The sequence below is a fragment of the Paenibacillus sp. J23TS9 genome (assembly GCF_018403225.1).
Lineage (GTDB): Bacteria > Bacillota > Bacilli > Paenibacillales > Paenibacillaceae > Paenibacillus_AQ.
In genome coordinates this window covers 461,372-519,042 of sequence record NZ_BOSG01000003.1, presented here as the reverse complement: position 1 = coordinate 519,042, position 57,671 = coordinate 461,372, and the positions used below count along the sequence as shown (strand labels likewise).

The window sequence follows — 57,671 nt, the reverse complement described above, 5'->3', positions numbered from 1 at the left end:
TCCGCAAACAGTTCCGGCTTGATCGTGACGTTAACACAGATAGGTTATGTAGTCGGCTTGTTATTTATCGTACCTATGGGAGATATCGTTGAAAACCGAAAATTGGTTGTCGCATCTTTACTTCTCACAGGTGTTGCACTTGCAATCACGGCAATGTCGAAACAAGCTGTGCCATTCTTGGCGGCTTCGTTTATCATCGGCATAGGGTCGGTCGCCGCACAGGTTCTCGTGCCTTTTGCGTCATACCTTGCATCCGATTCTTCACGCGGTCGCGTTGTCGGCAATGTCATGAGCGGTTTGTTGCTTGGCATCATGCTCTCGCGTCCGTTGTCGAGCCTGGTGGCCGACTTCCTGGGTTGGCATGCCGTATTCGCCTTGTCTGCTGCAGCGGTTATTATTTTGGCGATCGTACTGTCCAAGGTGCTGCCTGCAAGAAAGCCCATGACAGACACACGCTATACCGCTCTGCTCGGTTCGATGTGGCACCTGCTGCGCACAACCCCGATCTTACGCCGCCGGGCTGCCTATCACGCATGTGTGTTTGCAACTTTCAGCTTATTTTGGACTACAGTTCCTTTACTGTTATCCGGCCCGATCTTTCATTTTTCACAGATGAACATTGCATTGTTCGCGCTTGTCGGAGTCACGGGCGCAATAGCCGCGCCTTTGGCCGGACGGCTGGCAGACCGCGGCTGGACTAAACCCGCAACAGGGATTGCACTCGCCACTGTCATCAGTTCGATGCTGCTGCCCCTTTTGATCCGTACGGGTTCAATTACCGGAATAGTCGTTCTCGTCGTTTCAGCTATTTTATTGGACGCCGGCGTATCCGCAAATCTTGTGCTTGGACAACGTGCGCTCTTCTCGCTGAGTCCGGAAATTCGCAGTCGGCTGAATGGGCTTTTTATGGCTATCTTCTTTTTTGGCGGTGCCATCGGATCCGCAATTGGGGGATGGACATATGCTACAGGAGGATGGAGTGCCGTGTTATGGATTGGAATGGTTTTCCCGATCGCAGCCATCCTTTATTTTGCGACAGAGAAGAAGTAATTCTATTCCACTTAGCAATAGGGAGATGCCTGGCCGTGCTACAACGCAGACAGCGTCTGGTCAAAAATACCATCCCGAGAATTTAACATTCCGGGATGGTTTATCGGAATCTTTTGAAGTTCTTTAGAAAACCGTACGACCAACGGTAATGACCGGCTAAATTAAGGATTAAAATATATCGTTTCAGATAATTTAATAAATGAACATGTTAAATTGGCAGAAATAATTCACTTCGTTGCTGCACACCTTTGGACCATACGGCTTTGATGGACAAGGTATCGGAGATATTGGTTGTCGGATCGCCATTTACCAGTACAAGGTCAGCGCGTGAACCTGCGGCAATCCGGCCGCGATCGTTAAGACCAAAGCAACGGGCCGGTTTCGAAGTAGCGGATCGAAGCGCTTCTATCGGAGTGAACCCGGCCATAACCAGCAATTGCATTTCATGATGAACGCTGGCACCATGTGCAAGGCCTCCGAGATTTGGAACGGGAACAGGGGAGACATCCGTACCGACCAGAATATCCACTCCGGCTCGGTGGAGATCCATCACGTTTTTAAAGCTATTCTCCATATTGCCTTGCGGGAAAGTATTGAAACTGGAGTTCAAAATATCGATCCATTCAGGACTTAATTTGGAATATACACGCGGGTCATTCGCCAAATCCGATGCCGGATTCCCAAGTATGGACGAGTTCAATACCAAACATGGTGTCACGAACGCGCCTGAATTGGCTATGGATTCAACCAATTTGGGCGTGTGTTCGGGCCTGTCGATAAACAAGTGGCCCAACCCGTCCACTCCAATATCTATGGCGGTTTGCGAAGTATGAGCAGTCAAGACGTGGGCTATGACGATTTTATGGAACTTATGAGCTTCTTCCACGGCTGCTTTTAGAATCTCGTCGCTTAAAACAGGCAGACCAGGAGCAGCCATGACCGTCCCTTCTTCAATCATGATTTTGATAAAGTCGGCACCATTCTCTACTTGGGTATGCACATGCTTGATCGCTTCCTCCACTGTCGTCACTTGGGGTACTTCTTCGTGATCGTGAGCGTAAGCGGCTAGCATAGCTTCCCGGTCTTCCTCTGATAACTTCTCCAGTTCCTTTAATACGAAATCAGGAATTTCATCCCCATCCGGAAGAAGTTCATCCGGATGACCGCCTGGAGCGGTGATCGCTGTACCGGTAGAACGGACATCGGCGATATCATTCACATTTTTTAACTGGATTGCCCGCCCTCTTTCCGTAAAATCACCGTTCATTTCGAGTTCTGTCGTAACACCGAACTTTAAAGCATCCCGTAACCCACCAATCGAAGTGTGAACATGCGCATCAATCAAGCCCGGCAATAAAGTCGCATCCTTCGCATCAATGATCATTGCATTTGCTGGAAGATCACCACCTACCGCAATAATGGTTTCCCCTTTGATGACAACATTTCTTGAATCGATAACTTTTTCCCCATCGAAAATACGTACATTGGTAATCGCCGTAACTGTTTCTAACGGAGAGCTTTGAGCTGCATTCTTCATTTTGTTATTCCTCCTTGGAGTTGTACTGGATCACTTCGGAGTATAACTGTTAGGAAACTAACTGTCAATAAACTAATATTTAATTGACATGCAAACTAGATCTCTGTATAGTTTATTTACTTACAGTTAGTTTCCTAATAATTTGGGGAGGTACGAACATGGAGTCTCGCAAGGATACCCCTTATCTGGATTTGTTTCAGATTATCGGCCTTAAGTTAAAGAAAAAAGCGGATGAGAGCATAAAAGAGTTAGGGTTAAATGCCCAGCAAGGGAAAATAATAAGTTATATCTACGAGAACCAAGAAACTGATTTAATTCAGAGGGATCTTGCCGATCGGTTTCATTTGCGCGGAGCCAGCATTACAAGTATGCTTCAAGGCCTTGAGCAAAGAGGGTTCATCGAGCGAAAAATCCCAGCCAATAATGAACGGCAAAAAAATATTTATGTTCTACCAAAGGCCGTTGAATTAATTGAAGACTTTAATGACTCCTTCCAAAGGGTGGAGGACGAAATCGTTCAATTCCTCACCGAAGAGGAGAAGCAAACCTTAAAGGAATTGTTGTTCAAAATTAATGAACGCTTATAATGGCATATGAATTTACCCCGCATGCTTGAAACCCCATTGGCTGCCATCCCAGAAGTTCCTGAGTTGCAACGCTTGATCTCGGGATATCGAGCGCTGCAAGTGTGCAGATCTGCTGTGAGTGCCCCGGCGAAGTTCGAGAAGTCGTGATTGAATGCCAGATGAATGGCGCCATCCGCAGCAGCCGCATCACTACGAAGGCTGTTATAATTACCCCGCGATGGGACCATCCTCATATTAAGGCAGATAGGAGAGAGTTACGAATGGGAAATACGGATAAGTTTGAAATGATAGCTAATATATATGACACTCCTGAAAGAATCCAAATTGCAAAGGTATCTTCAGATGCCATTCGTGAATATTTAGTTGACGCTAAAAGTAAGAATGCTATTGATTTTGGGTGTGGAACTGGTCTTGTTGGAATGAACTTGTTAAACGAGTTTAATTCCGTGCTTTTTCTGGACACCTCACAAAACATGATTAATCAAATAGAGCAAAAAATTTCTGGTTTTAATATTCAGAATGCAGGTACATTATGCTTTGATTTGGAAAAGGAAGGCTTATCGGATTTACATGCTGATTATATTTTCATGGCCCAGGTTCTGCTTCATATTCCTGATGTTGAACTGATCTTATCAAGATTATTTGATGTTTTAAATGTTGAAGGACATTTACTCATCGTCGATTTTGATAAAAATGAAAAAGTGATTTCAGATATCGTGCATAACGGATTTGATCAATTAAAGCTAACCGAAGTTATGACTAAAATAGGGTACAGGAATATTCAATCCAAAACTTTTAATCATGAAAGTAAAATATTCATGGGACAGGATGCATCTATGTTTATTCTTGATTCTCAAAAATAAAGCCGACGTTTCCTTTAGATGTCGGCTTTTTTTCAGCCCCGGTTACAACAGAGGACCTTCCTTGTTAACTATGGTTTGCTTTCTTTTCAACCATGGCCTTTTTTTTCATGGGCATAAATAAGGTGATAACAAACGCGACAACCGATAGAATCATCATAAAGTAATAGGCATCACTTGCTCCTAAAATGGACGTAAGAGATTTAAGGAGCTCACTAGTCGTAGAAGGATTGTTCTGCATCACTGTAGCTGCATGGCTTGTTGCCTGCACGGTATAAATCGTAATGACGACAGCAGTACCAATGGCTCCGGCAATTTGGCGAACGGTATTATTTACTGCCGTACCATGCGTACCGAGTTGTTTGGGCAGCGCATTGAGTCCGGCCGTATTGAGCGGCATGGTGATGAAGCTGAGTCCAATCCGCAGGCAAATGGTACGAATCATCAAATACATATACATTGTCGATGCAGATAAATCGGTTACCGCCCACATAGATGGAATAATAAACAGTAAACCGATGATGAACAGCGGCTTCGCACCGAAACGGTCGTATAATTTACCGGTAACGGGCGACATCAACGCATTGACAAGCGCACCCGGCAATAAGAGCAGTCCAGCATCAAACGCTGTAAAACCACGGCCATTCTGTAGATAAATGGGCAGCAGGATCATATCTGCGTACATCATCATCGTAATTAATACGTTAATAATCGACGTTAGCGTAAAGACTTTATTTTTGAAGACAGACAGGTTGAGCAGCGGATCATCGGACTTGACTTGGCGAATGCAGAATATGGCGGTCACAACGATCCCGATTCCTAAGGACAGAATGACTATAGCATCATCCCAGCCCTTACTGCCGGCGCTGCTGAATCCGTATAAAATCAAGCCAAATCCGGCGGTTGATAACAGAACGCTTACGACATCCAGCTTCGACTTCGACGTTTCGGATACATTTACTAAATACTTGAATGCTAGTGCTATGACAATGATGACAAGTGGGATGAGACCGATAAATAACCAGCGCCAGGAGTGGTATGCGACGATAAATCCCGAGAGCGTCGGTCCGATGGCAGGAGCGAAAATCATTGCCAGTCCAAGCAGTCCCATCGCGCTGCCGCGTTTTTCGACGGGGAAGATGGCAAGCACAACACTCATCATGAGCGGCATGACGATTCCTGCACCGGCAGCTTGGATCATCCGTCCTAATAAGAGTACAACAAAGCTTGGCGCCGCCGCACAAACGATCGAACCAATGAATAAAAACAACATGGCACTTATAAATAACTGACGCGTTGTAAAGCGTTTCATTAAATAGGCTGTAATCGGAATCAGTATCCCGTTGACCAGCATAAACCCCGTTGAAATCCATTGTACGGTTGCTGCCGTGACATCAAATACATCCATCAGATTACTCAAGGCGACATTTAATAGTGTCTGATTGAGCGTCGATAAGAAACAACCCAAGATTAAAATGGTGAGTAAGATCCCTTTATTTATTTTCTTTATGTCTTCCTGCATTGTTGCCGTCCTCTCCTCATTGCTTTTTCGACAGAGTGTCAATAAAATATATCATATCAACATTTATGAATGATTCCTATTTGCAATTCTGCTGAAAGTGTCGACTAATTGACAGAAGGGGGAAATTAGTTGATGAAGTGTCAAAAATACGATAATCGAGGGATGAAATGCCTGAACATAAAAGAGTCGATCCACGAGCCATTCGCTCAAAAAAGATGCTGAAACATGCCGTTTTTTCATTACTGGCTGATAATGTGGAAGTTTCTCAATTGACCGTCCAAAAAATTGCCAACCGAGCAGAACTAAACCGTGCAACGTTTTATTTGCATTATGAGGATATTAACGATTTGCTGCGCCAGATCGTGCATGAGATCTTTGACGACCTGTCCATGAAAGTTGAACCGCTATTACAAGTGAAGAGCAGAAACGAACAGGAGCAGCTGGTTATATTTTTAAATTATTTTTATGAATACCGAAAGGTTTTCGCTGTATTGGTTGAGCATCCGGGCTTCAAAAAACACTTGTCCAACCTGTTGAAAAAAACGATCGAAATACGCAGGGAAGCACGAAATATTAACTCCGCAAAGAGCGTTGCCTCGGTTGATATCGTTGCTTCATCACTTCTGGGGGTTATCATGTGGTGGATCAAAGAGGGAACGGAGCATAGCGCGGAATATATAGCGGATCAGGTTACCTTGATGTATAAAAGAAAATATTTGTGACCAAAGGCGTATGCAGCAGCGAGTCTTTAGTGATTTTGGATGAACTCGATGAGGGAGCTTATCAATAAGTGAGGACAAGTTTTTTCGGCGGCTGTGTAAAGTTCGTTTAAGATATTCATTGCCTATATGCCACGTAATTCTAATGTTATTCTTACCCTATATCAGATGCGCTCTGATGACTCCAAATTTTAGAAAGAGAAGGGAGATAACACAATGGGTAAGGATTATATCATAAAATCGATACTTTCTGAAAAAGTTTCTATGACGCCGAATGGTTTTGTCGCAGATCAATTAAACCCGGAACAGTTCCTAGAATGCCACGAATTATTTTTTGACAGAATCCTTGAAATTCATTCTTCCGATATAACATCTGTAGAAGGATATGGTGAGTTTAACGAGGAATGTAAAACAGAATATGGGACCTGTAAGGAATTTCTGGTCGATACATTCGCAGAAGATAAAGAGGGATATTGGTATCATTGGAAAGAGATGTTTGAGACAACGATTCTCGATCAATCATTTTTCGAAGCATACTTGCAGGAAATGAAGGACCGAATCCCGTATTGTGAGGGTAAGCGTTATTTGGTGTATAACAATACGTTCTTCATCAATATGATTACGGATGGAAAGACGACTGTCGGGTTCCCTGACTGGAGCAGATCCGGCATCTGCGATTTTTTGCTCGATTTTGCCATTATGGACCTGAACAAGCCGTACCTACATATTCCGGAATTGTTGTTCGAGTATTGCAGTAAGCGGGGCATCGTCATACCGGATTTTAAAGAACGATTCTTATGTATGGCTTATTATAAAGGAATTGATACCCTGCGTTGGCATGCATCCATTGATGACACGGAATCCTGCATGTCCATCATGAAATCCATCAGCGGACTGAAAGATCGAATTTACGCCTTATAGACGGTGAAATTATGAAATATGAAAATGCGAGCGATATATTACCTGTCGAACTGCTGAAAGAAATCCAAAGATACGCTGCAGGGAAACTACTTTATATTCCCTCCGGGGAGGAAAAGAGGGCTTGGGGCGAAACATCCGGTTACCGGGAACAGCTGCAGAAGCGCAATCGAATGATTCGCAATAAATATGCCCATGGTACCACGGTTTCGGAACTTGCGGACGAGTACTTTCTATCTCTGGATTCCATTAAGAAAATTATCTATTCCAAACATAACGGCGAGAGCTTAACGTATGCTCCAACGCTAGAATCGGCTGTACACTACACCAATGCCGGAATGATTGAAGAGTGGATCCAATGCTATCTGCTGCTTACCCGGAAAGATGCTCCGACAGTACAAGATGTGATTCATGAAGACTTTCTCTATCTGGGGATCGTGAAGTTCCCTCTGCGTCTCATTCAGCTTGAGGAATGCGATATCGGGGAGGGTGGCGGAGACGAAAGTGAAGATGATATATCCGTGTCTCCGCCGCTTCTTCTCGAATATGAGGAAGGGAAGTTTTATTGCACCGGGCAGCGGGAGTTCATGGTTTCCTTAAAAAAACGCAAAATCAATGCCTTTCCGGCCATCATTGTTCTGAAGGGAAATACCGGGTATAAAAGATTCATGAAATACTATGGGAATAAGTTTATTTATATTGATAAAGTCTGAATATAAAACGGGCCACCCGCGAAGGGTGGCCCTAAACTTGTCGTTATACATATCGCGCTGCACTCAAGCGAGTCTCGTCTTGAAATCCTGATAACCGAACTCGCGCACGATGCGGCAGTTGCCGTCTTTGTCCTGCACGGCGATGGCCGGTAGCGGCATACCGTTGAAGGTATTGGTTTTGACCATGGAGTAGATCGCCATATCTTCGAATACCAATCGATCGCCGTTCTTTAAGGGCTGATCGAAGGAATAGTCACCGATGACATCGCCCGTAAGGCAGGTCGGACCGCCAAGCCGATAGGTGTACGGCTTCTCGCCGGCTTCGCCCGAGCCGACCAGCGGCGGACGATACGGCATTTCCAGCACATCCGGCATATGACAGGTCGCTGATGTGTCCACGATCGCAATCTCGATGCCGTTCTTATGGATATCCAGCACGGAGGTGACCATATAGCCCGCATTGAGCGCGATGGCTTCCCCGGGCTCAAGGTAGACTTCCAAGCCGTATTTATCCTGCATTCGCGAAATGCAAGCTTCGAGTCTTGGGATATCATAGTCGTCTCTTGTGATATGATGGCCGCCACCGAAATTGATCCATTCCATCTGCGGCAGCCATGGCCCGAACTTGTCTTCGACCGCATTCAGCGTGGTCTCCAAATCGTCCGAGTTCTGTTGGCACAGGGTATGGAAGTGCAGTCCCGAAACGCCCTCAAGCAGTTCCGGTCGGAAATCCTCCCGCTTCACGCCGAATCTGGATCCCGGTGAACAGGGATCATAGATTTCATGTCCCTCTTGCGTCGAGCATTCCGGATTGAGGCGAAGGCCAACTTTTCTACCCGCAGCAAGAGCTTTTGCTTTATACTTTTCCAGCTGGGAAAAGGAATTGAAGATGATATGGTCGCAAATGGATATAATTTCGTCGATTTCATCCTCGCGATAGGCAGGGGCAAAGACATGATTTTCTTTGCCCATTTCTTCGTGCCCCAGCCGCGCTTCGAATAAACCGCTCGCGGTTGTGCCGCTTAAGTATTGCCCGATAAGGGGATACATGGCGGTCATCGAAAAAGCCTTTTGCGCCAGCACAATCTTGGCTCCCGTACGCTGCATGACGCCATTCAAAATTTTCAGGTTTTTTTCGATGAGTGCTTCATCGACGACGAAACAAGGTGTCGGTAATTCCCCGAATCGCATATTAGCGAACGAGCTCCGGCTGTTTAGCTTCCTCAGGCAATGCGTCAACCAGCACCGGATTGAAGTCTTCTACCCATGGAAGTCCCCATTTGTTCAGCTCTTCCATGAATGGATCGGGATTGAATTCCTCGACATTGTATACGCCCGGTTTATTCCATTTGCCGGTCATAACCAGCGCTGCGCCGATCATGGCAGGAACGCCAGTTGTATAGGAGATGGCTTGGGAGCCCACTTCTTTATAGCACTCTTGATGATCACAAATATTGTAGACATAGTACGTCTTGTCTTGGCCGTCTTTCTTTCCTTTAAAGATACAGCCGATGTTCGTCTTGCCCACCGTGCGAGGTCCCAGGGAAGCCGGGTCCGGGAGTACGGCCTTCAGGAATTGTAGCGGAATGATTTGTTTGCCTTCGTATTCGATCGGTTCGATGGAAGTCATTCCTACGTTTTCAAGCGCCTTTAAGTGCATGAGATAGCTTTGACCGAAGGTCATGAAGAAACGGATGCGTTTCAGTCCAGGCATATTTTGCGCAAGGGATTCAAGCTCTTCATGGTAGAGCAGATACATATCCTTTTGGCCAACTTCAGCGAAGTTATATTCACGCTTGATTTCCATCGGCTTTGTTTCGATCCATTGCCCGTTTTCCCAGTAGCGCCCATTAGCGGACACTTCACGGATATTGATTTCCGGGTTGAAGTTGGTTGCGAAAGGATAGCCGTGATCCCCGCCGTTGCAATCCAAAATGTCGATATATTCGATTTCGTCAAAATAGTGTTTCAGCGCATAAGCGGAGAATACGCCCGTAACGCCTGGATCGAATCCGCTGCCCAAAAGAGCTGTGATTCCTGCTTTTTCAAAGCGTTCGCGGTAATCCCATTGCCATTTGTATTCGAATTTCGCCGTATCTTCCGGCTCATAGTTTGCCGTATCCATATAGTGCGTTTTGGTGGCCAGGCAAGCATCCATGATCGTCAAATCCTGGTAAGGCAGAGCCAGGTTCATGACGATATCCGGTTTGACTTCGTTAATCAGTGCAATCAGCTCATCTACGTTGTTCGCATCGACCTGTGCGGTTGTGATTTTGGTTTTGCCGCCGTCCAATTTTGCTTTCAGCTCATCGCATTTGGATTTCGTACGGCTGGCGATGCAGATTTCTTCGAATACCTCGCTGTTTTGAACGCATTTATGAATAGCTACAGATGCTACGCCGCCGGCGCCGATGACTAGTGCTTTTCCCATTTTTTTCGATCTCCTATTCAAAGTGAATTTTTTTAAATGTAAAAACGGCAACAAAAAAAGCAAGCGAAACACGCATCATGCGCATCACACTTGCTTTGATATAGTCAAATAATAAGATCGTCCCCATAAGCATGACCGGACAAACCTCTTGCGTGCTCGTCAGTCAGCCATAAAACTCAAGAGTTATATGGAAGGCGCTTCATATTCAAATATATCATGTTAGGATCAGAGTCTATATAGCAAATAATTACTTTTACCACTCTTATTGACCGTTTCACAAGTTGTGTGCATATGCACTGGTTGTAAAGTAACCAACTTATAAAATTTGAGCTTTTAACTCAATCAATAAGGCAACGAAAGTTGCCAATCGGCATTTGACCCGGCTGTCCGTATGGCCTTAACTTCCTCATAGAAGTGGTCAAAGATTATCTGCTTGGAAAGATCCTACATATATTGAATATTCGCTTTCCAAAAATCATGCTTCTCCATAATAGCAGGATAGGGGTTATTGAACAAGAGAAATTTTAAAGTAAACGCATAATGGCGGAAATATTCTGGGAATCTCCTATTGAAACCGAAAGGGAAGCTGTAAGAATCAAGTTCACTGCGACTTTTTGATTTGGTTCTGATTTCATTGGATGAATGCTGTTTTATGATATATTCAAGTAAAGAAGCCTATTCCCTAAGAGAAGCTATTAAAAAGGAAGTGTGAACAATGAATTTGGACATGGTCATGCAAGAGCTTGAGGCTCTCGGCAAGGAACGCACCAAGAAGATGTACCAATCCAACGGCGCGCGCGAACCTCTTTTTGGCGTAGCCACAGGCGGGATGAAGCCCATCTTCAGAAAAATAAAACGCAACCAACCCTTGGCTGAGGAGCTTTATGCCACGGGGAATTACGATGCGATGTACTTTGCGGGAGTGATCGCCGATCCGAAGGCAATGTCTGAGGCGGATTTTGAACGGTGGATGGATGGAGCCTATTTTTATATGCTATCGGATTATGTGGTAGCCGTAACGTTGGCGGAAACGGATATTGCGCAGGAGGTTTCCGATAAATGGATTGCAAGCGGTATGGAGCTGAAGATGTCGGCGGGCTGGAGCTGTTACTGCTGGCTGCTGGGAAATCGTCCGGACCGCGAATTTTCCGAAGGGAAAATAACCGGTATGCTGGAGCTTGTGAAGAATACGATTCATGATGCTCCTGAACGTACGAAATATGCCATGAACAATTTTATATATACGGTGGCGGTATCCTATCTGCCGCTCCATGATAAGGCGGTCGAGATTGCGAGAGAAGTCGGACCGGTGGAAGTTGGCCGCGGTGCCAAAAGTAAGTTTCTGGACGCTTCCGCTAACATTCAAAAGGCGATCGATAGAGGGCAGCTCGGCTTCAAACGGAAATATGTAAGGTGTTAACGGGAGTAAATGTCCGAAATCCGGTAGCGCAAAAAAATTCCGTTTGAGCTTCATAATTTCACTTGCACCTTACGTAACGTCATGTTTTACAATGAAGTTACCGGTACATATAAAATGAACTTAAGTTTAAGCTTGCTTCTTTAGTTCAATTTATATAGCTAGCGCCAAAGAGTGGAGATGGTTCATGAATAGACATTGGAAGGTCGGGGATCTTGCTAAGCTGACGGGGCTTACGGTACGAACCCTGCGCTATTACGATCAAATCGGTTTGTTATCTCCTTCCGGTCAGACGGAGTCGGGCCACAGGCTATATAGCGAATCTAATTTGTCACGCCTGCACCAGATTTTATCGCTTAAGGAGTTGGGCTTATCTCTCGAGGAGATTAAGTCGGCCTTATCGGACGGGCAAATCAGTCCGCTTGAGATTGTGGGCCTGCAGATCAACCAAATCCAAGAGCAGATGAAACTGCAGCAGAAACTATTGGAGCAGCTTAGGCATGTCTCCAAGCTGATGCAGGGTCAGGCGGAATTAACGGTTGAAGATTTCACGAGCCTTCTGCAAGCGATGAAGATGGAATTCGAGAAGCCCGTCATTGAGCGGCAAACGAGTTGGGAGCGACATTTGGACCTGCTGGGAGACTTTCTTGCCGAGGAGAACGGAATTTCCACACATAAGGAGGAAAATCAATGAACGAACGATTCGTCAAGCATGGGACCTTCGTGGTCGAGAGGACTTATGCCGCTTCGCCGGAGCGGGTTTATCACGCATGGGCAGATCCAATGGCCAAAGCCAAGTGGTTTTCGAAGCCGGACATCTTCGATTTTCAGGTTGGCGGACGAGAATACAGCAGCGGCGGGCCGCCGGAAGGGCCGGTCTTTACCTTCGACGCAGTCTACCAGGAGCTTGTCCCGGAGCAGCGCATTGTCTATACGTACACCCTGGACTCGGACGGTACGCGCATCTCCGTCTCGATTACATCGGTCGAGCTTATCAAGGTGGAGGGCGGCACGAAGCTGATTTTCACGGAGCAAGGTGCGTTCTTTGATGGGCACGATACGCCTGAAATACGGGAACACGGTACAAACATCATGTTGGACGCACTGGGCAAGGTATTGGAAGGGGAGGCGTGAACATGACCACAGGTGAAAATGAACTTGTTGCTACGCGAGAGTACGATGTCCCGCGGGAGCTCGTATTTCGGGCCTGGACAACCCCCGATTTGTTAGCCAGGTGGTGGGGGCCGAAAGGCTTCACCCATACGTTTCACGAATGCGATATGAGACCGGGAGGCACGTGGAAGTTCACCATGCACGGACCGGATGGCGCGGATTATCCTAACCATAACGTCTTTGTTGAGTTTGTGCCGCCGGAGCGGGTCGTGATTGATCATATCAACGTTCATGAATTTCGTGTAACGGCTACCTTTGAGGAGGTCGAGGGGCGCACAAGGGTTACTTTCCGTCAACGTTTCAAGATAAAAGAGGAATTTGAACAAGCTAAGTCGATCTGCATCGAAGCTAATGAACAGCAGCTAGACCGGCTTGGCAAGGTACTGGCGGAATTGGCCTAAGCTATATCGCTTTTGCCGAAAGAACTGCCACTTATGTGATGCTACTAAAATGGTCGCCGTTCACGTTCCGTGCCTGGGAATCGGACGGCGATTTTTATTGTAGTAACGGGAGGACGGTGGCGGAGATCTGACATCCTATCGCATAAGCAATGGCTGCCAATTTAGTGTGATACACTCATCTATTCAGATGGCAACCCTGAGGAGCTGACATAAAAATGCGAGTAGATCGATTACTCTCCATGTTACTAATGATCTCAAAAAAAGGTATGGTTACAGGCAAAGAGCTTGCGGAGCATTTTGAGGTATCATTGCGAACCATCTACAGAGATATAGAAAAGTTGGGCGAAGCAGGTATTCCGATCGCATCCATGGGTGGTAAAGGTGGAGGCTTTTACGTTATGGAAAACTATAATGTAGACAACCTTTTTTTGAAAAAGGATGAAGCTTCTACGTTTATGGCGATCATGAATAATCTAAGCTTTCTATTTGGAAAAAGCACAAATTTTAATGATATGGTTTTGAAAATCGAGAATACATATAGACGAGAAATAAATACGGATAAGCTCAGCATTAATATGTCCCATTTCAGTATGGAAAATGAACTGAAGGAATACCTGTTTCTGATGAACAATGCCATCGAAGAAAATAAGCTGTTGGTATTTGATTATAGTAACAGAAGAATGGATTATTCCGAAAGAATAGTGGAGCCGGTTCAAATCACATTTTCTACCGGTCAATGGTATCTGGTTGCGTTTTGCAGGTACAGAAGCGACTACAGAAGGTTCAAGCTTGTTCGGATCAGCCATTTGAAGATGGGTGACGGCTTCGAGAAAAGGGATATATCAAAGGAAGAGCTCGAGAAGATTTTTGAAGAAAGCTATCATAGGCGAAGCATTCAGGTCACTCTAAAATTCACCAATCGAATGGGTGAGCAGCTAACCGAGTATTTTCAAAAAGAGAATATTCAAAAAACAGAAGATAACGAGTACGTTGTTATAGATCATTTTCCGTATGAGGACGGATTGCTCAAATATATTTTAAGCTTTGGCAAGGAATGCGAGATTGTAGAGCCCCGTTATTTGAGGGATGAATTCAAAGAATATATAAAAGAATTATGGCTTACATATCATGACTGACATAATGGTGTCAGTCATTTTGCTTTATTGTAAGGTGTATAGCTGATTAAAAGATAAAAACAAAAATTTACAAGGGAGAGAAACATGTTCAAGAGGAGTGGCACAATAATGCATATCATTGAAGCCTTCCATACCTGTCATGCTCGCAAGTTGTTTGGCAAGCACTCGCTAAAAGGTACACCAAGTGTAATATTCATAGCGGGATTAGGCGATTGTTCGGAGTCATGGAATGTGGTGCAAAACCGGGTATCGCAGATAACATCAACCTTTTCATATGATAGGGCGGGCGTGGGTAGAAGCGAAGTTGCCTCCGTTCCACGAACATGCCTTGACTTGGTGCAGGAGCTTTCCGAATTGTTATCGGTGATTCCTGTGAAACCGCCCTATATTCTTGTGGGACATTCTTTTGGAGGATTGGTTGCCAGGTTATTTGCAAGTTGTTACCCGGGGCTGGTATCGGGTATCATCCTGGTTGATGCTGCACACGAATATAAAGAGCTCGCCTATGAAAAGATTCTGCCTGAGAAGCTGATCCCGAAAAATAGAGCCTATCTCGAGAATCCGATGTTGAATAGTGAGCAGATTGATAAATTACAGAGCTATAAGGAAGTCGTTGATCATTCATGGCAAAGCAGCATCCCTCTATCAATCATTACAAGAGGGCTGCCGGATCACAATGATGAGGAATGGCCACATCAAGAAATACTGCAAATTGAGCAATGGCTGCAAGCCGATTTTCAGCGACTGTCAACGGTAAGCAAGATCAGGATTGCCGGGAGAAGCGGGCATTATATTCATCATGATGAACCGGAAATGGTCATAGAGGAGATAATGAGTATGTTGAAGGGGATGGGATCGTGAGTAATACAAGGATGAAACTCATGTTAGACCTGCAAAGAATTGAGAAAGAGCATTACCGGCTTCGTGAAGGGGAGCAGCTGCAGGATTTCATGACTCTGATGCTGCAATATATCGGGGATTCAGACCCGGCATTGCGGGATGAGCTGATCTATCCTACATTCTATGAATGGATTCATGAAGAGGAGAGGCTTACGGAAACGGAATTACGCAGTCTTCTGGCTGTCCTGACCGATGAGCAGCATTTGTTTTATCATATGGGTATCGAGGATGACCAATCTGTCTTTACGAGGACGTTCTCTATCCTGCCGATAGCCTTGATTGTGCGGCGCCACAGGAAGCAGCCTTTTCTGGCTTATGCTGAATTTCAGCATCTCAAGCATTCACTGCTCCGCTATTATAAGGAGGAAAAGGATCTGCGCGGCTATCTGCCCAAAGGAGGATGGGCTCATAGTGCGGCACACGGTGCGGATGCCTTGGTGGAGCTCGTTCAGTGCCCGGAGAGCGATCCAGCCGTACAGCAAGAGGTACTTACTGCTGTTCAGGGGATGCTATATAACGGAATACATATTTTTAACGAGGAGGAGGATGAGCGGATCGTCAGTATCGTGGATACTATGATTGACAAAGGTCTGCTTCAGCAGCAGGAGATCGCCGACTGGATACGTGGATTGACACAATGCGCCGATTGGCCGAGAAGCCGTGGTCAATCGATCGCCCGTGTGAATAGCAAGAACTTTCTCCGTTGCCTATATTTCAGAAGAGGACTGGATAGCCGCGGCAATGATCTAACCGCTGTCCTGCTTACAGCAGAGGTTAAATTGAACAGGTTCTCGATAAGAAATTGCTGACCTTCACCAGAATTTGGGGCCCCTGCGTATAGCAAGAGCCCCTTCACCATATTGGCGAAGAGGCCCGAATTCAAAAAAGAGGTTGTACCGTTAGGGCAAATAAAAGCTGGTTATGCTCGGCTTTTCATTTGCTTTTCATGCGGATTCGTTGCTGTTAGTTTGTATAGTTATCAAAATATCCTTGAATATAGATAATAGGCGTACCCTTATCTCCGCTTCCAGAAGTTAAATCTGATAGGGAGCCGATAAGATCCGTTAATCTTCTAGGTGTAGTACCTTGTGCTTCCATAGCTCCTACGAGATCGGTTTCTTTCTCTCTAATATATTGAGATATAGCTTGCTTGAGTTCCTCGCCTTTTAAATCAGCGAAGTTATTATCCGCAAGATACTTTAATTTTACTTCATTGGGTGTACCATCGAGTCCTGATGTGTAGGCTGGCGATACAACCGGATCAGCAAGCTCCCAAATTTTACCCACAGGATCTTTGAATGCTCCGTCCCCATAAATCATCACTTCAACATGCTTGCCCGTTTTTTCGGTGAGCGTATGCTGTATTTTATCCACGATAGGTTGGCAATTACGCGGGAAAAGCTTCACACGGTCTTCTGTGGACTTATTTGATCCTAAGAGGCCATAGGTTTCATTATATCCGCTACCCTCAATAGGTGCTGCCAAGATGTCATCGAGGCTATATATTTTATCTCCGCCATTGGCTTTTAAGATTTTCTTCGTTCTGAATCTCGTATGAATATCGCATGTTAACACATTTTTGGTGTACTCCAGGATGGTCTTTGGATTATTCGAGAAAATGACTTCGCATTCCACGCCATATTCTTCTATTAACGATTTATAGTAATCGATATAATCGATACCGGTGAAGGTATGTTTCTTATATCCAAAATGCTCACGGAATTGCTGCTCTGACAAAACATCCGTCCAAGGATTTACTCCCTTTTCATCGAGCATGTCAAGATCTACTAAGTGATTTCCTACTTCATCAGATGGATAGCTAAGCATGAGAACAATTTTTTTAGCCCCTTTTGCAATGCCGCGAAGACAGACTGCAAAGCGGTTGCGACTTAAGATCGGAAAAATAACCCCCACGGTTTCTTCTCCAAATTTGGAGCTCACATCTTTCGCGATATGATCGATCGTTGCATAGTTACCTTGAGCGCGGGCAACGATGGATTCCGTTACGGTGATGATATCTTTATCTTGAATGCTGAAGCCTTCCACTTCGGAAGCTCTTAGCACACTATCCACGACGATTTCCTCTATGCTATCCCCTTGATTTATGATTGGGCAACGGAGGCCTCTAACGACTGTTCCTACCACTCTTTCCAAGTATAATCGCTCCTTAGGATTACTAAAGTGAATTGCATGAATTGGCGGTTCTATTTGTAATATACAGCTATTTAATGGTATAAGTGAAATTAATATATCGAATACCTGATATAAGAGGTGCTTATATAGTGAGCAAATTAGATTTATATAAAGTGTTTTGTATGGTAGCCAAGCGTAAAAGCTTTTCCAAAGCAGCTCATGATCTTTACATGACGCAACCAGCCGTTAGCCAAGCCATCATGCAATTAGAAAGGGAGTTAGATACGCGTCTGTTCACAAGAACTTCAAAAGGAGTATTTTTAACCAATGAAGGCCGTCTTTTATTTGAATACGCCAATTCGGCAATGAATTTAATTCACGTTGGAGAAGAAAAGATGCTGGAATTAAAAAATTTAACGACAGGTGAGTTGAAAATAGGTGTCGGCGATACCATCTCCAGGTATTTTTTACTTCCTTATTTAGAGGCCTTTTATAACAGATATTCCAATATTAAGTTCAAGATTGTGAATGGTACAACACTCGAGATTTGCGCCCTTATCAAATCGGGTGGGGTGGATATTGGCATTTGTAATTTCCCGCTGGATGATCCTGCATTGGAACGAAGGCCGTGCATTGATATTCAAGATATTTTTGTTTACGGGGAGAAATTCAAGAGCATATTATCTGAACCTGTTAGCCTTGCTACGATAGCAAAACTGCCATTAATCTTTCTTGAATCGAAATCGAATTCCAGAAAGTATGTCGAAGATTATATGCTGTCTAAAGGAATTCAGATTTCGCCGGATTTTGAATTAGGATCACATCATTTGCTATTGGAGTTTGCAAAAATAAATTTAGGAGTAGCTTGTGTGACGAAAGAGTTCTCTCAAGAGTATTTGGATAAAGGATTATTGCATGAAGTTCAATTAACCCAGGAAATACCCAAGAGAAGTATTGGAGTATGTTTTTTAAAAAGCGTATCTCTATCGCCAGCATCGACAAAATTTGTTGAGATTATTGAAAAAAAGTTATTGAAATAAATTAGGTTAGCCCTCCTATATAAAGAATGAAAGGTGATTCTACAAAATGATGATATATAATCGTCTTGCCATAATGATGCCCCCATTTCCCTAGCTAAGCTTATATTCTTTTAGTTCTGTGATATAAGCTCATAGGAGGGCGAAAATAAATGAAGAAATATGCAGCACCATCTTTACTATTAATGATTGTTCTGGTGGCTTTTCCTCAAATTAGTGAGACAATCTACACCCCGTCATTACCGGATATTTCTGCCGCGCTTGGTGTCTCAAATAGTTCCGTACAGTTAACGTTAAGCATATATTTTATAGGATTTGCATTGGGCGTTTTCTGCTGGGGTTGGTTTTCTGATTGTATAGGACGAAGGCCTGCCATGCTAGGTGGGCTTATTGTATACGGTATCGGAAGCTTGATGTGTGTTTACTCTGAATCGATTAGTTTGCTCCTCATCAGCCGTTTCATACAAGCATTTGGAGCAGCAACAGGATCGATCATTACACAAACGATTCTTCGTGAAAGTGTATCAGGAAATAAACGGCATGCTATGTTTGCCCAAATATCCGCTGTAATTTCCTTTACGCCCGCGGTAGGCCCACTTATTGGAGGGTGGGTTGACCAAGCGCTAGGCTTTAGAGCTGTTTTCTTTACGCTTGTGATGATGAGCATTTTGTTGTTTATGTATGCCTTTTTAAAACTGCCGGAAACAACGGATGTTTCCTCAAGGAAAAAGGTTACTATTCTACCTATTATTAGAAGAATGCTTTTATCACCACGTGTACTGGTGTTTGGTTTACTAATCGGCGGCATAAACGGGATTATATTCAGCTACTATGCTGAAGCTCCCTTTATGTTCATTGAGCACTTTCATATATCGCCGGGAGTCTATGGTTTTCTGGGTATTATTGTGGCCGTGGCATCGATTGTTGGTGCAATGATTTCTAAAAGATTATTGCCCGTCTTTGCAACAGAAAAGATAATTCATATTGGTTGTCTAGTGATGACAATCGGGGCATTACTATTAACATTCGCAAGTAGCCTTGTTAATTTGCCGAATGTCATCGTCATCGTATGTATTTTAATAACCATGTTTATCATGTTAATGGGGGCTGGCATTGCTTTACCTAACTGTCTGAGTCTTGCTCTTGTCCATTTTCATGATGTTGTGGGAACAGCAGGTGCGATATTCAGCTTAGGATATTATTTGCTAGTTAGCTTAACGACATGGGGAATGAGCGCTCTTCATAATGGCTCCTTGGTGACGATGCCTATATACTTCTTAGTCATAAGTGGCGGAATGTGGTTGCTAGGTAAAAAGTTTATTGTGGAGGAATAACTTATTTGAAGAAGTAATTTGTTTGAAAGTGCTTTTTTATTGTGCCTAAAAGGAGAAATGACGCGGGGCTGTTGTCATTGAATTTGTCTATACACCAGAGTATCCCTCAATATGGTCTTCTTTTGCAATTATTTCTAATTTTCAATCCTCACATTCTAAAAAGTTGAAAGGAGGAAGAAAGTCAGAGATAGGAAACCATGTCTGCGCCTGCTGGCCACCAAGGTCAGGGCGCAATCTCGAGCAATGCCAAGAAAAACGAAAAACGGCCTCTTCACGATCGATGCGAACAGAGGCCATTTTTTATTGACCTGATTTTTTCAAAAAAAGAAGCCCCGAAACTGGCGGGCTTCTTTTCCTGCGATACTAACTCCTCCCATCAAGTTTACTTGTTCCAATCTTCCGGAGAGGTGTTTACTTTGTATGCGACGGAGATATTGCTATCCTGATCTCCTAGTATATTCAAACGTAATTCAACATTTAATTCATCATCTACTTTCCAAGAATCAAAATACTCATAGGACGATTTCTTCGGTAAATCCTCATAACCTGGAATTTTTGAAATTCTGTCCGACACGCCAGGATTTGTCGTTGGATCACCAAAAGCCTTACTCAAATTAGTATATAGCTTTTTAGTAAGATCATATGCGCCTTGATTTTGATCCTTAAATCCTTTTGCATACATAAAACCATACAATTTGTCATTATTTAAATCAAACATAAGCGTAAGGGTAAGCGGTTCGCCGTATAGACTATGCTGCTTTTTGAAAGCATATATTCCAGCCTTTCCATTGAACTGCTCAATATCCTTTCCTTCCTCAAGCTTTAAGTTCTTAAATACGACTTCCTTTGTTTGCCCAATATTATTTTTTAACTCGTTTATCTCCTTAGCATTTGCTTGATTTTGTGAGTTACACGCTACAAAACTAAAGGCCACCACAACAACAAACAGCAGAAATCCGAATTTTCTTATTATAGTAACACACTTCCTCTCGTCCTCTCGTCAACTTGGATGTAATTATAAGAAAAATCAGAAGGTAATCAACCTCGACGCTCACTCAAAGGCTGAAAGCCAATGTTGATAGCCGAAGGAGCTTATCGAGGCTGATTACCAAAATTATTACTTAGAACTTAACGGTGTATCCATTATTAGATGAACCATCAGCAGTAAATTCAAATGTTATGGAATTTCCTGCAGAAGGAGAACCTGAAAGGAGAAGTACCTTCCCGGATTCAAAATATTTAGTGTTGGAATACATTGTGCTTGCGTTAGGGTTGGACTGACTTACTTTAACTGAGTGTGATGCGCTTCTATTCTGGTATTTGAAGCCTGGGTTAGAATATACAGCGCCATCGCAGATGTAATCAACAGAAATGAAACTTATATTATTAGCAGTGCCTTTAGTATAAGTGAAGTAAGCGCCCCATGGGCTATAGTAGGTATAAATTCCATCGCTATACGTATCATAAACAGCGGTTGCTCTTATTGTGAGTCTTTTATCCCAAGAGTCTGGCGGAAATTCAATTGTAGTTCCCGCAAAAGGTTGTACTTCACCCGAACCGGATTGCACTCCTTTTGAATTAACCGGCACATCCACAACAGACAATGAGCCATCCTTTTCATCTGCATAGGTAACGAGGACATCTTTATGAACTTCGCCATTTTCTACATTGGTGACACTAAGGACAGTGTGATATGGAGAATCCTGAGTAAGGGAATTGCCACTTTGGGTAAGAGGCAAAATTTCAATAATTGAATTATTATCTACAGGTACATCGTTTGCTTTGAAATAATCAATAACAGACTGCCCAACAAGCGATCCCTTCGTTTGGACTAAAGCACCTTTAGACGCCAGTAATGATGTATCAATTTCCTCAATTTTCTCAGCGCTTGCAGCAGCACTTGAAAATAGTCCGACAAATACGCTCATCACAGCAGCGAGTAGAATGAGGTCCACATGTGAACTTCCCCCTATGGCATCATCCCTTCCGACTTCAGAAGATATATGCAATTAAGGTCTTGATGTCTATACAAATATAACGTTTTCATTTCCATTTTCGTAACGATTTGGAATAAAAATATTTTTTCGGATTTCCAACTCCAGCTTCTAGAGGCCTGCAGAAGCATATTGTATAAAATGGTCCCTCAGAGGGCTTCCTTCACAGACATATGTACAAAATATTTCATTTGGTGAACATGTCCGGCCGTCCGATCCTCAAATTTGGCCATTTTTCGGCCCTGGAAGCCGATTAGCCTGCCGTGGAACAATCGATATTTTTAGACTATTTTGCTACTGTATAATCCGCCAGAGTGATCTGGCGGATTTATTTTTCGCCGGCAGACTCGTTAAGGAGAACTCTATTACAAGTAACGGATAAGCTGCCTCTTATTGATAAGTCATAAAATTTTACAATTTTATCAAGTTTGTCATATGACAGAATTCATGACAATGCTCACTACTAAACCGGATCGGAATTCATTAGAATTTGTATTAGAATGTCTATCGACAAACATTGAGACAGAGTTGAGACTGTGAACACAGCAAAATCCGATATAATCGGAACTGTAAATGCCGCTACCTTCAAAAGTCATCTTGCAACGCAAGCATTCGTAGCGTAAATGAATATCTTGGAGTGAATATAAACGGATGATATATGCATTAAGAGGATGTTCGGAGATGGACGATCGGCTAAAATACGCTCCTTGTGGATATGTATCCATTACGAATGAAGGCATGATTCGGGACGTGAATCAGACTTTTCTGGATTTAATGGGTTATGCACATGTGGATATGGTCCAGACACATATTGAATCGCTCATGTCTGCAGAAACCAGGCTTGTTTTCCAGTCCAACTTTTATCCACAGATCCATTTGACGGGTCAAGTAGAGGAGCTGCTTATCAGTTTAATGGACAGTAATGAGCAGCAGATCCCGTTTATATTGAATGGACGAAGGTTTAAGAATGATGGAGTGGAAATGATCGATTGCGTGCTCATACATAGGAAAAAAAGCATGGATGATGTGCAGGAGCTTTTATCTGCGAAGAAGCATATGGATTACTGGCAGATGGATCAGGCCCTGGTGAAGCTGGAACAAATACATAAGGAAATTGAACGGAAACAAGCTGAGCTTATGGAGATCAATGCTACTTTAGTAGAACTATCGATGACGGATAAACTGACCGGACTGCGGAACCGGCGTTATTTTCAAGAGAAGCTGGATGAGCAGATGAACCTTTACAATGAAACGCAGCAACCGTTCTCTCTTATTGTCATTGATATTGATTATTTTAAGCAGGTGAATGACAATTGGGGCCATCTAACGGGGGATGACGTACTCGAATCTCTGGGGAAAATCCTGTCCTCTCATGCCCGTAACGGGGATGTAGTAGCGCGGCTTGGCGGGGAAGAATTCGTACTGATTTTACCCCATGCAGATGGAACCCAATCCAAGAAAGCTGCGGAACGTTTGCGGCTCGCGATTGCCGCCTCTGACTGGAAGGCGGGCAATATTACCGTAAGTATTGGAATAGCCACAATTACCCCGGATGATACGGATATGACCCTCCTGCAGAAAGCCGATCAGGCGATGTATGCTTCTAAAGAAAACGGAAGAAATCAGGTTACGCATGTCATGGATTTGCGCTAGGGCACTTGCGTCGCCCCAAAAGCTGCCGTCGATGATGCTTTCTTGTCAATAAAGGTTGGCCAGTGAAGGACTACTGAGCCAATTTTTTTTGTGTGTTCAGCGACAAATATCGTTATTCTGGCCCGTTCCTACATCTTATTTTTAACCGCTTTTTCGAAAGAGATAAAAAGACCTTTCCTATTGACAACCGGAAAAATAAAAGATAAAGTAACCCTTATATGAGATTGATAATCATTATCATTATAAGGGGATTAAACATTGAATATGAACAAAAAGCTACTCTTCCCATTACTGCTGCTGATGATCGTAATCAGCGCGTGCGGAAACCAAGCTGTTAACGACAATAAGGCCGCCTCCACCTCTAGTGAGGGCCAAGCGACCAACTCTGCAACGAACTCCGGCACTGCGTCCGAAGCGAGTGCCGGAACAAAGACGTATCAATCTGAGTCCGGCCCTGTGGAGGTTCCGGCTAATCCGAAACGAATCGTCGCACTGACGAATGCGCCGAATGTGCTTTCGCTTGACGGTATGCTGGTGGGTGTTGACGAATGGACGAACAAGAACCCGTTGTTCAAGGACAAGCTGTCGGGCGTTAAGGTCGTATCGCCAGAGGATCTCGAGAAGATTATTGAGCTGGATCCCGATCTCATCATTACAGGCAGCGAGAGCAAAAATATAGACAAGCTCAAAGAGATCGCACCAACCGTCGCGTATACATGGGGAAAGCTGGACTACCTGAATCAGCAGCTGGAAATCGGAAAGCTGTTGAACAAGGAGAAGGAGACCCAGGCTTGGATTGATGACTTTAAGCAGCGGACTGCTGAAGTAGGTAAGGAGATCAAGGCAAAATACGGAGACAACATGACCGTGTCGGTTCTCGAGGGGGACGCCAAGAGCTTCTATGTACTCGGCAATAACTGGGCGCGTGGAACTGAAGTGCTGTATCAGGCGATGGGGCTGAACATGCCGGAGAAGGTCAAAGCCGACGCCTTGGGTCCTGGCTATTATACGCTATCACCTGAGGTGATAGGCGATTACGTCGGTGATTTCCTTGTGCTAAGCAGAAGCGCTCAGGGTGATAATTCGTTCATGAAAACGGCAACGTGGAACAATATCCCGGCCGTCAAAAATAAGCATGTCATCGAGGTTGACTCGGAATCGTCCAGTTACAGCGATCCGACGACGCTCGAGTACTTGCTCGGCGTTTTCAAGAAAGGCTTTCTCGGATAGGTCGGCGGCAAAACATTTCATAAAGAGCAGCGGGATTTCCGCGCAGTATGAAGGAAAGGAACTCAGCGTTATTAGAACGCATGGGTTCCTTTTTTTGGGCTGCCGCTAAAAGCGGCGTTTATGAAAACCATACCTAACTCCAATAGCATATCATCATTGCCATGTTATCAGCTTTGAAATGGTATTTAACAATCATTTAATACTCAATAAAATAGTGATATACTAGGATAAGGTTATAATTCATCTAGAAAAGGTGTGTGACCAGGTCGTACTTTGACTTGTATGGTAGCGCCTACATCTTTTCTTCAAATATTAGCGTGTAAGGACGGTAAACATGAGTAACAGACAAACCGAAACAGACGTTATTTTAATTGGTGCCGGAATCATGAGTGCGACTTTGGGAACAATGCTGAAAGAATTAGTACCTGACTGGAAGATTAATGTGTTTGAGAAGCTGGCAAGCCCAGGCGTCGAGAGCTCCAACGAATGGAATAATGCAGGAACGGGGCATGCTGCGCTGTGCGAGCTTAACTACACAACCGAAAAACCTGACGGATCCATCGATATTAGCAAAGCGATAAGCGTGAATGAACAGTTTCAAGATTCAATGCAATTTTGGTCTTATCTTGTGAACAGCAATCTGATTCGTAATCCGCAAGACTTTATCATGCCATTGTCTCATATGAGTTTGGTGCAAGGGGAAAGCGATGTCTCGTTTTTGAAAAAGCGTTTTGAAACGATGTCGAGCAATCCTCTGTTTCAAGGGATGGAATTTTCCGATAACCCGGACAAATTGAAGGAATGGATTCCGCTGATTATGAAGGACCGTACTTCAAATGAACCTATAGCGGCAACTAAAATGGACTCTGGAACGGACGTGAACTTTGGCGCTTTAACGCGCATGCTGTTCAATCACTTAACAAGTAAAGACGTCGATGTCCATTACAAACATAGTGTGGATGATATAAAACGCACTACCGATGGCGCGTGGGAATTGAAAATACGGAACGTCGACAGTGGCAAGGTTGAACGCCATACGGCTAAATTCGTCTTTATCGGCGGAGGAGGAGGAAGTCTTCCGTTGCTTCAAAAAACGGGTATTCCGGAAGGAAAACATATCGGAGGCTTCCCGATCAGCGGGCTATTTATGGTCTGCAATAATCCGGAAGTTGTCGCGCAGCATCATGCCAAAGTATATGGCAAAGCCAAGGTTGGTGCGCCTCCAATGTCGGTTCCGCATCTGGACACCCGATTTATCGATAATAAAAAATCGCTTCTTTTTGGACCGTTCGCAGGCTTCTCGCCAAAGTTCTTAAAAACAGGTTCCTTATTTGATTTGATAGGTTCCGTAAAACCGAATAATGTTCTGACGATGCTTGCGGCAGGAGCTAAAAATCTTTCGCTGACCAAATATCTGATCCAGCAAGTGATGTTATCGAAAGAAAAGCGCATGGAAGAGCTGCGGGAGTTTATCCCGAATGCCAAAAGCGAGGATTGGGATATGCTTGTTGCCGGTCAACGTGTGCAAGTGATCAAGGATACGGTTGCGGGCGGTAAAGGAACGCTTCAATTCGGTACGGAAGTGGTGACTAGCGCGGATGGATCCATAGCCGCATTGCTCGGTGCTTCTCCGGGTGCTTCTACTGCGGTTTCCGTCATGCTGGAGATCATCGAAAAATGCTTCCCGCAGCATCTAAAGGCGTGGGAACCGAAACTAAAGGAAATGATCCCTTCCTATGGCGTGAGACTATTAAACAATCCGGAGCTTATCCAAGAAATTCATACTTCAACAATGCGCACGCTCGGTCTCAACAGTAAACTGCAGCCCTCTAAGTAGACAAGTCTAGAATAAAATGAATGAAGCGGTGGATTTACCGCAAGTAAAACGGATAGAGGAAATCCCCGCTGTATACGGATATATTTAATAACAGGAATGGAAATCCGGCTTCTTGGTCCGGGTTTTATTCCTGTTTCTTTATGTGGGCTTGTATGATGAAGGACAAGCAAATATGTCACATGACAAATTCATGACAGCAGTCACTATTTATATGAAAATAGTAAATGTACAATGAAAATAATGCTGTAACAGCGGGATACGATACGTCATTGATATGAGAAAAACATTCACGGGGGGTTCATATGTATTTTGCCAAGCGAATAGGTATATTATTTCTATCATTATCCATTATAGCGGGGCTGGTGTTTATAAAGCCAATCGGTGTAGTAAATGCTGACACTTCCACGCCCCTGACGGCCACCATAGTGATCTCCAACTCGTCGCTGACCTTGGGTCAGACCTCAACGGTGACAATCACGTTTTCGGAAGCGGTGAGCGGTTTCACGCTCGCCGATCTGACGGTTTCGAACGGAACGCTGAGCAGCCTCAGTTCATCCAATGAGGTCACGTGGACGGCGACGTTCACGCCGATTGATAACATCTATGCGGCGAGTAATGTGATCACGCTAAACATGACGGGCGTGGTGAATGCCGCAGGCATTGCAGGGAATGGCTTTACTGTTTCCGGTAATTATTCTATCGATACGCTCCATACGGTTGCACCCATTGTTGTCAGCGTAGTGGTTCCGGCAAATGGAACATATGGTATGGGCCAAAGCCTGGATTTCACGGTGCAGATGAGCGAGCCTGTAACCGTGATTGGAACTCCGCAGATCGCATTGGTTATCGGGACAACGACTGTTCAGGCTGTATATGATAGCGGTTCGGGGACAAACACGTTGGTATTCAGATATACGGTGCAAGCCGGGCAAGAGGATACGAACGGGATCAGCATCCGTTCTATGACGTTGAATGGCGGTTCGATCAAGGACGCGTTCAATAATAATGCAGTATTAACGCTAAATGGCGTAGGCAGTACAGCGGGAATATTGGTGAGCACAACCACTCCGGCGATTCTAAATGTGAACGTACCATCGGCCGGTACTTATAAATCCGGCGATTCCTTGGATTTTACGATAACCATGAGTAAGAATATTACGGTTTCCGGAACGCCGCAGCTCATGCTGGATATCGGTGGAGTGAAGCGTGTGGCCCCCTTGAATGGCGGGACATTGTCCAATACCAACATGCTGCAGTTCCGCTACAATGTGCAATCCGGCGATCATGACTACGACGGTATTACCATCGAAGCCTTGACGCTGAATGGCGGTTCGATCAAGGACGGGCTCGGTAATGATGCGGACTTGACGCTTCGCAACGCAGGCAGTACAGCGGGAGTACTCATTGATACAACACTCCCAACATTCACAGGCTACGTTTTAGGCAAGGGTAATGCCTATATCGACGTGACGTTTAGCGAAGGCGTATTTGCAGATAATCACGGTGCTGGCGCATTGGCTCCAGGCAATTTGCGCCTGAATTTCGACAGAAATGGCGGAAGCGCAACTGGCGCTGCCATTCATTCGTTGAAGAGAACAGATGGAGGGAGCTTGACGGGCGGCGAGACCGTCATTCGAGTCATGCTTGATATCGTAGGGATCCCGAACGGTCAAGAGTCCATTGAAGTCGTGCCGGCGGATGGAGCATCCATTTATAATGTGGCAGGTAACGCCGTAGAAAGCACTCAGTCGACCGGAAAGATAAGGCTTCTTGATATGCGGGCGCCAGTGATCATACCGCCGACAGTTGATCCGCAGCCAGAGCCAGGGCCGCAGCCAACACAACCGACACAACCGGCATCGTCGCAGGTACCATCCGGCTCTCAAGAGGAAGGTATCGCCCTACTCGTGAACGGAATGCTGCAGAAAAATATATTTACAGTAACAACCCAAACGGTAAATGGAGTCAAAACGACGGTTATGAAAATGGATGAGGCGAAGATCAATGCGCTGCTACAGCAGGCAGATTCAGGATATGTGCTTATAAATCGGGTGACCAACCACTCCGGTCATGTCATCAGCGAGCTGAGCGCGCAGTTAGCCATGAGTTTGGAGGCCAAGGGAGCGGTACTTGAAGTGCAAACGGAGAATGCCGTTTATAGACTTCCTGTCCAGCAGATCCGTGTTCAGTCTCTGTCGAATTTATTCGGCCCCGGCGTTGCTCTGCAAGACATTCGAATCCGGGTTGAAATCACTAATGTACCTGCCAATCAAGTCAGATTCATACCTGAACAAGACAGCGGCATTCCGTTGGTCTCTCCTGCGGTGGATTTTAAAATTATAGCGGAGCATAACGGCAAAGAAGTTATGATTGAGAAGTTCAATGCTTATGTAGAGCGAATGATCGCGATACCAGCCGGAACGGATCCGGGCCAAATCACAACCGGCGTGCTGATAATGACCGATGGCACAATGAAGCAAGTCCCGACGAAGGTCGTTCAAGTCGATGGTAAATGGTTTGCTGCCATGAACAGTATGACGAACAGTACTTATGTGCTCATCCATAACAGCAAGACATTTGACGATATTGCCTCCCATTGGGCACGGAAAAGCATTGAAGACCTGGCATCGCGCCTAGTTATTAACGGTGTGAACGAGAACAGCTATGTACTGGATGAGGCCATTACACGCGCCGAATTTACAGCGATTGTCACACATGCGCTTGGGCTGCGGCTTGCCGATCATGAAATGCACTTCATTGATGTCAATTCCGGGAATTGGTTCTCCAACGCCGTTCAGGTTGCCGTATCTTACGGGTTAATCCAGGGTTATGGGGATGAGTCATTCAAACCAGACCAAAGCATTACACGTGAGGAAGCTATGGTCATGATTTCAAAAGCGATGAATATGACGATGCACAACGCTACACTGAGTATAGAGCAGCAAAATGAATTGCTAGCGCCATTTCGTGATCAAGCGAAATTTAGCCTGTGGGCGCGAAATGGAGCAGCACTGAACATCCAATATGGAATCATACAGGGTAATCAGCAGCAGGCCCATCCAGGTCAAAACATCACCAGAGCGGAAACGGCCGCGATCGTTGAGCGTTTGCTTAAAACATTAAAATTGATATAGTCAGAGAAGGGAGGGGCTGCGAATGCTCCTCCTTTTTCATACCGTGGTCTCGGCGCTGTCTGATATAGATAACAGGTCAAACCTCAATCGAGCAGGCTGCAATGGCAACACAAAAAGAAGCTGCCGCAGCAGCTTCTTAAGCGTGAACACAATCTCTACTTATTTGGACTCGGTGAGTCGGCCTACAAGCAGCCAGTACATTACAAGCGCAAGCAGTGTAATCAGGCAAAGGATAAACAACACCGTTCCAAATGATACAGCCTCCATCAAAGACGCCGTATAAGCAATACCAATAGAAACGGCCACATTCAGCACCAAATTGTAAAACCCAATCGCCGTTCCCGATTTTTCCACAGGAATTGTGCTTATGCATGAATCCAGCATAGGGGCGTACATGAAGGCAAATGAACCTGAGAATAGCAGCATCGAGAGAACATATACAATAACCGAGCTGTCTCCGATAAGGGCGGGCAAAGCCAGGCTGCACGCAATGATGAACATCGCAATGGAGACCGCTTGCTTATTGGTCAGTACCTTGGCGATTTTGCCGGACAGCGCGCCAACCAGCACCGCCGTTACATACCCGGGAATCAGCAGCAGCGAGATCGTGTCCAGCTGAAGCCCGTACATTTTCTGAAGAACGAACGGGAAAATGAAAATATAGCCCAGTTGAACCGAATAAATCACGAAGGCAATCACAAGAACGGCTACAAACCGCTTGTTTTTAAAAAAGGAGATGCCAATGAACGACTTCGTACTCTTGCTGATGTAGCCAAGGAATAACGCTGCGGCAATCGCGAAGATTACAATAAAGATCCAATTGAAATCCGTCAAATACAGCATGACCGACGCCGCAATCGCTGCGATGAGGAGCAGGCCGATGAAATCCACATGGCTCTTGCGCGATTGTTCCTTCGGTAAATATTTTAGAATGAAAGGAAGCAGGATCAAGGAGAGCAGCGGGATCAAGAATAACATCGCCCAACTTAAATACGTAGAGACGTATCCTCCCGTTATGGAACCGATAACAAGGGAAAGCGAGTAGCTGCTCGTACTGAATCCCAGAAACTTTTTCTGCTCCTCCTTGGGCAGATGCTTCGTCACATAAATCACGTATAACGTTTCAGCCGAGGCGAGCCCCGCCGTCTGAATCATACGCGCAATCAGAACGAAGAGATAAGAGTGCTGAAATACAAACCCGATGATTGAACCTATACAGATTAAGATAATCCCCGCACTCAGCAGCTTTCGGATACTGATGGAGTCGGCCAAAGAGGCATAGACCACAGCGCCGATACCAATCACAAGTCCCGCTAAGGAGGCCTGCAAGCTGACTGCGGCTGTCGAGATGCCCAGATCATTGGCGATTGCTACTGAAACCAATTTAAAAGAGTTATCAATGATCAAAGCAAACACGAAAAAGAGCAGAATTACGGGCACGGCTCTTTTCGCCTGAAAGGATGAGGTCATATTCTGTGGTTGTTCACTTATCGTAGCCATTTACCATTTTCCTTTCGTACATCCCAAGTATTAAGCAAGCTCGAGTGCAATTTCCATCATTTTAGTGAACGCCGTCTGTCTTTCTTCAGGGGTTGTGGATTCCTGTCTGAAAATATGATCGCTGATCGTCAAGATACACAATGCGTTAACGCCCGCATGGGCCGCATTCATATACAGGCCAGCCGATTCCATTTCTGCACATAGAATTCCCATTTCACTCCATTTCTTCAGCGCCGTTGGATCGGCGTTATAGAAAATGTCACTGGAGAGGACATTGCCGACATGAACCTTCTGCCCCTGCGCATCTGCAATCTTCTTGGCTTTTTCCAACAGCTCGAACGATGCCGTAATCGAATAGTGGCCCGGAAGATTGTACTGATGTCCATAATTGGAATCGGTTGCAGAACCCATTGCAAAAACAATGTCATACAGGTTCAAATGATCTTGAATGGCCCCTGCGGAACCGATTCGAATAAGATTCTTCACGCCGAAAACATGGATCAGCTCCCATGAGTACAGACTCATGCTTGGCGTTCCCATTCCAGTCCCCATCACGGATATTTTTCTTCCCTTGAACGTGCCCGTGTAGCCCAGCATGCCGCGCACGTTATTGAACTGAACGACATCTTCCAAATAATTATCTGCAATAAATTTCGCTCTTAGCGGATCCCCCGGCAAAAGAATCGTTTCGGCGATTTCGACGCCTCCAGGTTTAATATGCGGCGTTTCTTTATGCATAGATGTATTCAACTCAAATCTCCCTCTCTTTTACAAATTGGTATAGTTGTATAATAAGTTGTCTAATTAGTACATAATTAAAATACCACACGTCTCATGCCTTATCAACCTATCTTTTTTGGAAAAGCTTGCCGCATACTCTCTCCCATTTGGGCTCATATGAAAAAAAGGCAGCCGGCCTCCTTTAAGGAGACCCACTGCCCTGCAAGTACATAACGTCTTATATAAGTGATATCGGTTCGTAGATTCTGTCGATATCGGTATGGCTACTTCGTCGCATTGATCTTAATCCGGCTAAATTCTTTAGGAATATAATATTTGTTGTATACAATAGGATACTGTTCATTCACATATAGACTTTCCAGCAGCAAATCGCATACCTCGCCGCCATCAAGTTCAAATTTCTGAGACGTGGAATTCATCACCGTGGAATGTTTGACCTCCACCGTTGCCGAGTTCGCGAGCTCATATACCTTATTCTCAAGCATGTCCAGCAGCTGCTCTTCATTTTGGAGGTCCAGGTTCAATTCAGATGCAGCCTCAATGGCCATAAAGGTAAACGCGAAAGCCACCGCTTGTCCCTTACTCTTATACCAGCGTTCAATGGCTACTACGGCGGTCGCTCTTCTGTTCAGGACTTCCTTGGTGTAGTCACTCTCCAAATCCAGTCTGAACTGGATATCGACGTGGTCAATGTCCTCCGTATGGCACTTATACACCGGATTTCCGATTTTCTCGAGACCCACGCTTCTCTGCTCGATTCGAGACCCGGTAACAAAGTTTCCCTTGCCATGAAAGCTCTTCACGAGCCCGTCATCCTGCAATAGAGCCAGTGCTTGCCTTAACGTCATTCTGCTCACATCGAACATTTTGGCAAGTTCGGGCTCCGTTGGCAATTGGCTTTTGGCGGGAAAGGTACCATTCATGATTCTTTTGAAAAGTTCATCGTATACGGTAAGGTATAACGGCTTTTTTTCTTTGGCTGTATGTTCCGGCTTTATTTCCATCTGTTCACGCACCTATATTCTCTTAATTCATCAGTTAAGCATATTATACCACGCACCGTAAGCGTTAGCCCGGGATACTGCTGCCGGTGCATCCGAGGAGCCTCCTTTTGCGTCGTTGTCCATCATATTAGCCCGTCGCAAAATGGGAAATAGGCCTGTAAGGAAGAGGGTGCCGCAGCCCTCTTTTTTTCGTTGCGACGCTTGGCCATCAGAATTCATTCTATTTAAAATTCTCCGTTGCATAAGAATAAATATTCTGCTAGTATTTAGACGTTAAATATTTAGATATCTAAATTTTAGGTATACTACTCATACCATGAGTGTCGAAAGGAGCCTGGAAAAAATGGCAAAAATGAACGACAAGGTAGCGCTGATCACTGGAGGCGCTTCTGGAATAGGATTGTCCACTGCCAATTTATTGGCGAAAGAAGGGGCTAAAGTAGTCATTGCTGATTTTAACGCCGATGGGGCAAAAGAAGCGGCAGAGCATATTAAAGCCCAAGGCGGAGATGCGGTGGGCGTATTTCTTGATGCCGGAGATGGAGCTTCGATTCAGGAAGCGGTTGAATTTACGGTGCAGCACTATGGGAAAATCACGACCTTGTTCAACAATGTGGGCTTGACGAATCTGAAGAAGGATTTGGATGTCGTTAACGTGGATCTGGATGAGTGGGATCGGCTGTTGAATGTGAACCTTAAGAGCGTGTTATTGGGCTGCAGATTCGCTATTCCTCACATGATTCAAGCAGGTGGAGGCGCGATCGTTAATACGGCTTCCATGGCTGGTTTTGCCAGCGATGCGATTCGGGTTGCATACGGTGCCTCGAAGGCTGGAGTCGTTAATCTGACGAAGTATATCGCCACCCAGTATGGCAAACATAACATTCGCTGTAATGCGGTCGCACCGGGATTGATTTTGACGCCGGCAGCTAAGAATAACATGTCTCCGGAGCTGCTCGAGACGTTCGCGAAATATAACGCGCTGCCTTATCACGGTGAACCGGATGATATTGGACATACCGTCCTGTTTCTGACTTCCGATGCATCCAAGTTTATTACCGGACAGACCATCCAGGTCGAGGGCGGGCATTACATTGCGAATCCTACCGTTCCGGATTTCGAGCAAATGATGAAAATGGCACAGAGTTAATAGCAGCTATAGACTGCAACGGATATTAGAGAGTAGGGGAACGATAAACATGATGAGCCACAACAAGAAGAAAATTCACTATGCTTGGTGGATTTTGCTGGGGCTTTGCCTGATGGTCGGTTTGGGAAAGGCCGGTTTAAATAACTCCGCCGGGCTTTTTTTGAGACAAGTTTCGAATGATCTGGGCGTGGGGATGGGCAGCTTATCCCTATATTTTAGCGTCTCGGCCATTGTTACCATGATCTTTTTGCCCATTGGCGGCAAATTGATGGCGAAGTACGATACCCGGCTAATTTTGATCATTGCTATCATTTTGCAGGCCGGAGCATTTGCTTTATTCGGTTTGATGCATTCCGTATGGGGCTGGTATATCCTCGCTATTCCGCTGGCAGTGGGCGGCGTGTTCATTACCGTTATCGCGGGACCTGTACTCATCAATCAGTGGTTCAAAAAAAGCAAAGGTCTGGCGCTTGGAATCATGGGTGCGGCAGGCGGCGTGCTTGGCGCCATTACTCAACCGGTAGTTGGCAAACTGATCGCGGGTCAAGGCTGGAGAGCTTCTTATATGATTGTCGGGATTACGATCATCGTTATCGTTGTTCCCATCGTGCTGCTCCTGATCAGGAAATCACCTCAAGAAAAGAAAACGCTTCCTTACGGAGCGGAAGTACTGGACGGTACAAACGGAACTGCAAATAGTGCGTCAGCGGATGAAAAAGGGGTAACTTTAGCTGCTGCCAAAAAATCCTCTGCATTCTATGCGCTTATTGCTTTTTTCTTCCTGATTACATCTGCAGCCAGCTTTTCGATGCACATTCCAACGTATCTGATGAACAAGGGGTTCGATGTCACCTTTGCAGGTAATGTTATGGCAACCAATATGATCGGCGTGCTGATCGGCTCACTCGTCATCGGATATGCGAGCGATAAAATCGGCACCCGAAATACAGCGATTGCTGCCATGTTCCTCGGCTTGCTGTCGATCGGGCTGTTATTGTTCTCGCCATCAAGCACAGTTGTCATATCGTTGGCTGTTGGGCTTTTCGGCCTTGTTTCTGCCTCCATCGGAACATTGGGCCCGGCTCTTACATCGAGCTTGTTCGGCAATAAGGAATATAGTCAGATCTATTCCAATGCCTCCATGGGGCTCGCGATATCATCGATCGTTGCCTTGCCGGCCTATGGATATGTCTTCGATTATACCGGAAGTTACACCCCTGTTTTATATGCCATCGGCATCATGATGATCATTAACATCGGCTGCATAGGCATGGCTTTCAGAGGAAAGAAGAAGCTGGAGCGGGCGGGTTTGTGGAATTAATCCAATTTCGTTAGAGGCATAATGGTTCAATCAAATTACGTTAGGAGCATGGGATATGGGGAAATTGTCTAATAAAGTAGCTATCGTTACCGGTGGGGCTTCGGGTATCGGTGAATGCATGGTTGATCTGTTCGCACAAGAAGGCGCCATTGTGATTGCGGCTGACATTAATGAGGCAGCGCTTGAGAAAGCAAGCCAAAAAGAGAATGTCCACGGTATGAAATTGAATGTCGCCTCGGATGAGGATTGGCAGGCACTGGCGAAAGAGGTAAACGATCGATTTGGTAAAATTGATATCCTTGTCAACAATGCGGGCATCTCTTCCGAGAAGCCATACGAGCAAATTAATGTGGAGGACTGGCAGAAAATGCTGTCCATTAATGGCTTCGGCCCATTCGCGGGCATCAAGCATGTCGCTCCTTATATGGCAGCCCAAAAGAAAGGCTCCATCATCAATATCTCTTCGTACACGGCCATGATCGGCCAAGGCTTTAACCACTACTCGGCATCCAAAGGCGCTGTACGTGCATTGTCTAAAGCAGCGGCTACAACGTTTGGACGTCAAGGCGTTCGGGTAAATGCGCTTTTCCCAGGGATCATCGAGACGCCAATGACTCAAGCTTTAAGTACCTCGAAGGACCTGCTGGGCCAATTGATTCAGGCAACACCTTTGCAGCGTTTAGGACAACCTGATGATATTGCCAAAGCGGCATTGTTCCTGGCTTCTGATGATTCTTCGTACATTACAGGATCTGAGCTGGTGATTGATGGTGGATACTCAGCCCAATAGCGTGTAAGATGATGACAGCCCTTCATATTCATTAGGGGCTGTCGTTTATTTTTACAAGGAGGATCAAATGGAAGAGCAGACCATTTTTGAACTCATACAAAGTATGGAGAATTTTACGAACAAGCTGATCGTTCAGTGGAACAAAACATTCAATGAGGACCTTGGTGTCTCTCATGTTCTTGTGCTCGGCCACCTGAAGCAAAACGGAAGAAGCCGGCCCTCGGATATTGCGAAAACATTAGGGCTTTCCCCGGCTACGCTCAGTTATTTATCGGATAAGCTTGTCGCGAAGGAATTGGCCGTCAGAAATGTGGACGAGTCGGATCGGCGGATTATCTATTTGGAGATTACCGACAAAGGTGTCGAAGTTCTAAGACGAGCGACACTGGAGGGGCAGAGGCTGAAAAGGGGTTTGTTTGAAAAGTTAACCGAGCAGGATCGGGCGCAGATGGCAGCCATTTTCAAAAAGCTGGATAGTGAAGCTTAGATTCGTTATATGGAATATCATGTATTGGATACATAGAGCGCGTACCTAATCGGTAGCGCTCTTGCTTTTTTAGATAAAAAGCTTGCTGTTAGATTGACACCATTGATGTTGATTTCCGTCCATCGTTATTTATAGTAAGAGTATAATAAATGGGAAGAGGTATACCCTAAAAGGCATCTGTAATCAATTCTATTTGATGTATGCATAGAATTCCAAAACTAATGAAGAGAAGGTTATGCGATGGCAAAGAGAGATGAATGTTTGGAATCCGGTTGGAACTTTGATCATAGCTATACCCGTTTGCCGCAATTATTTTTTAGCCGTATGAACCCGGCCCCTGTAAGATCTCCGCAGCTAGTTATTTTCAATGAGAAGCTGGCGGCATCCTTAGCGTTAAACGCTGCAGCATTGCAAAGTGAAGAAGGCGTAGCGGAGCTTGCTGGAAACAGGGTTCCTGAAGGTGCTTTACCTATTGCTCAGGCATATGCAGGGCATCAATTTGGGCATTTCAATATGTTAGGGGATGGGCGGGCCGTATTACTTGGTGAGCATATTACTCCCCAAGGTGAGCGTGTGGACATACAACTTAAGGGTTCAGGCCCAACACCTTATTCCCGCCGAGGTGATGGTCGGGCGGCGCTTGGTCCGATGCTGCGCGAATACATCATTAGCGAAGCCATGCATGCGCTGGGTATTCCTACGACCCGCAGCTTAGCGGTGGTATCGACGGGTGAATCCGTGATCCGTGAAAAAGACTTGCAAGGCGCTATTCTTACTCGCGTGGCTGCAAGTCATTTGCGCGTAGGTACTTTCGAATATGCTTCCCAATTGGGGAATGTTGAGAATGTTCGGACTCTTGCGGATTATACGTTACAACGACATTATCCAGATATAGAAGATGATGAGAATCGTTATCTTCATTTACTTCAGGAGGTCATCAAACGTCAGGCTGTGCTGATTGCCAAATGGCAGCTGGTTGGCTTTATTCATGGGGTCATGAATACCGATAATATGGCGATTAGCGGGGAAACGATTGATTATGGCCCTTGCGCATTTATGGATACCTATGACCCTGCAACAGTGTTTAGCTCCATTGATCGGGAAGGTCGCTATGCCTATGGGAATCAGCCGTATATTGGTGGCTGGAATCTCGCACGATTTGCGGAAGCCATATTGCCGTTGCTTCATGACAATCAATCGGAAGCCATCGAGCTGGCTCAGAGTGCGTTATCAGAATATACTACGTTGTATTTTGATTCTTGGACTGCGGGAATGAGAGCGAAGCTTGGAATATTTAACGAGGAGCAGCAGGATGAGACCCTTATCAAGGATCTCCTCAGTATGATGCATAAGTATCAAGCCGACTATACGAATACTTTCCTGGCCTTAACCTTTAATACGGTGGATGATCTGGTTCTGTCTGGCACACCGGAGTTTACAGAGTGGTATATGGTATGGCAGGAGAGGCTAGACAGGCAGCAGGAATCCAAAGAATCAGCACATGAGTTGATGCGTAGCAGCAACCCTGCGATTATTCCCCGAAATCATCGGGTAGAAGAGGCGCTGGAAGCGGCGGAGAACAATGGAGATTATAGTGTAATGGAGCAGCTGCTTGAAGCGCTTTCCAGTCCCTATGCACATTCACCAGAACAGGCTATTTACGCTGCTCTACCTGTAGACTCTACCCGTCCATACCGAACCTTTTGCGGGACATGATATAGAAATACAGGTATTATTGGAGAGGGCCGTGCTGGAAATGGTATAATTTCTAAAAGGCTTAGAACTGGGAGGCATGAATGTGAGAGAAGATCTTTTGGCACAGCTGGATGAGTGGCATGAAGAGGATAAATTCGAAGAAATCGTAGATGCCATTATGGATATTCCTGCAGAGGATAGAGATGATGTACTGATTAGTCATTTAGGCAGAGCGATGAATAATCTCGAACGTTACGAAGAGGCGATTGAACAGTTCTTAACCATTGCAGAAGAGGGTAAAGAAGATCCGCTTTGGCACTACCGTATGGGACTTGCCCATTACTATCTGGACCAATATGATGATGCCTTAAGGGAATTCGAGATCGCAGATCAATTGGATCCCGGAGATGAGGATACGTTGGAGTTCCTGGATTCCATTCGGAGTAAAATGGCTGAAGAACAAGAACCGTTAGAAGATTCCGATGCCGAGCCTATTGCGCAGCCTATAATCATGCCGGTTCCCGATTTGGATACCAATATCGATTTCGCAAACTTTTGGGATGATAGCGAGCAAGCAGCCGAGCAATATGTTTCGGATCCGCCTACAGAGGATCTGATTGCTTCCGTGGAAGAAGAACTGGTCTTTAAGCTGCCGGCCTTCTATATTCATATGATGAAGCTACATAACGGGGGCATTCCTCAAAACAAAAGCTTTCCTATAGGAGGAGCAGCATCTGGAGCACAAGAACATATCCTGATTTCCGGTATTCTGGGAATTGGACGTAAGAAGCAGCACTCGTTATGCGGGGATTCCGGCAGCCGGTTTGTGATTGAACATGGAGGTTACCCTGAAGTTGGCGTGGTGATTTGTGATTGTCCTTCTGAGTCCGGAGTGGTGATGCTGGATTACCGTTCATCGGGAAATGATGGAGAACCAGAGGTTATTTATGTGGATAAAGAGAGTAATTATAAAATAACCAGACTCGCACCTAACTTTGAGGCTTTTATTCATGGATTGGTAAATGAAGAAGTGTACGATATCGAGCAGTAGCCAAGGCTTCAAAGAAAACCACTCCAGAATTGGAGTGGTTTTCATTTATATACTTACCTATATCCTCGGCTCAAACTGTAATTGGTGGCATAGAGTCAGTTATTGGATTTATATAAGGTCTATCAAAAGGATATAATGAAATGATGATTTACCTGTAATTTTTGCAATAGGAGAGAAGGTACTACAATGTTAAAAAAACTTGGAAATAGAGTGCACTACATGCCGCAGTATTCCGAAACGGACCGTCCCACGCTAGGATTGGTTTGTGGAGACAACTTTAGCCTAATCATTGATTCAGGCAATTCACCTGCACATGCAAGGGACTTCCTCAATCTCATCGCAAAAATGGAGATCGCACCGGCGAGGTTCGTTGTCATTACACATTGGCATTGGGATCATATTTTTGGCATGAAAACGATGGATTTATTAACCATCAGCCATGATGAAACGAAGAAAAGAATAGAATATCTGAAAACTCTAAAATGGGATGATGCCTCATTAGATGCTCGGGTTAAGACGGGTGAGGAAATTGAGTTTTGCAGTGATATGATAAAACGTGAAATGCCTACACGGGATCATCTGGAGCTGAGAGCGCCGGATCTTACTTTTAATCACAAAATCGAGATTGATTTAGGCGGCGTGACTTGTGTAGTGGAGCATGTCGGAGGGGTTCATGCACAGGATTCATCCATTATTTACATCCCTGATGAAAAAATAATGTTTCTGGGGGATTGCATCTATCAGGACTTTTACAGCGGAGAATGGAGTTATGATCAGAACGAGCTCACGATTCTATTGGATAAAATAAAAAAATACGATGTAAACGTCTATCTGACAGGACATCAAGATCCAAAAACGCATGCGGAAATGTGGAGCCTCCTGGATGACCTATCCAGTCTTGGGGAAATCGTAGGGAAAGAGACTTCTCTTGATTCAGCTGTTGCCAAATTTAATGAAATACGCAGCACGATGCCCAATGAAGAGCAATTGGAGTATATCCAAAACTTTGTATGTGGAAATCAAAAGAAATTAAGATGATTACACGGGCACAGCCAAAAAAGGATGATCTTGGCATAGTGCCGGGATCATCCTTTTATATGTCAGTTCAACTTTTACTTATTCCCTTTGCGCACCTTCAGCAGTTTGCCTTTTACCGTTGTGTCCTTCATCAATTCAAGCACAAGCGGTCCTTTGCCATTCAGAATCTCCACATCCGTCACAAAATCGAGGATCGTAATAATCCCGATATCGTCCGCGGTGACCCCTTCAAGCTTAGCAATCGTTCCGACAAAATCCACGGCTCTAAGCTTTTTCTTTTTCCCGCCATTGAAGTTAAGCTTCATAATCTGTTTGTTTAATTGCTCACGCTTATCCTTCTTTAGTTCAGGCCGGATATTTAGTTTCTGTTCGAAATCTTCTCTGCGACGATCAACAGCCTCTTCGGAGGGAGCCTTCACGACCGGTATTGCAAATCCAATATATGCTTCAATATCGGCTAATCTCCTGCTATCCTTCGGCGTGACGAGGGTTATCGCTTTACCCGTCTTGCCTGCGCGTCCCGTACGTCCTGTACGATGAACATAGCTTTCCTTTTCAAGTGGAATATCATAGTTAATCACATGGGTAATATTCGTGATATCGATGCCCCTGGCGGCTACATCTGTCGCAATCAAGTAACGGAATTGGCCTCTTCTGAACGCATTCATGACCTCGAACCGTTCTTCCTGCTCCATCCCTCCATGGATGCGATCACACGGGTAACGGAGATCAGCCATTTCTCTGAATAGTTTATCCACATGCTCCTGCGTTCGGCAGAAAACAATGCAGCTGTCCGGATTCTCAACAATGAGCAGGTCTTGAAGCCGTGCCAGCTTGTCCGCTTCCGTCACCTGAATGAGAGAATGTTCAATCGTGGCCGTCGTAAGACCGCTCGCTTTGATCTCAATTTGGGCAGGGTGATCCATATACTTGCGTGACAGCTTGAGCACATCCTCAGGGAATGTAGCGGAGAACAACATGGTAACTCTGTCACGAGGCAGCGCTTGGATGATCGACTGAACTTGCTCAATAAACCCCATGTTCAGCATCTCATCGGCTTCGTCAATGACGAGATAGGCAATCCGATCCAGCGATAGCGTGCCGCGTTCAATATGATCCAGCACTCGACCCGGCGTACCCACAACCATATGCGTTCTTTGCTTTAACTCGGCTTTTTGTATGTGAAAAGGATGTTTTCCAAAAAGAGGCGTCGCCTTGATCCGCTTAAAGCGCCCAATATTCGTTATGTCTTCATTGACCTGCAACGCGAGCTCGCGGGTTGGCGTCAGGATCAATGCCTGCGGCTTATTCTCGTTCCAATCGACCAGCTCGCAGAGCGGGATGCCATAAGCAGCTGTTTTGCCGCTGCCTGTTTGCGATTTGACAACAAGATCCTGCTTCTCAAGCGCAACAGGAATGACCTCCGCCTGAACCTCGGTTGGCGTCTCATAGCCTAAGCTGCTCAGCGCTCTTAGGATCTCTTCACCTAATTTATAATCTGTAAAGTGCTTCTCACTCATCTTTAACCTCTTCTACGCTATATTCGAATACCTATACATACCGATTTCCACCGTATATCTATCGTATACTTATCCATTATACTCGAATCCAGTGAATTTTATCGGTTCATTCATGAACGAAAAGGACATCCGAGGTGGATGCCCTGAAATGGCAAGTGGTGCAGGGTGCTGATCATCATCTACCCGCAAGCATGCCTTTTAACCTCATTTTTACATCTGGCCATTCCGATGCGATAAAGCTATAGTAAGCCGTGTCTCTGATGTAGCCATCATTCAAAATGCGATGATTTCTGTGGATTCCCTCCGAAACGGCGCCAATACGCTCCATTGCCCTTAATGAGCGGGTATTGCGGGAATCGGCTTTAAGCTGTACGCGAACCGTGCCCAATGTTTCAAAACAATGCTGCAGCAGCAAATATTTACATTCCGTGTTGACAGGGGTTCTCCACACCTCTCGGGCAAGTGCAGTCCAACCGATCTCCAGTTGTCTATGCTGGGCGGAGATATCAGCAAACCGAGTCGTTCCAACTAAACGATCTGTTTCTATGTCGCAGATGACAAAAGGCATCGCAACCCCTCCAGCCCGTTCCTCTAATGCAGTTTCCACATAAGTTGTCATATCATCCATATTTCGCATACCCGGAGGGGAGTACGTCCATATTTCCGGATCGTTCAGCGCTTCGTAAAGCGGGGCGATATGAGAGGCTTCCATGGGAATAAGGATGACTCTTTCACCCTGCAAAATGGCGGGTTCGACTTTCATCGGCGTTATCTCCTTTTTTGTCCATGTTCAAGTCATTAGTAAAAAGGATACTAAGGAAATCGACAATTAAAAAGTGCCAATGTACGGTTTATTTTATGAGCCACTACATGCTTGATGGAGTCATTCAAAAATTGGATCGGACATCCATAATTAACAGCTTTAGCTTTACTTACAACATGTGATTAGCGTAATCTTCTATTGTATAGCTCGGAACCTGAAATATGATTTTTAGTTACAAAAGGCTGAAAGGAAGTTAACTGTTGTTTGAAACCTTACTTTTGAATTTCTTGTTTTTACTGTTTCCAGTTGTCATATCTCTGATTTTCTTTGAAAATAGAGCACATTCCTTTAATAGAAAGGCTCTTATTTTACTATCGGCCTTGACGATGAGTCTCTGTATTGCCAAACCCTTTAAACTCGAAATCGGATTTATTTTTGATTTGAGATATATTCCATTTATTATCATGGCTCTTTTTGGAGGGTATAGAAATGTTCTCCCGTTATATATCATTTTAAATCTTTACCGATTCTATGTAGGTGGAGCCGGTACGATCCAATCCTTTCTTTTTTCAACGACGGTCATGATTTTAGTGCCGTTATACAGCAAAAAATTCGTGAAATTAAGCTCGAAGGGCCGAATCATATGGGCCACGATGGCTTCTTTCATTACCATGGGATTTTACCTGTTTACATTAAGCTTTGCTCATGGAGCGTTAAACAGAGAATTCTGGGTTCTCGCCCTTAATGCCTTAACGACGCATGTTGGGGTGATGAGTGTCATTATGATTTTAATAGAAAAAATTATTACCAATATTAAAAATCGTGACCGGATTATGCAATCGGAAAGATTAAATGTCGTCAGTGAGCTCGCAGCTAGCGTGTCACATGAAATTAGAAATCCGCTTACGGTTACCAGCGGTTTTTTGCAGCTGTTAAACAGATCGAAAACCCTCACGCGGGAGGAAAAGGAATATGTGGGATTATCGCTGCAGGAGCTGAGACGAGCAGAAAAAATAGTCAGCGATTATCTCTCATTTGCCAAACCGCAATCCGAAAATATGGTTTATTCCAACATGAGTGCGGAGTTAGAGTATACCAAAAATATCATTATGCCTTATGCCTCCATACATGAAGTAGAGGTTAAATTCAGTTTTAATAACTCGCTCAATACACATTATGACCGGAACCAAATTCAGCAATGTTTTATTAATTTATATAAAAACGGTATTGAAGCGATGAAAGAAAAGGGTGGCGGTACATTATTCATCGATGTCTCGGAAAGAAAGCAAAATATTGTGATCCGCATCCAAGACACTGGCATTGGAATGACGAGGGAGGAAATATCGCGTCTAGGCAAGCCGTATTATTCGACCAAAGAGGAAGGAACGGGCCTGGGCATGCTCATGGTCTACAGTACCATCAATAAGGTGAAAGGGAGCATTGAAGTCGAGAGCGAAAAGGGCAAAGGCACAACTTTTCTTATAACCATACCTACCTAGATACCTTGCGGAAGGGATTATAAACTACAGGTGGGTGATGACATGGATATGAAAACCGTTGAATTGGGTTAGGATCCGATGATGGAATGACCATCTTGATAACGAAAGCCAGCTCCTCTACAAAGGGCTGGCTTTTTTGGTATGTCAGCCTAACTGCACATAAAAGCTTGTTTTGTCTTTCGGCGTGCTTTTCACATAAATTTTCCCCTTGTGCTGCTCCACAATCGATTTGGCTATCGCAAGACCCAGCCCATATCCGCCGTGCTTGCGGGAACGGGACGAATCGATCCGGTAGAAACGGTCAAAGATTCTGTCCACATGCTCGGAAGCAATGCCTTCACCCGTGTTGGTCACTTTCAGCAGCAAATGGTTGTACTGCCTGTTCAGCGTAAGATGGATAGATCCCTGCGGGTTGGTGTATTTGATGGCGTTATCCAGCAAAATCATGACCACCTGCTTGATCTGCTCGCTGCTTCCCATGATCGTCTGGTCAGGCTCAATTTCATAAGTGAGTGCGATTTCTTTCTCATAGATGACGGCTTCCATGGTCAAAATGACGCTCTCGACGGCTTCGCTGAGGTTAAACGGTACGAAAATCATTTGGCTTTGAGCATCATCCATCTGGGTGAGGTACAAGAGATCATTCGTGAGCGTCTTCATGCGCTCGGTTTCCGATTTGATATGATGCAGCCATTTGGACTGCGCGAGAATGGTATCTTCGCTATTGGCCAGGAGCACATCGGCATTGGTGTTAATGACCGCAAGCGGTGTTTTCAGCTCATGGGATGCATCGGCTATAAACCGCTTCTGTTTGTCGAAGGCTTCTCTGACAGGCGCGATCGAGCGGTTCGCAAAATAACGGCTGGTCAGGTAGATCACGACTAGCATAACCAGGGCGACGATGGAAAAGGTGTAGATCAGGTTGGTGATGATTTTCAGCTGTGCAGTGACATCCAGATAAACGATTGTACTGCCCTCCGAACCCTTCCTCACAGTGTAAGCCCAGCGCGTGCCGTCAAGCGTGAACCGGCCGTCACGGTCCGGATGAAGCACGGCTTTATCCTTGGCGGACTCGTAGAATGCATCATCCATATCAAAACGGGAGCTTTTCGACAGGAGGTTCCCTTCTAGATCCGTTTGCAGGGCAAAGGAAACCGATAGCTCAGGCGGAGGATTCTGGCCTCCGGACCGCGGCTTGGATGAGTTGATTCCATCCTGGGACATGTCAGGGGCTGGAGGCGTTATCCCGGAATTAGTCCCCCCGCCGGAAACTCCGCTCTCTGATGTTCGGGGGGAGGTACTTCCCAGCGGTCCTTGCCGGCCTGGCCCCCCATCTTTATGATAAAACTCCGAGACGCGCTGCAGATTCAACTCAATGTCGCGGCGCACATTTTGATACGTGATCGTATAGATCGCCGCGAAGGCGACAAGCATGATGATCGTAATAATGATCATGTTCATCAGAAGAAACCGATTGCGCAGCTTTTGGAACATTAAGCCGTCGCCTCCAATATATAACCCACACTCCGGATCGTATTAATCCGTACCGATGCATTTAGAAAAGTCAGCTTTTTCCGCAGAAATGAAATGTACACTTCCACGTTATTGTGCTCAGCCTCCGAATCAAAACCCCACAGCTTCTCGATCATCTGCTCTTTGGAGGTTACTGCCTGCTTCCTCGTAATGAGCAGCTCCAGCAGCTCACTTTCCTTCAAAATCAGCTTCAGCTCTTTTCCTTTGCAGCTCAGCTTAAGTGTCGATGTATTCAGCTCGATATCTCCGAACTTCAGGCCATCCTCCGGGACAACCTCGCCTTTGCGTCTTAGAGCCGCCCTGATGCGGGCCAGCAGCTCCCCTGTCGAAAAAGGCTTGGCGACATAGTCATCGGCGCCGTAATCCAGTCCGGTAATCGTATCCGAAATCTCACTCTTCGCTGTGAGCATAATGACCGGGGTCGCGATGCCTTCGGAACGAAGCGTCTTCAGCAGCGTGATTCCGTCTATCTCCGGCAGCATGATGTCGAGCAGCAGCAGATCATAGATGCCGCTGAGGGCATTGTCCAGTCCCGATTGTCCGTCGTGGACGGCATCCACGGAATAATGGTTTTTTTTCAATATTTGGGTCAGTGCCTCGGCAAGATACACCTCATCTTCAACAATTAATATGCGCATGGCTTTTGCTCTCCTTCATTCCGTCCTTAAACAGTGTTACATGCCCATTATAGGAAGCGAACCTTTAATCAACCTTAATCCCCGGCTTGCCGGCATATATCATCCGAATGTTAACGGAATGTTATCTGCGTGTTTAAGCTTCGTTAAAGGTTTGGGCTTTAAGCTACAGATATGGAAGGCGAGAGTCATCCGTTATCCGTGAAAGGAGCGTAATGAACGATGGCGATTGAAGTATTCAACCGTTATGAAAACAAGTATTTGATGGACACGAAGGCTTTCTACAATATTTATAACGACCTGATGGCATATATGGAACCCGATGAGAACAACAAGGATGACAAGTTCTACACCATCAGCAATCTGTATTACGACACCGAGCATCATTCGCTCATCCGTACCAGTTTGGCCAAGCCCAAATATAGGGAGAAGCTGCGGATTCGGTCTTACGGTGTGCCGGGCAGTGATGCCAAGGTGTATCTGGAGCTGAAGAAGAAGGTGTTCGGTCTCGTCAACAAACGGAGAACATCACTCAGGCTGGATGAAGCCTATGAGTTCATCCGGACTGGCGCAGCCCCTGCGTACCGAAAAGGCATGAATGAACAGGTGATTCGCGAAATCGAGTACTTCCTGAGCCGGTATGAGCTGCAGCCGATGGTTTATCTGGCGTATGACCGCATCGCGCTGTTCTGCAAGGACAACCGCGATCTGCGGATCACCTTTGACACCAACATCCGCTCGCGGCGTTATGATCTCAAGCTGGAGGCCGGCGATTATGGCGAACAGCTGATGGAGCGGGGCCAGTGGCTGATGGAAGTCAAAGCCGAAAAGACCATTCCGGTCTGGCTATCCAAAATGCTGTCCGAGCATCAAATGTATCGTACCAGCTTTTCCAAGTACGGCAATGAATACAAGAAATCGATTCGAAATGCACCAAACGTTGAAAGGGAGAGAGTTGTTTTATGATTGAATCCATTTTTACGTCGTCCGCTGCGGACACGAGCCTTTCTTTATCGCATGCGCTTTTGACACTGGTGATTGCCGTTGTACTGGGAGGCATTATCAGTTTCACGTATATGAAAACACAGCCGGCTTATTCCCCGAGCTTCACCCTGACGATGATGGTGCTGCCTGTGATTGTGGCAATCATCATCATGCTCATCGGCAGCAATATTGCCAGAGCCTTCAGCCTGGCGGGCGCCTTCTCCATCATCCGTTTCCGGAGCGCTCCCGGCGACTCCAAGGATATTTCCTACGTCCTGTTCTCCATGGCGGCGGGCCTGGCGGCAGGCGTCGGAGCGTTTGGTTACGCGGTGCTGTTCACGATCATTCTCTGCGCGCTGATGTATGTGCTGAAGCAGATCGGGTTCGGTGTGAAAAAGGATCCTCTGAAGACGCTGAAAGTCACTATCCCGGAAAATTTGGGCTACGAAGATGCTTTTGAAGAGGTTTTCCGCGTACACAACATCGATTATGAGCTGAAAAAGGTCAAAACAACCGAGCTCGGGAGCCTGTATGAAGTTGTGTATTCGATCAAAATGGGTCCAAGCACGAATCAGAAGGCATTTCTGGATGACATCCGGACCCGTAACGGTAATCTGGACATTACGCTGACGATGAATCCTGTGCTGCAGGAATATTAAACGAAAAGAGGTTGAACAAGTTGAAACAATCTTATAAAACGAAATTTGCCGCGATTCTGATCCTGACGGCCATGCTGGCCTCCGGCTGCACAACCAATGCGGCCAGCAGTACGACGTCTGGGGACAGTACGGCGGTGGAGACGGATACAGCAGCAGTGGACGCGAGCACGGCCAACGCACAGCTGGCGAGCCTCAAAATAAAGGATCTGGTGGAATATGATACTGATGATACGACCGTCGATTGGAAAGAAGGCGATGCCACGACCATTACGCTGAGCGGCACGAGCGCAACCGTGAGCGGGGAAGGAGCGCAGGCCAGCGGCGGTGATGTCAAGATTTCTTCAGCCGGAACGTATGCGATCAGCGGCAAGCTGACGAGCGGAAGCATTGTGGTGGAAGCCGGCAAGGATGATATCGTGCATTTGGTGCTGAACGGTGCGCAGATTATCAACTCTAGCGGTCCTGCGGTTCAGGTCAAGAAGGCAGGCAAAACCGTGCTGACGCTGAACAAAGGAACGAATAATTCGCTGTCGGACGGAAAAACCTACGCGGATACCTCGGAAGATGCCCCGACAGCGGCCCTGTTCAGCCAGGATGATCTGACGATCAACGGCGCGGGCAAGCTGACTGTGCAAGGGAACCATAAGGACGGGATTACGAGCAAGGATGATCTGAAGATTGTAAGCGGCACACTGGACATAAACGCAGCCGACGATGGGATCATCGGCCGCGACTTGGCAGCGATCAAGACGGGCGTCATTCACGTCAATGCCGGCGGAGACGGCTTCAAGACGACTTATGATGGCGACAAGGATAAAGGCTACCTGGTGATTGAGGACGGCATGTTTAACATCGACGCAGGCAGCGACGGATTCCAGGCCTCTACGACCATGCTGATTGATGGCGGCACCTTTGACATGGTAACCGGCGGCGGAAGCGCCAATGCGGAGCCTCACCAGGAGGAACAGCCGCCGCAGCGTCCAGATTTTGGTTCGCAAACCGGTACCGGAGCACAGAGCGGGCCGACCTCAACGCAGGCACAAGACGCAAAGTCACAAAATACGAAGACGAATTCCGAAGCACAGTCCCAGACCGAGACTCAAAAGACTGAGCAGAAGCAAATGGCCGCTACTGATACGAACGCAACCGCCCAAGCGGACACGGAGAACAGTGAAGAAACCGAAACGGGAAGTGCCAAGGGTCTTAAGGCAGACGCTGGAATATCCATATCGGACGGCCAGTTCAAGATTGATTCCGCTGACGATGCGGTGCATACCAATGGCAGCATTCGCATTGTGGGCGGACAATTCAGCTTGGCTACCGGCGATGATGGTATCCATGCCGACACGTCGATTGCCATTTCCGGCGGTACCATCGATATTACGAAAAGCTATGAAGGCATCGAAAGTGCGGATATCGCCATTTCCGGCGGTGAGATCCAAGTGGTTGCCAGCGATGACGGCGTGAATGCTTCGGAAGGAGGCGGCAGCGCGGAAGGGCCGGGCGGAATGTTTGGCGGCGAGCCGCCGGCAGGCACGCCGGGACAGGTACCGCCTGAGGATCAGGCTCAAACGAATGGCAGCCAAACGCAGTCTAATCAGACGCAATCGCAAACGGATCAAGCCCAATCCGGCGACCAGAGTGGAGAACAAGGCCAAGCCGGAGCGCAGCAGCCGCCGACAGGCGGTCAAGGAATGCCAGGCGGCCCTGGCGGTTCAGGCAATGCGAAGCTTACTATCAGCGGCGGACATCTCACGGTCGATGCCGCAGGTGACGGACTCGACTCGAACGGTTCCATCGTGATGACTGGCGGTACCGTGCTCGTGAATGGCCCAACGATGAACGGAAACGGCGCTCTTGACTACGACGGTACATTTGAACAATCCGGTGGTCTGCTGGTCGCAGCCGGAAGCTCAGGCATGGCACAGACGCCATCCGAATCTTCTTCGCAGCGATCGATGATGATGACGTTCCCGAGCACGCTGAAGGCGGGTACGCTGGTTACGCTGGCGGACAGTAAAGGGACGCCGATCCTGAGCTTTGCTCCGGCAAAATCCATCCAGAGTATCGTGATTTCCACTCCGGATTTGAAGGCCGGCGAGACCTACATCCTGTATTCAGGCGGAACGTCCACGGGTACGCCGAAGGATGGATTGTATGAAAAAGGTAAGCTGACAGGCGGCACGAAAATCGTCAGCTTCAAGCTGGGTGATACGGTCACATACGTCAATGAGTCGGGCGTGACAACCGGCGGCGGCGGCTTTGGCGGCGGCCGGGGGCAAGGTGGCCCAGGTGGCGGCCAACGCAAGGGAGAATCAGCCGGGAATGGAGCTTCAGGCCAAAGCGGCACAACCAGCCAAAATGGAGGAACTTCAGGTACAGACAGCACGCAAACGTCAGAAAAGGACTCGTCTGTTTGAGAATCCGCAGAGCAATAGTAAAGCCTTTGTAAGAAGCAAGAAGAGCCCCGTAATCATGCGGGGCTCTTCTTGCTATGCAGCGTGCTCAGAAGTACGCATGAAGATGCTTATATAAAAATTATTGGGATTCGGCGGTAGGAAAACCGATATCGTTCAAATACTTTGCTTGTGGAGCAGTCTTGGATTCATGGGGTTTTATGGTGCGGTGGGCTAGATTTCCGGGGCGGCATTGGTGAATGACCTCACGCCAACTGAAATCTCCACGTTCCAGCGCATGCACAAGCAGCTCTGCTGTTGCCATGTTCGTGGCTACAGGAATCCCATATACATCACACAGGCGGAGTAGAGCTGTAATGTCGGGTTCATGGGGCTGCGAGACAAGAGGGTCGCGGAAGAAGACTAACAAATCCAGTTCGTTTTGAGCCACCAAGGCTCCAATTTGTTGATCACCGCCAAGCGGACCTGACATGAATCTCACAAGATCTAATGTGGTATTTTCCATGATTAATTTGCCTGTTGTGCCCGTTGCGAACAAGGTATGCTCTTCAAATAATGACTGATAAGCAATGACGAACTGTACCATTTCTGTCTTCTTGCGATCATGAGCAACAAAAGCTACTTTCATAGACAACCACCATCCCACTCCAAATTTATGTTAATTTATTTAACATAATACTCCTTAATTTATATACAAACAATATTTATTTAGTGATTTCCAGAAAAAACGTCTTATTAATGTTAATATATATTACACATATATTACATTTGTGATCTCTTTGATAAAATCAACCGAAAATAAACCTGCCTTGCAACTAGAGGGAGGGTGACGGGACTTCATGATTTGTAAGACTCCGGCTGACATGTTAAAATGAAGATAACTTATATTTGAAAAAGGTTACCTAATTCAAAAAAGTGTGGAGGTGAATTGAAATGAGCGATAATGAAGTCAAAGTCGGGGTCTCGAATAAGGATGGTCAACTAGGTTTTTTGTTTACAAGAGGTGGTCTCCGGGAGGGGGCTGGCAGAAAAGGCATTGGAGTGACCAAGAAGGTTTCATTAACCTTAACGGATGAGATGTGGGCCAATATCGAAAAGCATTGTGCAGATCATCAAGTATCCCGCTCAGAGGTTATCCGCCATATGATTGAGTTTTATTATTCATCATAGTTTCCTGGAAAGATAGGTGAGGTCCTTGCGGGTCGCAGTAACCAGAGATGCTCTTATTAACGCTCTACAGCATGTACTAAAGGCAGTTTCAGCGAATAGTCCAATGCCGATTCTGAAAGGAATACATATTCAAGCAATTGTAAATGGTTTGATCTTTACAGCAAGCAATACAAGTATGACCATTCAATATACGGTTCCCCAAAATAGCAGCTCTCTGAAGGTGTTGGAGAATGGCGGTATTGTTGTACCGGCACGTTATTTTCACGAAATGATTCGTAAGCTTGATGATGGGTTCATAACATTGGAGATCCAAGAGCATTTCATTCTCACCATCACAACAGGGAGTTCACGAATTCGGCTATGCGGAATGGACTGCGCAGAATTCCCGTCTATGAATAGATCGGAAAATGGTTCTGTCCATAAATATCAAATGAACAATGCTTTATTGAAATCATCGATCGGGCAGGTGACAACGGCTGCCTCAGTATCTGATGCCAGACCCGTACTAACGGGGGTCTTTTTTGAATATACGGAACATCGGTTCAAGCTAACGGCTACGGATGGAATTCGTTTTGCCTCCCGGACTTTACATATTGAAGAGCATATCAACGCCGGCATAAATGTGATTATTCCAGCAAAAAATCTGAACGAAATAGCAAAAATGCTGAACGCTGAAGACGAGATCACAGATATTGAGGTGGGTGCCAATCAGATCAGGTTTATTGCCAATGAACTGCAGATTCAGTCAGTTCTCATTGGGGGAGCTTTTCCATCTGTAAACATCCCGCAATTATATTCTTCTGAAATTATGATGGAGACGGCTTGTTTATTGCGTGCCGTTGAGCGCGTATTTGTACTGGCTGGTTCAAGTATCATTAGGCTGGCAGCTGCATCGGGTAAGTTAGATATATCATCCGCGACCGCTGAAGTTGGAGATGTCCGGGATGAGGTTCCATTAATGGAACGAAGCGGCGAGGATTTTACCATAAGCCTAAACGGTAAGCTTCTCATGGATATACTTCGTTGCATGGATAGCGGGTATGTGCGATTAAGATTCGCCGGAAAAATGAGTCCAGTCGTTATTCTTCCCATGGATGAGCCATCCTCGTCCACGCTCTTCTTAATTACACCGGTAAGAACCGCGAATTAATTCAAATGGTCAACACCGGCACTATAACCACAACGACCGCCTAAAGAATATGTTAGCGATATATACAATAAAAGCCCGAAGGGACTTTACGTCCCCAGGGCTTATTTTCATTACAAAGATGCCGACTTGGAAGTTCCGTGGATCAGCAGCTCTTCGCTAACTGGATAATGTTTCTTGCGTAACAAGAACAAAAATGGTATCGCTAAGGCAACAAGTACAGTTCCGATCATGAAGACATCCTGGACCGATTGGGAAAGGGCCAATTCAGATGCGTTCGCAGAGTTCGCTTTGTTCTGACTAAGATGAGTTAGGGTACGAGCAGACAGGATGCTGCTGAAAATGCTGACCGAAAGCGCAGCCGTTCCCTGACGAATCCAGTTGGTGACGGCGGATGCATGCCCGGTAAACCGGGTGGGTACAGCGGTCATCGCGGAGTTCGTTACCGGCATGTTGCAGAGTGAGATCCCGACATAACGGATTGCGAGCCAGAGTGCGATAAAAAGTGTAGTTGAAGCCAGACTCAAACGGCTAAGCTCCCAAGTCGCAACTCCCATGACCAGAACGCCGATGAGAATCAGACGGAATGGCCCTACCCGATCGTATATTTTGCCAACTATAAATGAAAGTATGACCATCACCAGCGTACCCGGAAGCATGACAAGACCGGTGTGAAGCGTAGATGCATGCTGAATATTCTGCATGTAGATCGGCACCAGGAATGTTGCTGCATACAAGGAGATGGTGATAATGCAGTTAATAATCAGGCTATACGTGAATCTGGGGATTTTGAAGACTCGCAAGTTCAGCAGAGGAGCGCTAACCTTCAGCGTTCGAATGATGAAATAAGCTACAATGACAAGTCCTGCGAGTAACAGGGTGATCGTTTTCCAGGATGTCCAGCCCCAGGAATGACCCTGACTGAAGGTGAGCAGCAGTGAACTCGTACCCACGATAACCGCTATAAAGCCAATGATATCAAGCTTGACTGCACTGCTGATTTTATGAAAAGGTATAAATTTCAAAGCCAGCAGCATGGCTATGATTCCAATCGGCAGATTCATGATAAATAACGATTTCCAGCCAAAATATTCGGTCAGCCATCCTCCCAGCGTAGGTCCGAATGCCGGTGCGAGCATCGAGGATACACTCCACAAGCCGATCGCAATCGTTTGCTTATCCTTTTGAATCGTCTGATAAATAATCGTCATGGTTGTTGGCATAATGATCCCGCTGCAGAGGCCCTGCAATATCCGGAACACAATCAGGGACTCCATACTCCAGGCGAACGTGCAAAGTGCCGATGTCAAAGTGAATCCGAGCAGAGCGAATACATATAGACGCTTGTAACTAAGTTTATCGCCCATGAACCCGATGATGGGGGCGATAACTCCTGTTGCCAGCATAAAGCCGGACATCATCCACTGCACCGTATTTAACTCGGCATGAAAATCATTCATAAAGACAGGTAAAGCTACATTGATGCTGGTCGTGCTAAGCGTTGCCATAAAGTTTCCGAAAAACACAGCAAAAATAATGCTCCAAAACGGAGCGGGTCGTTCCCCTTGAATACTCAAAAAATCTTCTCCTCCAGCGTTCTAGTTGTTTCCATACATACTCCCCGAGTGGCGTATATGCGTATGCATAGTCATGGATCGAGCGGTTGGTCAAACCGATCTTCGTCGTACCCCATGAATTGAATACTAAGTAGCATATAAAATAATCACGTTAACGTCAACGTTAATAATTAAAAATGGATACTGCAAAATTTCGTTAAAGAATGAGAAATATATTTGAAAATCAATACAAAACCTTTCTAAACCTACAATGAAATCCGGTATTCCTATGCTGAAATTGGGAATATGGATGGGGGAATCCTCAATAACAAGAAAGCCAGCGCCTTTTATAAGGGGCTGGCTTTTTCGATTTGTATACAATGATGAATCTGCGTTATATAAGCAGCGCTAAAGTGTTATAGGCAATTACATCTCTACGGATGCGGATCATTCTTATGAACGCTGTTGTCCCCGGATTTCTTTAGAATGCTTGGTTAAACGGTTAAAATCCGGGGGCAAAGGCGACCGCTTCGCTTCTTCAGAATGATTCCGCCTCCTCCGCTGAAGTATGTCCTTCTTTACATTCATTCTATATATCTTCTTTTTAATTATTTATAAACAATACATCCTTTTCGCGCTAGACCATCCAGCAATTTTGAGGCTTTCAGGTTTTTGTTCCACCGCAGGTCAAGCTTCTCCAAATGCTCCAGATGGGCATGGATGAATGTGGAAAAATATATTACGAATCCCTCAGCATTCGATTGAATGACACTATACAATTTTGATGTGTTACTACAGGAGTTATATAACGCGGTCGTCGTTGAGAGTATATATTCGGACACAAAATGCAAAGACACACCACGCGCTGGGAGATGCGCGTGGTGTTGTCGCTGGTTAATTCCATCATCGCAATAATAGGTAGTAGCTTGAAAGCATCGAGAAAAAAGTGTGTCTTTAGCTGGTTGTTTGCTCCCAAAAAGGGGCCAAATTAACTGATATAACCTCAATGACTTCATCAAACATCGTTTCCATTGAGCTATCATGAGGGTTCCGGCTCCACTGTAAGGCCGATCCGAATATGCCCCAACTGATAACGAGTGCCATAGCTTCCAATTTTTCTTGCGAAAAGCCCTGTATGTCCACTTCATTTATCCGTTTAAGCAGGAGTCGCTGAAGATCCTGATGCATGGCATTTTCAAACATCGCTTCAAACTGCTTGTCTCCCGGAGTGCTATATTGTTGTTTAAACCGCAAAAGAAAATCGAATATGGTTTGAATAAGGATTCGCAAATTTTCCGCAGTGCATCTTGTTTCTACCGGAAGTTTATCCCTTAGAGTCATGTGGAACTTATCCGTCATCCAATATCCAAGAAAGTCATATTTATCCTGAAAATGCGCATAAAATGTGGTTCGGTTTACAGTTGCTTGATTCGTGATATCATGCACAGAAATGGAATAGACGTTTCTCTTTTTCCTAACCAAATCGTTAAAAGCCTGCACGAACAATTGACGGGTTCTTTTAACACGCGGATCCTCGGGATTTACCGACATTTTATCCCCTCTTTCTCTTGAACTCAAATAACAGACAAAAGGACAAAAATGTTGGGAACGCAACAAAAACTGCTTTTTGCAGGTTGTCCGCAAGGGCTCAATTCTTTTATCTTTTACTTAAGATGTTGTTCAAAAAGTCACTGAAAATCCACTGCATACCTCTGCGTTGTTTGTTTTAAAATCTTGCTCACGTACCTAGAAATGTACGTTCAACCGGTTTTAAATAAACGCCTTGATCTGTTTGTGTCTGATTCAACGAATTTTTTGAACACACACTTATACGATTATGATTGCACAAACAAAATTGTGTGACAAGAAACGCTTTATCTGATTTGCAAACGAAAGGATGAATGTAGGGATGATTGTTGTTACAGGCGCGAATGGAAAATTAGGCCGGAAGGTCGTAGAGGAACTTCTCAAGCGTGTTCCTGCCGGGGATATTGGTGTAAGTGTCCGTGATGTGAACACAGCACAGGATCTACAAGAACGCGGAGTTCGTGTTCGGGAAGGAAATTTCGATGATTCCGAAAGTCTTCTTCACGCCTTTGAGGATGCGTCTCAAGTTCTTATGATCTCGTCCCACTCCTTGGGAGAAGCTGCTGTTCGTCAGCATCAAACCGCAATCGACTCGGCCAAAAAAGCGGGTGTTATTCGACTGCTGTATACTAGCCAAATGTTTTCGTCTGCAACGTCGCATTTTCCTCCCATGAACGTTCATGCTGCTACAGAAGAGATGCTAAGATCTTCAGGAATGGCTTTCACGTCGCTGCGAAACGGCTTTTATGCCGCATCAGCGATCATGTGGATGGGTGATGCCTTGAAAACAGGGGAATTGATTGCACCGGAAGATGGTCCTGTTGCCTGGACCACTCATTCCGACCTGGCTGAAGCCACAGCAGTAATCCTGACAGAGCAGAGATATGATGGTATAACTCCCCACCTTACGGCTTCTGAAGCGATTGACATGGATAGGATCGCATCGATTGCTTCCAAGGTCTTGGATCGACTGGTTCGGCGAATTGTCGTGTCGGATGATGAATATCGGAACCACCTGATGTCGCGAGGACTGCCGGAAGCGATGGTCGGCATGCTTACAGGTATGTTTCAAGCAAGTCGGCAGGGAGATTTCTCGCAAACCAGTCCCGCTTTGGAAAACCTGATTGGCAGATCCCCAGTGGATTTTACGGATTTTTTAAAGGACTCGATTTCTCAATAACACGTTAAACACTGGCTACTTAAGAACATCGGAAGAGGGGTGTCCACTAAGGATGCCCCGATCACTGTTTTTTGACAAAAGACTGGTACTTTTGAAAAGCTATGAAAATCTGGCTGCTATAGTAGTAACAATGAAGTTCATGATCTGCAAAATACTTGTCCCTGCTTAATGATATACTATTCGAATGAATAAAATAAACAGCCGGGTGGTATAGGCAATAGATGAAAGGATGGGATGCTTCATGTTAAACCGCAAATGGTCGTTTGGGCTGATCGTCCTTGTCCTTATTTTTGGCTATGTTCTCCTCCGGTTTTTCTCCTCAACGGTGAGGATAGATGATTTGGTACGGCAAATGGAACAAAGCAACACCGAAGATACTTCCTTAAAACATGTTGTCCTTATTGCGCAGGAACTGGATAACCCTTTCTGGAGGGAGATGCAGCAGGGGGCGGATGAGGCAGCGGCCAAGCTTGGGATGAAAATGGACTATATGGGACCCATTCGGATTAATCCCCCGGAACAGATGAA

50 protein-coding genes and 2 pseudogenes (2 of these 52 running past the window's edge) are annotated in these 57,671 nt (G+C 45.6%); 34 read left to right on the top strand and 18 right to left on the bottom strand.

The genetic code is table 11. From position 1 onward, the window contains the following. A protein-coding gene (locus KJS65_RS20775) for an MFS transporter (RefSeq protein ID WP_213651749.1) crosses the window boundary here: on the top strand, positions 1–1,050 show its 3' portion. Its footprint begins 144 nt before the window's first position; 1,050 of the gene's 1,194 nt are visible here — the last part of the coding sequence; the start codon falls outside the window, past its left edge; its stop codon occupies positions 1,048–1,050. Between the two features lie 208 nt (positions 1,051–1,258). Here the strand turns inward: KJS65_RS20775 and KJS65_RS20770 are convergent, their stop codons facing one another. Further along, positions 1,259–2,587, bottom strand: coding sequence for an amidohydrolase family protein (locus tag KJS65_RS20770; RefSeq protein WP_213651748.1), 1,329 nt, complete (start codon positions 2,585–2,587; stop codon positions 1,259–1,261). Positions 2,588–2,745: 158 nt separating this feature from the next. Between KJS65_RS20770 and KJS65_RS20765 the strand changes: the two genes are divergently transcribed. Next, on the top strand, positions 2,746–3,174 hold the full coding sequence (locus tag KJS65_RS20765) for a MarR family winged helix-turn-helix transcriptional regulator (protein ID WP_213651747.1): 429 nt from the start codon (positions 2,746–2,748) through the stop codon (positions 3,172–3,174). A 260-nt stretch (positions 3,175–3,434) separates the two neighbouring features. After that, positions 3,435–4,037, top strand: coding sequence for a class I SAM-dependent methyltransferase (locus KJS65_RS20760; protein WP_213651746.1), 603 nt, complete (start codon positions 3,435–3,437; stop codon positions 4,035–4,037). A gap of 64 nt (positions 4,038–4,101) precedes the next feature. Here the strand turns inward: KJS65_RS20760 and KJS65_RS20755 are convergent, their stop codons facing one another. Continuing rightward, entirely contained in the window at positions 4,102–5,556 is a 1,455-nt protein-coding gene (locus KJS65_RS20755; RefSeq protein WP_213651745.1) for a DHA2 family efflux MFS transporter permease subunit, read from the bottom strand. A 167-nt stretch (positions 5,557–5,723) separates the two neighbouring features. Between KJS65_RS20755 and KJS65_RS20750 the strand changes: the two genes are divergently transcribed. The 3 genes and pseudogenes from KJS65_RS20750 to KJS65_RS20740 all read left to right on the top strand — a co-directional run. Next, positions 5,724–6,278, top strand: coding sequence for a TetR/AcrR family transcriptional regulator (locus tag KJS65_RS20750; protein ID WP_213651744.1), 555 nt, complete (start codon positions 5,724–5,726; stop codon positions 6,276–6,278). Between the two features lie 213 nt (positions 6,279–6,491). Next, positions 6,492–7,196, top strand: a complete 705-nt coding sequence (locus tag KJS65_RS20745; protein WP_213651743.1) for a hypothetical protein — start codon at positions 6,492–6,494, stop codon at positions 7,194–7,196. A gap of 11 nt (positions 7,197–7,207) precedes the next feature. Continuing rightward, positions 7,208–7,465, top strand: a pseudogene (locus KJS65_RS20740) (CD3324 family protein); the annotation flags it as partial. A 504-nt stretch (positions 7,466–7,969) separates the two neighbouring features. Here the strand turns inward: KJS65_RS20740 and nspC are convergent. Both nspC and KJS65_RS20730 read right to left on the bottom strand, forming a co-directional pair. Further along, positions 7,970–9,097 (bottom strand): carboxynorspermidine decarboxylase, encoded by a 1,128-nt coding sequence (gene nspC, locus KJS65_RS20735; RefSeq protein ID WP_213651742.1) that lies wholly within the window; start codon positions 9,095–9,097, stop codon positions 7,970–7,972. 1 nt (position 9,098) lies between these two features. Continuing rightward, entirely contained in the window at positions 9,099–10,337 is a 1,239-nt protein-coding gene (locus KJS65_RS20730; RefSeq protein WP_213651741.1) for a saccharopine dehydrogenase family protein, read from the bottom strand. A 715-nt stretch (positions 10,338–11,052) separates the two neighbouring features. Here KJS65_RS20730 and KJS65_RS20725 point away from each other — a divergent pair. The 7 genes from KJS65_RS20725 to KJS65_RS20695 all read left to right on the top strand — a co-directional run bounded on the left by KJS65_RS20725 (position 11,053) and on the right by KJS65_RS20695 (position 16,173). Next, a complete protein-coding gene (locus tag KJS65_RS20725) occupies positions 11,053–11,757 on the top strand; it encodes a DNA alkylation repair protein (RefSeq protein ID WP_213651740.1) in 705 nt (234 codons plus the stop codon). 184 nt (positions 11,758–11,941) lie between these two features. After that, positions 11,942–12,448 (top strand): MerR family transcriptional regulator, encoded by a 507-nt coding sequence (locus KJS65_RS20720; protein WP_213651739.1) that lies wholly within the window; start codon positions 11,942–11,944, stop codon positions 12,446–12,448. Then, positions 12,445–12,888, top strand: a complete 444-nt coding sequence (locus tag KJS65_RS20715) for an SRPBCC family protein (protein WP_213651738.1) — start codon at positions 12,445–12,447, stop codon at positions 12,886–12,888. Before KJS65_RS20720 ends, KJS65_RS20715 begins: the two co-directional genes overlap by 4 nt. A gap of 2 nt (positions 12,889–12,890) precedes the next feature. After that, positions 12,891–13,328, top strand: a complete 438-nt coding sequence (locus KJS65_RS20710) for an SRPBCC family protein (RefSeq protein WP_213651737.1) — start codon at positions 12,891–12,893, stop codon at positions 13,326–13,328. 215 nt (positions 13,329–13,543) lie between these two features. Then, positions 13,544–14,464 (top strand): helix-turn-helix transcriptional regulator, encoded by a 921-nt coding sequence (locus tag KJS65_RS20705; RefSeq protein ID WP_213651736.1) that lies wholly within the window; start codon positions 13,544–13,546, stop codon positions 14,462–14,464. 108 nt (positions 14,465–14,572) lie between these two features. Further along, positions 14,573–15,325 carry an alpha/beta fold hydrolase gene (locus KJS65_RS20700; RefSeq protein WP_244864674.1) on the top strand — a complete coding sequence of 251 codons (753 nt, stop codon included), beginning with the start codon at positions 14,573–14,575 and terminating at the stop codon, positions 15,323–15,325. Then, positions 15,322–16,173 (top strand): DUF2785 domain-containing protein, encoded by an 852-nt coding sequence (locus KJS65_RS20695; RefSeq protein WP_213651734.1) that lies wholly within the window; start codon positions 15,322–15,324, stop codon positions 16,171–16,173. Before KJS65_RS20700 ends, KJS65_RS20695 begins: the two co-directional genes overlap by 4 nt. Positions 16,174–16,327: 154 nt before the next feature. Here KJS65_RS20695 and KJS65_RS20690 read toward each other — a convergent pair whose 3' ends face one another. Next, positions 16,328–17,518 (bottom strand): coenzyme F420-0:L-glutamate ligase, encoded by a 1,191-nt coding sequence (locus KJS65_RS20690; protein ID WP_213651733.1) that lies wholly within the window; start codon positions 17,516–17,518, stop codon positions 16,328–16,330. A 125-nt stretch (positions 17,519–17,643) separates the two neighbouring features. Here KJS65_RS20690 and KJS65_RS20685 point away from each other — a divergent pair, with 125 nt between their 5' ends. Continuing rightward, positions 17,644–18,537 (top strand): LysR family transcriptional regulator, encoded by an 894-nt coding sequence (locus KJS65_RS20685; RefSeq protein WP_213651908.1) that lies wholly within the window; start codon positions 17,644–17,646, stop codon positions 18,535–18,537. Between the two features lie 149 nt (positions 18,538–18,686). Further along, positions 18,687–19,868 (top strand): multidrug effflux MFS transporter, encoded by a 1,182-nt coding sequence (locus KJS65_RS20680; RefSeq protein ID WP_213651732.1) that lies wholly within the window; start codon positions 18,687–18,689, stop codon positions 19,866–19,868. A 382-nt stretch (positions 19,869–20,250) separates the two neighbouring features. Here KJS65_RS20680 and KJS65_RS20675 read toward each other — a convergent pair whose 3' ends face one another. Then, positions 20,251–20,805, bottom strand: coding sequence for a hypothetical protein (locus KJS65_RS20675; RefSeq protein WP_213651731.1), 555 nt, complete (start codon positions 20,803–20,805; stop codon positions 20,251–20,253). A 184-nt stretch (positions 20,806–20,989) separates the two neighbouring features. Next, positions 20,990–21,823 (bottom strand): hypothetical protein, encoded by an 834-nt coding sequence (locus KJS65_RS20670; RefSeq protein WP_213651730.1) that lies wholly within the window; start codon positions 21,821–21,823, stop codon positions 20,990–20,992. Between the two features lie 720 nt (positions 21,824–22,543). Here KJS65_RS20670 and KJS65_RS20665 point away from each other — a divergent pair. The 4 genes from KJS65_RS20665 to KJS65_RS20650 all read left to right on the top strand — a co-directional run bounded on the left by KJS65_RS20665 (position 22,544) and on the right by KJS65_RS20650 (position 29,716). Then, positions 22,544–23,515: a sensor domain-containing diguanylate cyclase gene (locus KJS65_RS20665; RefSeq protein ID WP_213651729.1), complete on the top strand. Its 972-nt coding sequence runs from the start codon at positions 22,544–22,546 to the stop codon at positions 23,513–23,515. Between the two features lie 264 nt (positions 23,516–23,779). Beyond that, positions 23,780–24,745 (top strand): iron-hydroxamate ABC transporter substrate-binding protein, encoded by a 966-nt coding sequence (locus KJS65_RS20660; RefSeq protein ID WP_213651907.1) that lies wholly within the window; start codon positions 23,780–23,782, stop codon positions 24,743–24,745. Between the two features lie 334 nt (positions 24,746–25,079). Further along, positions 25,080–26,582 (top strand): malate dehydrogenase (quinone), encoded by a 1,503-nt coding sequence (gene mqo, locus KJS65_RS20655; protein WP_213651728.1) that lies wholly within the window; start codon positions 25,080–25,082, stop codon positions 26,580–26,582. A 302-nt stretch (positions 26,583–26,884) separates the two neighbouring features. Next, a complete protein-coding gene (locus tag KJS65_RS20650; RefSeq protein WP_213651727.1) occupies positions 26,885–29,716 on the top strand; it encodes an Ig-like domain-containing protein in 2,832 nt (943 codons plus the stop codon). 159 nt (positions 29,717–29,875) lie between these two features. Here KJS65_RS20650 and KJS65_RS20645 read toward each other — a convergent pair whose 3' ends face one another. The 3 genes from KJS65_RS20645 to KJS65_RS20635 form a co-directional block, all read right to left on the bottom strand. After that, a complete protein-coding gene (locus tag KJS65_RS20645) occupies positions 29,876–31,186 on the bottom strand; it encodes an MFS transporter (RefSeq protein ID WP_374706205.1) in 1,311 nt (436 codons plus the stop codon). 60 nt (positions 31,187–31,246) lie between these two features. Next, a complete protein-coding gene (deoD, locus tag KJS65_RS20640) occupies positions 31,247–31,954 on the bottom strand; it encodes a purine-nucleoside phosphorylase (RefSeq protein WP_211147073.1) in 708 nt (235 codons plus the stop codon). Positions 31,955–32,220: 266 nt separating this feature from the next. Next, positions 32,221–32,961, bottom strand: a complete 741-nt coding sequence (locus tag KJS65_RS20635; protein WP_213651725.1) for a GntR family transcriptional regulator — start codon at positions 32,959–32,961, stop codon at positions 32,221–32,223. 343 nt (positions 32,962–33,304) lie between these two features. Here KJS65_RS20635 and KJS65_RS20630 point away from each other — a divergent pair, with 343 nt between their 5' ends. The 7 genes from KJS65_RS20630 to KJS65_RS20600 all read left to right on the top strand — a co-directional run bounded on the left by KJS65_RS20630 (position 33,305) and on the right by KJS65_RS20600 (position 40,493). Continuing rightward, entirely contained in the window at positions 33,305–34,111 is an 807-nt protein-coding gene (locus tag KJS65_RS20630) for an SDR family NAD(P)-dependent oxidoreductase (RefSeq protein WP_213651724.1), read from the top strand. Between the two features lie 52 nt (positions 34,112–34,163). Further along, on the top strand, positions 34,164–35,432 hold the full coding sequence (locus KJS65_RS20625) for an MFS transporter (RefSeq protein ID WP_213651906.1): 1,269 nt from the start codon (positions 34,164–34,166) through the stop codon (positions 35,430–35,432). 55 nt (positions 35,433–35,487) lie between these two features. Then, positions 35,488–36,222, top strand: a complete 735-nt coding sequence (locus KJS65_RS20620; protein ID WP_213651723.1) for an SDR family NAD(P)-dependent oxidoreductase — start codon at positions 35,488–35,490, stop codon at positions 36,220–36,222. A gap of 67 nt (positions 36,223–36,289) precedes the next feature. Beyond that, the gene (locus KJS65_RS20615) at positions 36,290–36,709 is read left to right on the top strand and encodes a MarR family winged helix-turn-helix transcriptional regulator (RefSeq protein ID WP_213651722.1); all 420 of its coding nucleotides are present in this window, start codon (positions 36,290–36,292) and stop codon (positions 36,707–36,709) included. Between the two features lie 240 nt (positions 36,710–36,949). Continuing rightward, the gene (locus KJS65_RS20610; RefSeq protein ID WP_213651721.1) at positions 36,950–38,425 is read left to right on the top strand and encodes a protein adenylyltransferase SelO; all 1,476 of its coding nucleotides are present in this window, start codon (positions 36,950–36,952) and stop codon (positions 38,423–38,425) included. A gap of 82 nt (positions 38,426–38,507) precedes the next feature. Next, positions 38,508–39,455 (top strand): SMI1/KNR4 family protein, encoded by a 948-nt coding sequence (locus KJS65_RS20605; protein ID WP_213651720.1) that lies wholly within the window; start codon positions 38,508–38,510, stop codon positions 39,453–39,455. Positions 39,456–39,641: 186 nt separating this feature from the next. Continuing rightward, complete coding sequence (locus tag KJS65_RS20600; RefSeq protein ID WP_213651719.1) at positions 39,642–40,493, top strand: MBL fold metallo-hydrolase; 852 nt, start codon at positions 39,642–39,644, stop codon at positions 40,491–40,493. A 74-nt stretch (positions 40,494–40,567) separates the two neighbouring features. On the opposite strand, the gene KJS65_RS20595 is transcribed toward KJS65_RS20600, so the two are convergent. From KJS65_RS20595 to KJS65_RS30335, 3 genes are all read right to left on the bottom strand, one after another. Further along, the gene (locus KJS65_RS20595) at positions 40,568–42,013 is read right to left on the bottom strand and encodes a DEAD/DEAH box helicase (RefSeq protein ID WP_213651718.1); all 1,446 of its coding nucleotides are present in this window, start codon (positions 42,011–42,013) and stop codon (positions 40,568–40,570) included. Positions 42,014–42,188: 175 nt separating this feature from the next. Further along, a complete protein-coding gene (locus tag KJS65_RS20590; RefSeq protein ID WP_213651717.1) occupies positions 42,189–42,776 on the bottom strand; it encodes a GNAT family N-acetyltransferase in 588 nt (195 codons plus the stop codon). A 529-nt stretch (positions 42,777–43,305) separates the two neighbouring features. Continuing rightward, the gene (locus KJS65_RS30335; protein WP_244864672.1) at positions 43,306–43,449 is read right to left on the bottom strand and encodes a hypothetical protein; all 144 of its coding nucleotides are present in this window, start codon (positions 43,447–43,449) and stop codon (positions 43,306–43,308) included. A 109-nt stretch (positions 43,450–43,558) separates the two neighbouring features. Between KJS65_RS30335 and KJS65_RS29940 the strand changes: the two genes are divergently transcribed. Then, entirely contained in the window at positions 43,559–44,275 is a 717-nt protein-coding gene (locus tag KJS65_RS29940; RefSeq protein WP_244864670.1) for an ATP-binding protein, read from the top strand. A gap of 144 nt (positions 44,276–44,419) precedes the next feature. Here KJS65_RS29940 and KJS65_RS20580 read toward each other — a convergent pair whose 3' ends face one another. Beyond that, positions 44,420–45,769 (bottom strand): sensor histidine kinase, encoded by a 1,350-nt coding sequence (locus tag KJS65_RS20580; RefSeq protein WP_213651715.1) that lies wholly within the window; start codon positions 45,767–45,769, stop codon positions 44,420–44,422. After that, on the bottom strand, positions 45,769–46,446 hold the full coding sequence (locus KJS65_RS20575) for a response regulator transcription factor (protein ID WP_213651714.1): 678 nt from the start codon (positions 46,444–46,446) through the stop codon (positions 45,769–45,771). The genes KJS65_RS20580 and KJS65_RS20575 overlap by 1 nt, the downstream gene beginning before the upstream one ends. Before the next feature lie 219 nt (positions 46,447–46,665). Between KJS65_RS20575 and KJS65_RS20570 the strand changes: the two genes are divergently transcribed. The 3 genes from KJS65_RS20570 to KJS65_RS20560 are packed head-to-tail and all read left to right on the top strand — an operon-like array spanning position 46,666 to position 50,506. Then, the gene (locus KJS65_RS20570; RefSeq protein ID WP_213651713.1) at positions 46,666–47,409 is read left to right on the top strand and encodes a polyphosphate polymerase domain-containing protein; all 744 of its coding nucleotides are present in this window, start codon (positions 46,666–46,668) and stop codon (positions 47,407–47,409) included. Beyond that, positions 47,406–48,086: a DUF4956 domain-containing protein gene (locus KJS65_RS20565; RefSeq protein ID WP_213651712.1), complete on the top strand. Its 681-nt coding sequence runs from the start codon at positions 47,406–47,408 to the stop codon at positions 48,084–48,086. Before KJS65_RS20570 ends, KJS65_RS20565 begins: the two co-directional genes overlap by 4 nt. Before the next feature lie 20 nt (positions 48,087–48,106). Next, a complete protein-coding gene (locus KJS65_RS20560) occupies positions 48,107–50,506 on the top strand; it encodes a carbohydrate-binding domain-containing protein (RefSeq protein ID WP_280531343.1) in 2,400 nt (799 codons plus the stop codon). 217 nt (positions 50,507–50,723) lie between these two features. Here KJS65_RS20560 and KJS65_RS20555 read toward each other — a convergent pair. Continuing rightward, positions 50,724–51,131: pseudogene (locus KJS65_RS20555) on the bottom strand (methylglyoxal synthase); the annotation flags it as partial. A 305-nt stretch (positions 51,132–51,436) separates the two neighbouring features. Here KJS65_RS20555 and KJS65_RS20550 point away from each other — a divergent pair. Both KJS65_RS20550 and dnaN read left to right on the top strand, forming a co-directional pair. After that, on the top strand, positions 51,437–51,673 hold the full coding sequence (locus KJS65_RS20550; protein WP_213651711.1) for a ribbon-helix-helix domain-containing protein: 237 nt from the start codon (positions 51,437–51,439) through the stop codon (positions 51,671–51,673). A 25-nt stretch (positions 51,674–51,698) separates the two neighbouring features. Then, a complete protein-coding gene (dnaN, locus tag KJS65_RS20545) occupies positions 51,699–52,823 on the top strand; it encodes a DNA polymerase III subunit beta (RefSeq protein ID WP_213651710.1) in 1,125 nt (374 codons plus the stop codon). Positions 52,824–52,933: 110 nt separating this feature from the next. Here the strand turns inward: dnaN and KJS65_RS20540 are convergent, their stop codons facing one another. Together KJS65_RS20540 and KJS65_RS20535 are read right to left on the bottom strand one after the other, a co-directional pair. Beyond that, positions 52,934–54,397, bottom strand: a complete 1,464-nt coding sequence (locus KJS65_RS20540) for an MDR family MFS transporter (RefSeq protein ID WP_244864669.1) — start codon at positions 54,395–54,397, stop codon at positions 52,934–52,936. A 933-nt stretch (positions 54,398–55,330) separates the two neighbouring features. Further along, positions 55,331–55,927 (bottom strand): TetR/AcrR family transcriptional regulator, encoded by a 597-nt coding sequence (locus tag KJS65_RS20535; protein ID WP_213651709.1) that lies wholly within the window; start codon positions 55,925–55,927, stop codon positions 55,331–55,333. Positions 55,928–56,285: 358 nt separating this feature from the next. On the opposite strand from KJS65_RS20535, the gene KJS65_RS20530 reads away from it, so the two are divergent. Together KJS65_RS20530 and KJS65_RS20525 are read left to right on the top strand one after the other, a co-directional pair. Next, positions 56,286–57,143 carry an SDR family oxidoreductase gene (locus tag KJS65_RS20530; protein WP_213651708.1) on the top strand — a complete coding sequence of 286 codons (858 nt, stop codon included), beginning with the start codon at positions 56,286–56,288 and terminating at the stop codon, positions 57,141–57,143. Positions 57,144–57,384: 241 nt separating this feature from the next. Next, a protein-coding gene (locus KJS65_RS20525) for a substrate-binding domain-containing protein (protein WP_213651707.1) crosses the window boundary here: on the top strand, positions 57,385–57,671 show its beginning. Its footprint extends 703 nt past the window's final position; the window shows 287 of its 990 coding nt (coding positions 1–287); it begins with the start codon at positions 57,385–57,387; its stop codon lies beyond the right edge, outside the window.

Bases quoted from the DNA above. Each gene is read 5' to 3' on its own strand.
- KJS65_RS20770 (WP_213651748.1), bottom strand. From the start codon at position 2,587: ATGAAGAATGCAGCTCAAAGCTCTCCGTTAGAAACAGTTACGGCGATT.
- KJS65_RS20765 (WP_213651747.1), top strand. From the start codon at position 2,746: ATGGAGTCTCGCAAGGATACCCCTTATCTGGATTTGTTTCAGATTATC.
- KJS65_RS20760 (WP_213651746.1), top strand. From the start codon at position 3,435: ATGGGAAATACGGATAAGTTTGAAATGATAGCTAATATATATGACACT.
- KJS65_RS20755 (WP_213651745.1), bottom strand. From the start codon at position 5,556: ATGCAGGAAGACATAAAGAAAATAAATAAAGGGATCTTACTCACCATT.
- KJS65_RS20750 (WP_213651744.1), top strand. From the start codon at position 5,724: ATGCCTGAACATAAAAGAGTCGATCCACGAGCCATTCGCTCAAAAAAG.
- KJS65_RS20745 (WP_213651743.1), top strand. From the start codon at position 6,492: ATGGGTAAGGATTATATCATAAAATCGATACTTTCTGAAAAAGTTTCT.
- nspC (WP_213651742.1), bottom strand. From the start codon at position 9,097: ATGCGATTCGGGGAATTACCGACACCTTGTTTCGTCGTCGATGAAGCA.
- KJS65_RS20730 (WP_213651741.1), bottom strand. From the start codon at position 10,337: ATGGGAAAAGCACTAGTCATCGGCGCCGGCGGCGTAGCATCTGTAGCT.
- KJS65_RS20725 (WP_213651740.1), top strand. From the start codon at position 11,053: ATGAATTTGGACATGGTCATGCAAGAGCTTGAGGCTCTCGGCAAGGAA.
- KJS65_RS20720 (WP_213651739.1), top strand. From the start codon at position 11,942: ATGAATAGACATTGGAAGGTCGGGGATCTTGCTAAGCTGACGGGGCTT.
- KJS65_RS20715 (WP_213651738.1), top strand. From the start codon at position 12,445: ATGAACGAACGATTCGTCAAGCATGGGACCTTCGTGGTCGAGAGGACT.
- KJS65_RS20710 (WP_213651737.1), top strand. From the start codon at position 12,891: ATGACCACAGGTGAAAATGAACTTGTTGCTACGCGAGAGTACGATGTC.
- KJS65_RS20705 (WP_213651736.1), top strand. From the start codon at position 13,544: ATGCGAGTAGATCGATTACTCTCCATGTTACTAATGATCTCAAAAAAA.
- KJS65_RS20700 (WP_244864674.1), top strand. From the start codon at position 14,573: ATGCATATCATTGAAGCCTTCCATACCTGTCATGCTCGCAAGTTGTTT.
- KJS65_RS20680 (WP_213651732.1), top strand. From the start codon at position 18,687: ATGAAGAAATATGCAGCACCATCTTTACTATTAATGATTGTTCTGGTG.
- KJS65_RS20665 (WP_213651729.1), top strand. From the start codon at position 22,544: ATGGACGATCGGCTAAAATACGCTCCTTGTGGATATGTATCCATTACG.
- KJS65_RS20660 (WP_213651907.1), top strand. From the start codon at position 23,780: ATGAACAAAAAGCTACTCTTCCCATTACTGCTGCTGATGATCGTAATC.
- mqo (WP_213651728.1), top strand. From the start codon at position 25,080: ATGAGTAACAGACAAACCGAAACAGACGTTATTTTAATTGGTGCCGGA.
- KJS65_RS20650 (WP_213651727.1), top strand. From the start codon at position 26,885: ATGTATTTTGCCAAGCGAATAGGTATATTATTTCTATCATTATCCATT.
- KJS65_RS20645 (WP_374706205.1), bottom strand. From the start codon at position 31,186: ATGACCTCATCCTTTCAGGCGAAAAGAGCCGTGCCCGTAATTCTGCTC.
- deoD (WP_211147073.1), bottom strand. From the start codon at position 31,954: ATGCATAAAGAAACGCCGCATATTAAACCTGGAGGCGTCGAAATCGCC.
- KJS65_RS20635 (WP_213651725.1), bottom strand. From the start codon at position 32,961: ATGGAAATAAAGCCGGAACATACAGCCAAAGAAAAAAAGCCGTTATAC.
- KJS65_RS20630 (WP_213651724.1), top strand. From the start codon at position 33,305: ATGGCAAAAATGAACGACAAGGTAGCGCTGATCACTGGAGGCGCTTCT.
- KJS65_RS20625 (WP_213651906.1), top strand. From the start codon at position 34,164: ATGAGCCACAACAAGAAGAAAATTCACTATGCTTGGTGGATTTTGCTG.
- KJS65_RS20620 (WP_213651723.1), top strand. From the start codon at position 35,488: ATGGGGAAATTGTCTAATAAAGTAGCTATCGTTACCGGTGGGGCTTCG.
- KJS65_RS20615 (WP_213651722.1), top strand. From the start codon at position 36,290: ATGGAAGAGCAGACCATTTTTGAACTCATACAAAGTATGGAGAATTTT.
- KJS65_RS20610 (WP_213651721.1), top strand. From the start codon at position 36,950: ATGGCAAAGAGAGATGAATGTTTGGAATCCGGTTGGAACTTTGATCAT.
- KJS65_RS20600 (WP_213651719.1), top strand. From the start codon at position 39,642: ATGTTAAAAAAACTTGGAAATAGAGTGCACTACATGCCGCAGTATTCC.
- KJS65_RS20595 (WP_213651718.1), bottom strand. From the start codon at position 42,013: ATGAGTGAGAAGCACTTTACAGATTATAAATTAGGTGAAGAGATCCTA.
- KJS65_RS20590 (WP_213651717.1), bottom strand. From the start codon at position 42,776: ATGAAAGTCGAACCCGCCATTTTGCAGGGTGAAAGAGTCATCCTTATT.
- KJS65_RS30335 (WP_244864672.1), bottom strand. From the start codon at position 43,449: ATGGTAATGAAAGAAGCCATCGTGGCCCATATGATTCGGCCCTTCGAG.
- KJS65_RS29940 (WP_244864670.1), top strand. From the start codon at position 43,559: ATGATTTTAATAGAAAAAATTATTACCAATATTAAAAATCGTGACCGG.
- KJS65_RS20580 (WP_213651715.1), bottom strand. From the start codon at position 45,769: ATGTTCCAAAAGCTGCGCAATCGGTTTCTTCTGATGAACATGATCATT.
- KJS65_RS20575 (WP_213651714.1), bottom strand. From the start codon at position 46,446: ATGCGCATATTAATTGTTGAAGATGAGGTGTATCTTGCCGAGGCACTG.
- KJS65_RS20570 (WP_213651713.1), top strand. From the start codon at position 46,666: ATGGCGATTGAAGTATTCAACCGTTATGAAAACAAGTATTTGATGGAC.
- KJS65_RS20565 (WP_213651712.1), top strand. From the start codon at position 47,406: ATGATTGAATCCATTTTTACGTCGTCCGCTGCGGACACGAGCCTTTCT.
- KJS65_RS20550 (WP_213651711.1), top strand. From the start codon at position 51,437: ATGAGCGATAATGAAGTCAAAGTCGGGGTCTCGAATAAGGATGGTCAA.
- KJS65_RS20535 (WP_213651709.1), bottom strand. From the start codon at position 55,927: ATGTCGGTAAATCCCGAGGATCCGCGTGTTAAAAGAACCCGTCAATTG.
- KJS65_RS20530 (WP_213651708.1), top strand. From the start codon at position 56,286: ATGATTGTTGTTACAGGCGCGAATGGAAAATTAGGCCGGAAGGTCGTA.